Genomic DNA, 57,671 nt, shown 5'->3' with positions numbered 1-57,671 from the left:
GTTTAGGTCTAGGCCTTGCTATCGCTGACAGAATAAGCCGTGTCTTGTCTCATGAGATAAATGTAACCTCTGAGCTTGGTAAAGGCTCAGTGTTTTCGATTCGAGTGCCTTTAGGTGAGAAGAATACCGCTCCTAAAGCCAAAAGAGCACCGTCGCTGCAGCAACCTTTAGCAGGGGTAAAGGTGTTATGTATTGATAATGAAGAGGCGATTCTAGCAGGGCTTGAAAGCCTACTTAGCCGCTGGCAATGCGAGGTTATTTGCGCCAAAGATTTAGCTGACGCAAGGATCAAGCTAGGCCTTAAAGGCGTAGCGCCTGACATCGTGCTTGCAGATTATCATCTTGATGACGGCCAAAATGGCGTTGATGCGATGGACGGTATTAGAAATCTCTATGGCGAGCATCTGCCTGGGATATTAATTACTGCTAATACCCGTAAAGATCTTATTGAGGATATGCAAAGAAGGCGATATCACTATATGGCTAAAATGGTAAAACCTGCGGCATTAAGAGCACTGATCTCAAGTTTGGTAAAGAAAGCTTAGTAGAGAGAATCTAGCAGAGGAGGGCTCTGTAGAGATTATTGAGTATAAGGGTTAACTTACAGTTGATAATAAAAAGGTACGCAATTAGCGTACCTTTTTAATTATGAGGTAATAAGCGCTTAAGCTTTTCAGCATTAGTGGCTTATTTTATTCGACTTTTACAGGTGTTAAGCCTTTATCTCTTGATTCCACTGCACTTTCAACATCGAAACCACCGGTTTTCCAACTGTTAGCTTCTTGCGGATTGAAAGACTGGCTTTTCCAGCTTTGTGCACTTTCTAAATTAAACCCTTGCTTTGACCAGCTACTTGATTGCTCCGCATTAAACCCTGCGCCTTTCCATGCTTGTGCTTGCTCTGCATTAAAGCCAATCTCTTTCCATTCCGCGATATCTCTTTCTGACATACCTTTCCAAGTTGCAGGGGAAGAGGCACAAGCGCTAAGTGCTAAAATAATCATTGCTAGACCGAGTTTTTTCATATCACATTCCTTGGTTAAATCGTCAGTTATGCTTATCTCATCCGCAGGATTTCCGGATACCACTGTCGACAATGCATCATTGGCTGGTTGGTTAAACTTTGAAGCTACTATTGAAGATAGACGCTGAAATTTATATCGACAAGTAATTGCTTAGAATGAAGTAAATAGTCTGCTTAGAAATGGCCTGAGTATTAAATAGGCAAAGATTTATACCATGAATTCGGCACAGAAAAACAAATTTACTAAGCTGTGTTATTTAGCTGTGCAAGTTGTGGTTGTTAATGACAGATGTAGTGAAGGAGAGAACCGCTAGCAAGATTGTTAGCGGTGCTTATCTAGGTTAAATATCGACTTTATCCATTTCTAGCTGTTGTAGTGCAATGACTGCTTGAGTGCGGTTTCTTACGCCAAGCTTTCTAAATATTGCTGTTGCATGGGCTTTGATTGTCGCCTCAGAAACACCTAAGTCGTAAGCGATTTGTTTGTTTAGCAAGCCCTCTGCAAACATTTGCAGTACTTTATATTGCTGCGGTGTTAGATCGGCAAGTTTACTCGCCATTTGATCTGTTTCGTCTTCATTGATCTCTTGTAGCTCGACATCTTGTGGCAGCCACACATCGCCAAAAAGTACCGCTTCAAGTGCTTCTGCTAGGGTTTCCATTGAGGATGACTTAGGAATGAAGCCTGAGCTGCCATAATGGATAGCGCGGCTAATGGTAAGGTTATCTTCATGAGCAGAGATAACTACCACAGGCAAGTCTTGAAAGTGAGTTCTCAAGTGGATTAGTGTTGAATATCCATGGGAGCCGGGCATCTGCAAATCGAGTAATACGGCATCATACTCAACCTCATCATTTTCGAGTAAGTTTTGTAACGCTTCTGCGCTATCTGCTTCAAACCATTGGGTATTAGTAAACTCAGATGATAAAGCTTGTCTAAGTGCGTTACGAAATAACGGATGGTCGTCAGCAATAATTATATTTAAATTTTCAGGCTTCATGGCTTTATAGGGTTGTTTTGGTTGCACGTGAAGATAGTTCAATGTAACAGATAAATGACAAGCTATTCTATGGCTTTTCTGCTTAAAAGTTACTATTTGTTAAAATAATTGCAGAACTTAGACTTTGGTCTATGGCAGGCTAGCTGCTTGAAATCTCTCTTGAACAAGAAAGAAAAGGGCGGTGAATAGTCGCTCGTAATGTTTATTTGTATATCAAAATTTAAGCTGCAAATTAAACAGCTCAATAATCGCTTAAATTTTGATATACATACCTAATGTAACTAAAAACTCATGCTAGCTGTGTGGCGGCCAAACTGCTGTTGGCTTACGTTCTTCGTCAACGGCAACAAAGGTAAATACCCCGCGAATCGCATGGTCTCTATGATCTTGATACATGTCTTCAACGAAAATGTTCACTTCTACTTTAATTGAAGTATTACCTACGTGGATCACTCGAGCAATAATTTCAGCTAAGGTACCTGCAGGAATCGGTTTATTAAAATCGATTCTGTCAGAGCTAACTGTGACTAAGGTTTTACGGCAAAAACGCGTTGCTGCAATAAATGCAGTCTCATCCATCCAAGCTAATGCTTCACCGCCAAACAGGGTGTTATGGTGATTGGTTATTGATGGAAAAACAGCTTTGATCACTCGTGCTTCAGATTGTTCGATTCTGAGGGCGACTTCTTCTGGAAAAACTTGAGGGTCTTGCGACAATGGCATACGGCAACCTGTGGTTATGCATTTTAAAGAGGCGAGATTATAGCCGTTTTTGTCATTTTATAACAGGTTAGGTACAAGTGTATTAGTCGATTGATATGATCGCAACAGAAGCTTGAGCGTGATTGGTGGCATTTTCGGGCGAAAAAAAACGCATTGCTCGAATGGAGCAGTGCGTTTTAAATAGGTTTGCTAACATCAGTGCTAGCAATATAACTGAGTTGTTATTTTTGCTTTAGCAATTCAACTCTTGATCGAGAAGCCTTAGCAAGATCGCTTAATAAGACTTTTGAATCTTCCCAGTCTATACAGGCATCGGTAATGCTCTTACCGTAAACAAGCTCTTCACCAGCAACGACTTTTTGGTTACCTTCTTCGATAAAGCTTTCAGCCATAATGCCTGCAATTGAGGTCGAACCTTGTGCCATTTGCTGCATAATGGACTCAGCAACATTTAATTGTTCTTTATGCATCTTGCGGCTATTACCATGGCTAAAGTCAACCACCATACGCTGAGTCACACCAACACTATCTAGTTGTGCTGCTGCCGCTGCAATATCTTCTGCGTGGTAGTTTGGCTCTTTACCACCACGTAAAATAATATGACCAAATGGATTACCGTGAGTACGGTATACAGCCATTGCACCATCTTTATCTGGCGAGTAGAAGATGTGAGGAGCCTGGGCGGCACGCACTGCGTCAACAGCGATATCAATACTACCGTTAGTACCATTTTTAAAGCCGACTGGGCATGAAAGTGCCGATGCCATTTCACGGTGTATTTGGCTTTCGGTGGTGCGAGCGCCGATAGCGCCCCAAGTGATTAAATCAGCAATATACTGACCATTCACCATATCTAAAAATTCTGTAGCAATAGGCAACTTAAGTTCGGTGATCTGCTGCAGTAAATGACGTGCTTTACGTAAGCCTTTGTTCGGGCTGAAACTGCCATCTAGATCTGGATCAGAAATAAGTCCTTTCCAGCCTACGGTTGTACGTGGCTTTTCAAAATAAACACGCATTAAGATGCATAAGTCATCTTTATACTGTTGATGTAGCTCAGCTAAGCGCTGGGCATAATCGAGTGCAGCTTCTGTGTCGTGGATTGAACAAGGGCCAATGATTACGAGTAGGCGTTGGTCTTCACCACTGATAATAGCCTCAACTTCACGGCGTTGCTGAACAAGGTAGTCAGCGGCATCTTGAGTTAAAGGGTATTCAGAAGCGAGTTGTGCAGGTGAAATTACCTTACATAAAAGGGATGTGCGTAGTTCGTCTGTTTTAATGGTCATTCACAATACCGAGCGTTCGTATGGCTTTCGCCTTAATTACTCGGATTATAACTAATAGTTTGTCTATGCACAGTGGCAATTGCCTTAAAAATGGCGCTAATTTTCACTATATCGATATTTATTTGATATAAATTAAAGGCTTTTAGGTTAAAAAGCCTTTAATTTCAATGTTACTACTTTAGAGAGGGTTTAGAACATATGGCGTTTTAATCCTGTTGCCTCAATGATCTTGGTGGCGATTTCTTCAACAGAGTGGTTAGTTGTGTTGACGAATGGAATACGCTCGCGTTTATACATCATCTCGACCTCTTTTACCTCTAAGCGACACTGGCGCAGCGAAGAGTAGCGGCTGTCTGACATGCGACTTTGACGAATTTCGTGCAATCTTTCCGGATTAATTGTTAGTCCGAATAACTTACTCTTATTACGCTTCAATGCATCTGGTAACTTTAAGTTATCCATATCATCTTCGGTAAATGGGTAGTTTGCTGCCTTTATACCAAATTGCATAGAAAGGTATAAACTCGATGGGGTTTTACCGCAGCGCGATACCCCGAGCAAAATTAAGTCGGCTTTATCCATATGCTTCATGGTTTGACCGTCATCATTTTCCATTGCGTAGTTAATCGCATCGATACGCGCTTCATAACCATCATTAGTTTTACCATGGGTGCGATGCAGTGCCGGAGCAGCAGCAATACCTAGTTGTTTTTCTAATGGCGCGACAAAAGTATTCAAAAAGTCATAATCTAAGCCTTCACTGCTATAGATGACATCTCTAATCTCTGCTTTAACGATAGAATGGAAAACTAACGGCCGTTCACCTGTTGTAATAAAACAATCATTTATTTGGGCCTTTACGGCTTCTGCTTTGGCAACGGTTTCTACGAACGGAATTGTAAGTGCATCAAATTCAAGCGGAAACTGCGATAGCACTGCGTGACCAAACACCTCTGCTGTGATCGCTGTCCCATCTGAGATATAGAATACTTTACGTAACATTTTGACCTCTTGTAGTAATAAAATTACAAATAAAATTATACATTTACGCTTGTTGTCATGGAGTGTAAGATGCCTCTGCTCTCGTGTGAAGAGCCACACTAAAAATATACTTGCGGAGATAAAAACTGTGCAGCAATACGTACTCTGGTATCAAGAATTAGGCATGGGCGATGTTAACAAGGTAGGCGGTAAAAACGCTTCTCTTGGTGAGATGATTAGCAATCTATCAAATGCAGGCGTTCAAGTGCCTGGTGGATTCGCAACAACATCTTTTGCGTTCAATGAATTTCTTGAACAAAGTGGACTTAACCAGAAGATATACGAAATTCTAGAATCCCTAGATGTAGATGACGTGAACGCACTCGCTACAGCCGGTGCACAGATTAGACAGTGGGTTATCGACACCCCATTCCACCCAGAATTTGAGCAAGCAGTTCGTGAAGCTTACGACCAGCTTAGCTCTGAAACAACTGATGCATCTTTCGCTGTGCGTTCTTCTGCAACAGCTGAAGATATGCCAGACGCATCATTTGCTGGCCAACAAGAAACTTTCCTAAACGTTAAGGGTTATGACGCCGTTCTTGAAGCAACGAAGCATGTATTTGCTTCTTTATTCAACGACCGTGCCATTTCATACCGTGTTCACCAAGGATATGACCATAAAGGCGTTGCTTTGTCAGCTGGTATTCAGCGCATGGTACGCTCAGATAAAGCGGCTTCAGGTGTAATGTTTACCATGGACACTGAATCTGGTAACAATGATGTGGTATTTATTACTTCTTCATTCGGTCTAGGTGAAATGGTTGTTCAAGGTGCAGTTAACCCTGACGAATTTTATGTGCACAAGCCAACTCTAGTTGCTGGACATAAAGCGGTTGTTCGCCGCAACATCGGTAGCAAGCTTATCCAAATGGTGTACTCAGATGATGAGTCACATGGTAAGCAAGTTAAGATTGAAGATATCGCAGCAGACAAGCGCCGCGAATTCTCTATCAACGATGCTGAAGTACAAGAACTTGCTAAGCAAGCTATGACTATCGAGAAGCATTATGGTCGTCCAATGGACATCGAATGGGCTAAAGACGGTAACGACGGTAAGTTGTATATCGTACAGGCTCGTCCTGAAACTGTTCGTTCTCGTGAAGATGTGCAGCTTATTGAACGCTACCACCTTAAAACTCAAGGTGATGTAGTTTGTGAAGGCCGCGCGATTGGTCACAAGATTGGTAAAGGCGTTGCTAAGGTACTTAAGTCAATCGACGATATGGACCAAATCCAACCAGGCGATGTGTTAGTTACCGACATGACAGACCCTGATTGGGAACCAATCATGAAGCGTGCCAGCGCAATTGTAACTAACCGTGGTGGTCGAACTTGTCACGCAGCTATTATTGCACGTGAGCTAGGTGTACCAGCAGTTGTTGGTTGTGGCGATGTCACTGAACGTATCCAAAGCGGTCAAGAAATTACGGTTTCTTGTGCTGAGGGTGATACAGGTTATATCTACAGTGGCCTGCAAGAGTTTGATGTTGTGTCATCACGTGTTGATGCAATGCCTGAATTGCCAATGAAGATCACTATGAACGTGGGTAACCCTGACCGAGCGTTTGACTTTGCTCGTCTACCTAACGAAGGTGTTGGTCTTGCGCGTCTTGAGTTCATTATCAACCGTATGATTGGTATTCACCCTAAAGCATTGCTTGAGTTCAACGACCAAACTGCAGAGCTACAACAAGAGATCCACGAGATGATCGCGGGTTACGAGTCACCAGTAGAATACTACGTGGCGCGCCTTGTTGAAGGTATTGCAACAATCGGTTCAGCTTTCCATCCAAAGAAAGTGATTGTTCGTATGTCAGACTTTAAGTCAAACGAATACGCTAACTTGGTTGGTGGTGACCGTTACGAGCCTGAAGAAGAAAACCCAATGTTGGGCTTCCGTGGCGCTAGCCGCTACATCTCTGAATCATTCCGCGATTGTTTTGCACTTGAATGTGAAGCAATTAAGCGTGTTCGTAATGACATGGGTCTGAAGAACGTTGAAATCATGATCCCATTCGTTCGTACGCTTGATGAAGCGGCGCAAGTTATTGAGCTACTAAAAGAGCAAGGTCTTGAGCGCGGTAAAGATGGTCTACGCGTTATCATGATGTGTGAGCTACCTTCAAACGCATTGCTAGCTGACCAGTTCCTAGAGTATTTCGATGGTTTCTCTATCGGTTCTAACGACTTAACCCAGCTGACTCTTGGTCTTGACCGAGATTCAGGCATCATTAGCCACCTGTTTGATGAGCGTAATGAAGCGGTTAAAGCTCTGCTGGCGCTAGCAATTAAAGCGGCTAAAGCTAAAGGTGCTTATGTGGGTATTTGTGGTCAAGGCCCATCAGATCACCCTGACTTTGCAGCTTGGCTAGTAGAGCAAGGAATCGATACTGTATCTCTTAACCCAGATACTGTTATTGACACTTGGTTATACCTTGCTGAAGCACACGCATAACAGTCTTTATCAGTGTTAAAATGAATGGTTAAATCTGCGTGATTTAACATTTCGTTAAAAAAGCCGCTATTGAGCGGCTTTTTTTATGTTTATAATGCCGACATACCCTAAAAATAATAAATGACAGAAGCAGCTATGTTACCCAAGTTATCGCATCAACAAACACTTGAACCTATCTACCTTTCTTTTTTATCTGCATTGGAACAGGGCGCATTTTCTGGTGATATCGACACGCGTTACAGTGCGCGTTTAGCCCAAGCGACCGATAACTCTGTTTACCAGTTTTTGCCTCAAGCTGTGATATACCCAAAAACGGCGCAAGATGTGCAATTTGCGCTAATGCTTGCCAATAACGCAGAATTTGAAAAAGTAGTGTTTAGCGCACGTGGCGGTGGAACCGGCACTAATGGGCAGTCATTGACCCATGGCATTATTGTTGACATGTCTCGTTACATGAACCAAGTGCTGGAAGTTAATGCTGCTGAAGGTTGGGTTCGAGTGCAAGCTGGTGTAGTAAAAGATGCCCTTAATGATGCATTGCGGCCTCATGGCTTTTTCTTTAGTCCTGATCTTTCGACATCAAATCGAGCAACCCTTGGCGGTATGATTAACACAGATGCATCAGGTGCAGGTTCACTCGTTTACGGTAAAACTTCTGATCATGTATTGGGGTTAACCAGTGCCTTATTTGATGGTTCATTATTAAGTACATCTCCGGTAAGCAAAGAACAATTAGCTAATATCGACTCAGTTACAGACAATGTATTAGGCCAGCAACTTATTTCTAGCATTGCTGATATGTGTCAGGGCAATCGTGAGCAAATCGAGCAGCGTTTCCCTAAGTTAAACCGCTTTTTAACGGGCTATGACTTAAAAAATGTGTGGGACGATAAGCTGGAGCATTTTGATTTATCGCGCATTATCGCAGGCTCCGAAGGTACGCTCGCGGTGATCACTGAGGCAAAATTAAATATTACCCCTTTGCCGACTTGTCGGATGATGGTCAATATCAAGTATGACTCGTTTGAATCTGCGCTTCGCCACGCTCCAGATCTGGTAAAAGCGAATGCAACTGTGGTTGAAACAGTCGACTCAAAAGTTTTAAATCTGGCTAAACAAGATATTATTTGGCATTCGGTATCCGAGCTTATCAAAGACGTACCAGGTAAAGATATTGATGGCCTTAATATGGTTGAGTTTGCCGGTGAGCAAGCTGATGTAGAGGCACGCGTTGCAAATTTAGAATCCATGCTTAATGCGCAAATAAATCAAAGTGAAGCGGGATTACTGGGCTATCAAGTCACATCAGATAAAGCCAGTATCAACACTATTTATGCGATGCGTAAAAAGGCAGTTGGACTATTAGGCGCTGCAAAAGGTACGCGTAAACCTATCGCTTTTGCTGAAGATACCGCTGTGCCACCCGAAAAGTTGGCTGACTTTATTTTAGAGTTTAGAGCGCTGCTTGATAGCCACCAATTACAATATGGCATGTTTGGTCATGTCGATGCTGGTGTTCTGCACGTGCGACCAGCGCTGGATATGTGTGATGAGCAAGATGAGCGTTTACTTAAAACGATTTCTGATCAAGTTGCTGACTTAACTCTTAAATATGGCGGCTTAATGTGGGGCGAACACGGTAAAGGTGTGCGTGGTGAATATGGTCCTGCAGTATTTGGTGAGCACCTTTATGGCTTGCTAGAAGAAGTAAAAGGGTTATTTGATCCTAAGAATAAGCTTAATCCTGGTAAGTTGGTGGCGCCAAAAAATAGTGGCCCAATGTTGTACAACGTCGATAGCGTAAAGCGTGGTGCTTTTGATAGACAAATACCGATAAAAACTCGTGAAGCTTTTCCTGATGTAATGAATTGTAACGGTAATGGTCTTTGCTTTAACTACAGTGTTTATTCACCTATGTGCCCGTCATTCAAGGTCACAGGGGATCGTATTCATTCCCCTAAAGGCCGAGCTGGTTTAATGCGTGAATGGTTGCGTTTGTTAGAAGCTGAAGGTGTTGATGTCAAAGAGCTTGCTCGAGCTAAACCTTTAGGTTGGTTGCAGCGTGCACAAAACACCTTGAAAATTGATAAAGAATACGATTATTCCCATGAAGTGATGGAGTCATTAAAGGGGTGCTTAGCCTGTAAAGCATGTTCTAGCCAGTGCCCGGTCAAAGTCGATGTGCCTAAATTTAGAGCGCAGTTCTTCGATATTTACTATCAGCGTTATTTACGCCCAGCAAAAGACTATTTGGTGGCAGGGATTGAAGATTCTTTACCCTTGATGGCCAGCGCGCCAAGACTTGTGAATGCGGTATCGCAAAATAGTCTGAGTAAATGGGTCATTAAAAAGTCACTAGGATATGTAGACGCACCGGCGTTATCTGTACCGACGTTAAAACAACGCTTAGAAGGGCATCCGAGTCGCGGTTATGATTTAGCTGCCTTGCAACAAATCCCTGAAAGTGAACGCAGCCAATATGTGCTGGTGGTACAAGATCCTTTCAATAGCTTTTATGAAGCCGGTACGGTTTATCACTTTATCCAGTTGATTGAAAAGCTTGGTCTTAAGCCGGTGTTATTACCATTTAAGCCAAATGGTAAACCTATTCATATTAAAGGTTTCCTCGACAAATTTGCTCGCACAGCTAAGTCAACGGCAGATTTCCTCAATAAAGTGGCTGAGCTTAATATGCCAATGGTTGGCATCGATCCGGCATTAGTACTGTGTTATCGCGACGAATATAAAGAAGTGTTAGCGGGCGCACGCGGTGATTTCCATGTAAAACTTGCAAATGAATGGCTATTAGATGCGCTAAATAAAGTACCTGCTAGAGAAGTGTTAACTGATGAAAACGCCAAGGAATTTACTTGGTTTAGCCATTGTACGGAGTCTACTGCTAAGCCGAATACCGCTAATGAGTGGAAAGGTATTTTTGCGCACTTTGGCGCTAAGCTTAATACGGTTAATTTAGGTTGTTGTGGTATGGCTGGCACATACGGCCATGAGGCCGAAAACTTGGAGCGCTCTAAAACACTTTATAGTATGTCTTGGGAGCAAACCTTGGCGAAGTTGCCACAATCTCAAGTGCTGATTTCTGGTTATTCTTGTCGAAGCCAAGTAAAGCGCTTTAGTGGTTTTAAGCCTAAACATCCGGTTGAAGCTCTACTAAACTTGTTTTAATCACTTTGTAAACCACCTGCTAAAGTAGGTGGTTTTTTACTATCTTAACAATATGATTTTGTCTACTTGTGATACGTTTTTTTAAAACGGCATTGCTGAATGAAAATTGCAAAGCAGTTTATATAAAGCAGCTATCAATGCCGATAACGTTTATTATCAAATTAGGAGCGATTAGCAATGAGCACTACGCATGAATCGGGCAGTGCAGGTGATGTGTTAGCTTCTTTTTCTAATAGACAAGATCTCTGCACCGAAACCGTTTTTTTTGAAATCAATGCGAAAGGTGATTGGTTCTATCAATCAGGCAAGTTACCACTAAAATTTTGCAAGTTATTTGCTAGCATTCTAAACCGTATTGATGATGAATACTTTCTGATCACACCCGTTGAGAAACTAAGGGTAAAAGTTGTTGAACAAGCGCTACTGATTGTTGATTATCAAGCGGATGATGATGGCCACTATTTACTTCAATCCAATATCGAAACCGAACATATTATTAAGGATTTTGATGAGTTTATCGTGCATGACGATGCTGTCATCGTTATCCTTGCCCGTGGTGTTGAAGCAAAACTTGCAAGGGCGTGTTTCTATCGTTTTGTTAACGAGTTTATTGCCTAAAATACTTATTTATTACCGTTAATCTGCTTTTGTTTTTTTCAAAGTAACTTCTTAATTCAAATTAATGAATTTTAAGCATTTTAATCAATGCTGAATAAATAGCATCCAGTAATGCTAGTTTCTTTTGATGTAGATGATAAGATTAGTACAAGCCCCGCAGCGCTATGGAGGTGCTAATTGAATCGATTTGAGAGTCTAGGTGACTTGGTATCTCATTTGAACGTTGATCTGCAAAACGCATTAGATCAGCGCCTTAAACGATACGAGTTAGATATCAAACTTTGGCCTGTTTTGTTTTCATTATGGCAAGAGGAGGGCGTGACACAAACCGCTCTCTCAAAACGCTGTGATGTGGCAAACTACACTATGACTCGCCTGCTTGATCAGCTTCAACAGCAAGGGTTGATTACCCGCCACCAAGATGCAGAGAACCGCCGCGCATTTCAAATTTACCTCACTGATAACGGCAAAGCCCTAGAGCAAGACTTAGTGAGGGAGGCTGAAAGAGTCAATGAGGCTTTCTTAGATAATCTAGAGTTTGAAGAACGGGCGCAATTCCTATTATTACTCAATAAAATCAATCGTTATAAATAACTTAGATTGCTAAGCAATAGTGATGTAATGCCTTTATTAGGCGCTTTCTAAAGCGCTATACTGATGATGTATTTACACTCGATAAGACGATACTTTGCAATTCAATTTGAACCTATCCAGCTAAGTTATCTTGTTTAAGTTGTCCTGTTTAAGTCGTTTGCGAGGTTTTCAACTTTGCCTTTGTCGGCATCCCTATATGATTTTCAATTGAAGTCGCTAACGATAGCCAAAAGGAAAAAACATGAAGTCGTTTCTGGTAACGATCTGTGCAGTAACTTTACTCACTGCTTGTTCGATTAATATCAATAAATCCAAAACGCCTGCACATCAAGTTGAGCCAGCCGCCAATATTCCAGCGGTATCAGCCGAGTCAACAGAGCATCAAGGCGCTGGTGGAGTGTTTATTAAGGTTATGAACCTCAGCAATGGTAACAACGTAATTATTGAAGAGGGGCGGCTAGAGCCACGTTCAATTGGCAGTATCACGGTCAAACTGTATCGCGATCTTAATGTAGGTGACTTTGTAGATGCTATTAGCTTTGTTCGCGATGGCACGATTTTAAAAGTAGAGCTGAGAGAACATAATGAGCTTGAACAAAAACTCGCGATTACAACAGTGACGGCTGGCAGCGGTAACTATCAAAACACTCAACTGATTTGTATTAACGCTAGCTCAGTTACATTATGTTAGGTCGTGCAGAGCGAATAGCTTTTACGGGTTATCGTTCTAATTAGAAGCCGTTTTCTCTGTGGGGTTAGAGCTTTTAATCGGACAGTGACTTCACTTCATAAGGCACGTATAGGGATTAAGAGCGAAGTGAACAACACTGTAATGACAAGCATAGTCGCTGTGAGTGGCATATTAAGTCTTGAAATGACTCAATGACACTATGCAGTTTGAAGGCTATAGCCCATAGCTAGAGTGAACTTTTAGCACTTGAAACTAGTTAAAAGTGAGAAAAAATACCAGCATAAGCCCGATAGAAAGTATGGCTTGTTGAGTGAGTTGACGGCTGCGGTAAAGCTCTTTTTTACCTTGCTTTAAACTAGCGACTAAATTGTTTTGTTTGTAGATATGGCAAACTAGCTGCTCGGTACTAGGGTCGAGCAAGAGTAATAAAGTTGCAGCTTTACCATCTTTTAACGTTAAGTTGTGCTTACTATGCTGACTAAAGTTTAGCTTTCTAGATACGCGTTTGCCATTAATAAACATCTCCTCTAATCCTGACCAGTTACTGGCTTGCAATTCAATATTGTCTTGATTGAGTGCATATTTAAATATCGCCATAACCATAAGCCTTGTTAAATGAGGGAGCTTATAAGTCAAGCAGATGAAATTGAGTTTTTCCAGTTACAGAAATACAGACTCGTATTCAGCAGTAATACTATGAATATGATTTAAAAGTAAAGTTATGCCAATAATGAAGGGTATTTTTAAATAAAAATACCCAGCACTCAGGCTGGGTATTTAGCTTTAAAGCTTATTACAGTAAGCGACTATTTTGCCGAGTTAATGATGTTTCTTGCCATCTCGTCAGCCACATCACCAGTTGTACGGTTTTGCTCATCTGCATGAGAGAAAACTGTCAGTAACGTATTATAAATTTCTTCTACTTTTGCAGTTGCAGCTGACGCGTCATAATCTTTTTCAAATGACACGTTGATAATGCCGCCAGCATTAATTACATAGTCAGGGGCGTATAAAATGCCTAGATCCTTTAGCATTTCACCATGGCGCACTTCAGCTAGCTGATTGTTGGCACAACCTGCAACGATTGTTGCTTTAAGCATTGGAATAGTGATGTCGTTAATCGTTGCACCTAGGGCACATGGGGCGTAAACATCAACGTCTTGGTGATAGATATCTTGTGGCGCAACAACAGTTGCGCCAAATTCATTTGCAACTCTATCAAGTGAAGATTGATGAATGTCAGTAACGATAAGTTCAGCATCTTCAGCATGAAGGTGACGGCATAGGTAATAACCTACATGGCCAACACCTTGCACAGAGATTTTTAAACCTTTAAGGCTATCAAGTCCGCGTTGATGCTTCACAGCAGCTTTAATACCTAAATAGGTGCCTAGAGCAGTAAAAGGCGATGGGTCGCCACTCTTACCTTCAAGACCTGCCATATAAGGTGTTTCTTGATGCGCAATCATGATGTCAGAAGTTGAAACGCCCACATCTTCAGCTGAGTAGTATTTGCCACCTAAGGTATCAATACAACGGCCAAAGGCTCTAAATAGCGCTTCTCTGTCTTGTATTTTCGGATCGGCAATAATAACAGACTTACCACCACCCATTTTTAAACCTGCCATCGCATTCTTATATGTCATGCCGCGTGATAAGCGCAGTACGTCAGTAATAGCTTCGTCATCTGACTCATAGTTCCACATTCTACAACCACCTACTGCAGGTCCAAGGTTAGTATTGTGGATTGCAATAATGGCTTTTAAGCCGCTTTCTTTATCATGACAAAAAACGACCTGTTCATGGTCGTCGAACGAGATGTGATTGAAAATTGCCACTTGTTGATCTCCGCTGTGAGCATCGAATGACCGCCGCTGTAGGATTACAGAGTGGTCTACTTGTTATATTTATTGCAGAACGATAGCATTTAGGGATACTCTCAATAAAGTAAAGACTCGGAATATTTGTGATCTGTCTGGCAATTTTGCTTTCCACTTTACGTTAACGTAAAGTTGTTGCTTAGTTTAAGGGTCAGAAGTGTGAAAAGGTTTTTATCTTTTCGAGAAGACAGAAGCAAAAATAACAATAAGAAAGGAAGTTAAAATGGCTGAAGAAGTAGTAGATCAAGAACAGCAAATCCAAGAGTGGACTCGAGCTCAGTTTCAAAAAGCAAACAAATTTTTGGCTGAGAAAGGCATTATGCCACATAAGGTTCACCCTGAAGAAAGCCGTTATTTAGCCCCTTATGTTGCGTTATGGAAAATTGATTCTAAAAAGCCAACTAAACAAACTTACTGGGTCATGTCAGGAGATTTACCTTCTGATTATGTAGAGGTGAGTGTTGCAGCGACAGCTCGAGAAGCTTTAAGACATTTTTCGATGATGTGGCAGATGAAAGCTGAAAACATTCAGCGTTCAGGTTTAACAAAAGATCCTGCTCAGGCAAAATTTGCCCAGCTTTTAGTGTCTCGCGCTGAAAGCCTTTATAAAATGCAGGCAGATGACAATATCTGGGGCCCTAAAGGCTAATACTGTAAGATTATCATTGCAGTAAAAAGGCATCCTATGGATGCCTTTTTAGTTTATGAATAGACGATTACTCACCAAAGTAAAAGTAGCCTAAATTCAACAGGCTGAGTAATAACTGTTGGGTGGCTGGCGTTTGAGTTAGCGCTAATGCTTGCGGGTTAGAAAAGCGAAAGTTTTCGCACAAATCTTTAATGTCGGCTTCTATGTGCGCCGGGTATTCAAATGCTTCACCATTGACAAATATCCGCTGTACGCTATCACCTTCGATATGCAGTAGCTTTAATCCACCTATTCGGTATAGCAATGCACCTTGGCTAAGGTAATCGGTAATATCTTCTACTGAGTAGGGTTCTTCTGGTTCGCAGAGATCCAATTCAAATCGGTTTTGGCTAAGCATTTTACCTAGCATGGCTTGGTAGTTATCTGGATTAGCTGCAAGTTCTGTAATTAACGCCATCATGTCTTGCTGATGTGATGTACTTATTTGGCTAGCAAGCTTTGGCTCGTTACTTGAAGTAAAACGCTTGAGGCCGCTGTTGTTGTCAATGAGTGAGTCAGCGAGCTCACTAAATAGCTCTTGCTGACTTGGGGCGCGAAAGCCAATGGAGTAGCTCATTGCAAGAGTTAGCGTTTGCCCTTGATGCGGATAGCCTGGCGGAATATAGAGCAGATCGCCTTTTTCAAGTACGGCATCAATAATAGGTTCAAAACCTTCAATCAGCGGTGTTGTCGGATCATTATTTTTAGGCGCGTATTGGCCTTTGTCACCAACAGTCCAGTGGCGCTGGCCTTCGCCTTGAATGATAAACACATCGTAATTATCGATATGTGCACCAACACCGCCACCTGGGGTTGCGAAAGAAACCATTAAGTCATCAAAGCGCCAGTCGGGAATAAAGCGAAAGGCATTTATAAAATCACTTGAATCTGGATGCCAGTGGTTTAACGCTTGAACCAGCAGCTGCCAGTTTTTATCACCAAATTGGTCATAGTCTTCAAAAGGGCCTTCAACAATTTGCCAATCATTAGGTTTAGTCACAACTACTCGTGATGCTACTGACTCTTCACAGGCTAGGCCGGCAAGCTCATCTGCACTGATCAGATCTTCAAAATTTGGGAAAGCATTTTTTATTAGAATTGGTTTTTTTTGCCAGTATTGAGTTAAAAATTCGCTGATATCAAAGTTGAGGCTAAACATAATGAAGGGCTGCTCTTTGGCTAATGAAAAGGTTGTTTGTAGCAATGTAAGTACAACTAAGCTTTTAGATAAAATAAAGGCGTTAAGCCTAAGCTTAACGCCTTTATTAATCCTTTAATAGCAAGTTGCTACAAAGGTTATTAGTTTAACTCGTCAACAAACGCTTCAGCGCGGCCGATGTAGTTCGCTGGCGTCATCTTTTTAAGCTCTGCTTTCACTTCTTCAGGAAGTTCAAGACCGTCGATGAATACCGCTAGCTGTGCACCATCAATACGCTTACCACGAGTTAGCTCTTTTAGCTTCTCATATGGCTTTTCAATACCGTAACGACGCATAACGGTTTGTACTGGCTCTGCTAGTACTTCCCAGTTGCCATCTAGCTCTTTAAGAAGTTGCTCTTGGTTCACTTCTAGCTTGCTAATGCCTTTTAACGTTGCTTGGTAAGCGATTAGTGAGTGAGCCATGCCCACACCTAAGTTACGAAGCACTGTTGAGTCGGTAAGGTCACGCTGCCAGCGAGAAACAGGTAGTTTAGCCGCAAGGTGCTGCATTAATGCGTTAGCAATACCTAGGTTACCTTCAGAGTTTTCGAAGTCGATTGGGTTAACTTTGTGTGGCATGGTCGAAGAACCAATTTCGCCAGCAATAGTTTTTTGCTTAAAGTGACCCAGTGCAATGTAACCCCAAATATCACGGTCGAAATCGATTAGGATTGTGTTGAAACGTGCTAGCGCGTCAAACAATTCTGCGATGTAATCGTGTGGCTCGATTTGCGTTGTATATGGGTTCCAGTTAATGCCAAGGCTGGTAACAAAGCGCTGTGACAGAGCGTGCCAATCTACTTCTGGGTAAGCTGAGATGTGAGCATTGTAGTTACCTACAGCACCATTAATTTTACCCATGATTTCAACATTTGAAACCTGAGTAAGTTGACGCTCTAGACGTACAGCAACGTTAGCCATCTCTTTACCTAATGTAGAAGGCGAAGCTGGTTGACCGTGGGTACGAGACATTAACGGCACAGATTTATGCTCATGTGCTAATGCCTTTACGGCATCAACCACTTTTTGGCAGTAAGGCACGATAACTTGATCACGCGCTTCAGTTAGCATTAGTGCGTGAGAAAGGTTGTTGATGTCTTCAGAAGTACAAGCAAAGTGTACGAATTCGTCAATAGCAACTAGCTCAGCGTTATCGGCGATACGTTCTTTAATGAAGTATTCGACCGCTTTAACGTCATGGTTAGTTGTTGATTCAATCTCTTTAACGCGCAGTGCATCTGCTTCGCTAAAGTTATCTTTAATTTGATCAAGCAAAGCTAAAGCTGCTTCGCTAAAAGGTGGAACTTCTTCAATTTCTGGGCAGCTTGAAAGCAGCTTTAGCCAGTTAATTTCGACTTGAACACGGTATTTGGTCAGGCCGTACTCGCTGAAAATCCCTCTTAATGAGGCGGTTTTACTACCATAACGACCGTCTACCGGAGAGATAGCAGTTAGTGCGGAAAGTTCCATTTGAAGCTCCTTGATGAACTTGACTTAAATATTATAGGGTGAGGCTTTTCATAGCTGTATCTACTATTGTTTTTCTTGAGAAGACAAGGTGCCTACGCTTGCCCCCTAATTGGCGCCAAAGCACTGCGCTGCGCATCGCAGACAGTAAAAGGGCGCGAATCTTATGTTGTGTTTGGGTACGCTTAAGAAATTCAGGGTTACCAGAGATCTGCAGTTTAGGACCAAGCTCACTAATAATGTCACTATAAATGCCTGCAAAGTTAGCGATAACTTGCTCGTCAGTGATCTCAAAGTGGTTCAGTTGACGATGAACTTGGTTAATGCGCTCAGATAGCATGCCCATAGCGCTTGAAGAGCGGGTTAACTTGCGCTCTAAAGCTAAAATACCCACTAAATAGCGAGTCACTTCAACGTCTTTTTGTTTCGCATCACCAAGTTGGCTAACAATAAGTTCGTAACCTTTTCTAAGTGCGAACTTATCAGCGTAAACATCGCTGGTTGATTCTGGGTTAGTGACTAAAACAGACTGTAAGCTTGCCGCTAAGGCTTCCTTATCTGAATCACCATGTCTTGCAATATACTGAACTTGGGCCACCGCTTGTAAAATACCCGCGAAGGCCATAGTGCGTTCAAACAACTGATCGCTCATTGATTAATCTCGTATAAGGGCATCAATAATGCCGCCACCTAGGCAAATTTCACCATCGTAGAACACGGCTGATTGGCCTGGGGTTACAGCTGCAACTGGCTCGTCAAAAATAACGCGCAGTACGTCATCACTGTCATAAGTCACGCGACATGGCACATCTTGCTGACGGTAGCGAGTTTTTACTGTGATGTTTGAGCCATCTGCAGGGCCTTTTCTATCAACCCAATGCAGTTGATTAGCAATCAAGCCGTTAGACATTAGGCGAGGGTGGTTACCACCTTGACCAACAATCAACACGTTACGCACTAAGTCTTTTTCAACAACGTACCAAGGATCTTCACTACTATTTTTAAGGCCACCAATACCTAAACCTTTACGTTGGCCAAGAGTGTGATACATCAAACCTTGATGAGTACCAATTACTTCGCCTTCGCTTGTTTCGATATTACCTGGCTGCGCCGGTAAGAAAGTCTGTAGGAAATCAGTAAACTTACGCTCACCGATAAAGCAGATCCCGGTACTGTCTTTCTTATCGTGGGTGATTAAGCCCATTTCTTTAGCGATTTCACGCACTTCGCTCTTATCAAGTTCACCAACAGGGAACAGTGAGCGAGCCACTTGCTCGTGGCCTAATGTATATAAAAAGTAGCTTTGATCTTTGTTGCCATCAACGCCGCGAAGCATTTGACTGGTGCCATCAATATCACGACGGCGCACGTAGTGGCCCATTGCAATGTAATCGGCATCTAAGATCTCATCTGCAAACTCAAGGAAAGCTTTAAACTTGATCTCTTTGTTGCACATGATGTCTGGGTTTGGCGTACGACCCGCTTTGTATTCTGCTAAGAAGTACTCGAATACGTTGTCCCAGTATTCAGAGGCAAAGTTAACGGTGTGCAGTTTAATACCTAGCTTGTCGCATACAGCTTGCGCATCTTTAAGATCGTCTGCTGCCGCACAATATTCATCCGTGTCATCTTCTTCCCAGTTCTTCATGAACAGGCCTTCAACCTGATAGCCCTGTTTCATTAACAGGTAGGCTGAAACTGATGAATCTACACCACCGGACATACCGACGATGACTTTTTTACCAAGATGAGTGGGTTCGATTGACGTCATAAATCCTAAATAAACCTTGTGTTTACTGAATATTGCTGCGAATTACCGCGAAAAAGAAACCTTAAATAACACGTGTTATTTGTAATAGGCCTTATCCAAACAGCGGTATTCTGCGGGTGCATATTCTATCATGCATTGTGAGGCTGGGCTATCTAGCGAGTATTTATCTTTTGGGTTTATTAGTGGCGGTAAATAATTTAGAGGCTGCTGCGAGCGATATACTGATTTTTATTGCAAAAAACGCGCAACTAAAAAGCTGGCGACTTAGTATTAACAGCATGTTTGCAATAGTCTTATTAAGGGGGATTTAGCACAGGGCTAATCCAACTTAAGTGAAAGCATATGCTGAGACAAGAGCTTATAAATGCTCAGCATTAAGAATACTGAGAGAATAACGGTTACCAGCCAAATAGTCACAGATGGACTTGATAACAAGTGGGCTGCGAAGCTGGCTGCTGATACTCGTTATTTGCTCTAAGTTAAGCCATTTTAAGCCGTTAATTGCGGGATCTTCAGGTTGTGAGTCAAGCATTTCATCGAGCTTTAAATAAAAGGTATAGCGCACAAATGCAAGTGTTTCATTGGCGCTAAATTGATAAATGCCAACCAAGCCTTGTGGTTTAACGCTAAGCCCGGTTTCTTCCTGTACCTCACGGATACACGCATCAATTATTGATTCATTTGCTTCCAGGTGACCCGCTGGTTGATTGTATTTGAGCTCATCGGCAATGAGCTCTTCAACTAACAAAAATTTATCTTGAGCCTCGATAATACAGGCGACAGTAGTATTAGGCTTATAGCGCTCAGTCATAGGGTTAACTCTTACTTTTTAGACATATCGAGTTGACGATATGCGCCATTTTCTAAGTCATCTAGACTCCATTGACCTATTTTATAGCGGATTAATCTTAAAGTAGGAAAGCCGATATGAGCAGTCATGCGTCTTACTTGACGATTTCGGCCTTCACAGATCTGGATCTCAAGCCAAGTTGTTGGAATATTTGCACGTTCACGAATAGGTGGGGTGCGCGGCCAAACTTGAGGATTACCCATAATGTTGATTTTAGCAGGTAAGGTCATACCGTCCTTTAGCTCAACGCCATGACGTAGTTTTTCTAAATCACTTTCTGTTGGTGCGCCTTCCACTTGTGCCCAATAGGTTTTAAATGTTTTCTTCTTCGGCTCAGTGATTTGAGATTGCAATTTACCGTCATTCGTCAGTAACAATAAGCCTTCACTGTCTCTATCTAGGCGGCCTGCTGCATATACACCAGGTACAGGAATATAATCTTTTAGAGTTTGGCGGCCCTGCTCATCGGTGAACTGACAAAGCACATCAAATGGTTTGTTGAATAGCACAATGACGGGATTAGCAACCGACTTAGTTTTTTCAGCTGTTCTGCGTTTAAAGCCACTGCGATTTGACGAGTTTGAGTAACTGCTACTTTTGCTATTTGGGCGGGCAGTACGAGTTTTTCGCTGCTGATTACTGTTTTTGTTGCTAAATGGCTGCGTCACGCTGGAATACTTTTCATCTATAGGGCTATTTTGCTTATTGTACTTTGCATTGGCTTTTAGTGGAATTTGAAAATTGCGTGGAATGTTTTATGATGTCGGCAAATTTAAAAGTGTGATCCGCAACTAATTATTCTCATTTGTGAGAGGTGCGCGAATAATGTCGCTGGCTTATTGCACACAAGATCGCATAAATTATCGCTAGCAATTCAGAGTGATAAGATAGAAACGTTACTGCTTTTCAATCGTAAAAATAGAAAATAATTATTATAAAAATCTTAAATTTAAATCAATGTAGGACACAAAATGAACGATAAAACATCAACGATCATCTATACCGAAACTGACGAAGCTCCAGCGTTAGCCACATTATCTCTGTTACCTCTTATTCAAAAGTTTACTCAAACTGCCGGCGTTGACGTAGAAACTCGTGATATCTCTCTATCAGGTCGTGTTATTGCAAACTTTCCTGAAAACCTAACCGCTGAGCAGCGTATTAGCGATGCATTAGCAGAGCTAGGTGAGCTGGCTAAAACACCCGCGGCGAACATTATTAAATTACCAAACATTAGTGCGTCAATCCCGCAGCTTAAAGCTTGTATCTTAGAGTTACAAAACAAGGGGTATGACATCCCGAGCTACCCTGATGAGCCGAAAAACGATGCAGAAAAAGAAATTCAAGCTCGTTACGACAAAATTAAAGGTAGTGCGGTAAACCCGGTATTGCGTGAGGGTAATTCAGATCGCCGCGCCCCAGGTTCAGTTAAAAAGTTTGCTCAGAAAAATCCTCATTCAATGGGTAAGTGGTTAGCTGATTCTAAGTCACATGTTGCTCATATGAGCGAAGGTGATTTCTACGGCAGCGAAAAATCAGTTACTGTTGCTGATGCGGGCAGTGTTTCAATTGTATTGAATAAAGCAGATGGCTCTGAGCAAGTGCTGCGCAGCGCTATCGCTCTACAAGCTGGCGAAGTGATTGACTCTGCTGTAATGAGCAAAAAAGCATTAGTTGAGTTTTACGAGCGTGAAACTAACTTAGCCAAAGAGCAAGATGTTTTATTATCTTTGCACTTAAAAGCGACCATGATGAAAGTGTCTGATCCAATTTTATTTGGTCATGCCGTTAAAGTTTATTACAAAGAAGTATTTGCTAAACACGGTGAGCTATTTGAACAACTAGGTGTTGACGTTAACAACGGTGTGGGCGACGTGTACGCTAAAATTGCTACATTGCCAGCTGAGCAAAAAGCAGCTATTGAAGCTGATTTAGCAGCTGTTTACAACGAGCGTGCCGAGCTTGCTATGGTTGACTCTGACCGTGGCATTACTAACTTACACGTTCCAAGCGATGTGATTATCGATGCCTCTATGCCAGCAGCTATTCGTACTTCAGGGCAGATGTGGGGTCCTGATGGCCAGTTAAAAGATATGAAAGCGATGATCCCTGATCGTTGTTATGCAGGTGTTTATCAAGAAACTATCGATTTTTGTATTAACAACGGTGCGTTTGATCCAAGCACAATGGGTAGCGTACCAAACGTTGGTTTGATGGCACAAAAAGCTGAAGAATACGGTAGCCATGATAAAACCTTTGAAGTCGCTGATGCTGGTACTGTGAATGTTGTTGACCAAAACGGTAATGTATTGATGTCGCACAAAGTTGAAGCTGGCGATATCTTCAGAATGTGTCAGGTTAAAGATGCGCCGATCCGCGATTGGGTAAAACTTGCTGTTAATCGTTCACGTTTATCGGATACGCCTGCAGTGTTCTGGTTAGATGCTGAGCGTGCTCATGATGCTGAAATCATCAAGAAAGTTGAACTTTATCTCCAAGATCATGACACTAGTGGTCTTGAGCTACACATTATGTCACCAGTAGCAGCTACCCGCTTTACCTTAGAGCGCGTGAAGGCTGGTAAAGATACGATTTCAGTAACGGGTAACGTATTACGTGATTACCTAACAGACCTTTTCCCAATTCTTGAGCTAGGTACCAGCGCAAAAATGCTATCTATTGTGCCACTTATGAATGGCGGCGGCTTATTTGAAACTGGTGCTGGTGGTAGTGCACCTAAGCACGTGCAGCAGGTGGAAAAAGAAGGTCACTTACGCTGGGATTCTCTGGGTGAGTTTTTAGCACTTGGCGCTTCACTTGAACACTTAAGCCAAAGTACAGGTAACGCTAAGGCGCAGGTGCTCGCAGATACGCTTGATATTGCTATTGGCCAATTTTTAGATAGTAATAAGTCACCTTCGCGTCGAGTAGGCGAACTTGATAACCGTGGTAGCCATTTCTATCTGGCTATGTACTGGGCACAAGCGTTGGTTGCACAAAGTGTTGATCAGCAATTACAAGCTGAGTTTAGTGAGCTTGCAGAATCGCTAACTAGCAATGAGCAGAAAATTGTTGCTGAGCTAAATGGTGCGCAAGGCCCTGCTGTTGATTTAGGCGGTTACTTCCGTTTAGATGCGGCTAAAGCTATTGCCGCTATGCGTCCAAGCACAACACTTAACGCAATTGTGGGTTAATCTGTTAGCACTGCTGTCAATCATATCGGTTATAAAATGACTAAAAAGGGTTTGCTTATGGCGAGCCCTTTTTTTCTAGCTCAAACAGGCTCATTACTATGCGGTAGTCAATTAACATGCATGGTATAGCGGCCAATAAAAAAGCAGAATAGTTAAACTATTCTGCTTTTTTGTCTTTTTTTGATATCGCCGTTTTAATCGCCACTTAATATCACGCTATATAAGTATTCTTGCATTTACTTATGTAGAGTGATTTATCTAACTTATTCTAGTTTGTTGGCGATATTGCTGACGCGTGCATCCCTTTTGGCCCAGCTTCCACCTCAAAACTGACTGGTTGGCCCGCTTTTAGCGTTCGATAGCCTTCCATTTCAATGGTAGAATAGTGTGCAAAAACATCTTCACCGCCAGCATCAGGGCATATAAACCCGAATCCTTTGGCGTTGTTGAACCATTTAACAGTTCCGCTTGCCATACTTCCACTTCCTTCTGTTGTCCACTTCCCAGTAAGATAGTAAAACTTATCAGCGGGGAAAATCCTCGCTTAATGAACAGAATGAAAGCTGAATAAGTGGTTGTCAAGATAAAGTTAACAAAAAAGCAACAATTTTTAACAAGTCGTACCTGAGTATAATTTGATAGAATTTGTCTAACAAACAGACTGAGTTACATAATCAATTGGTACAAGCCAAGACTAGAGGCTAATATTGGGATATGAGTAGAACAGAAAATATTGAACATGTAGAAGAAAGTGTTGAGTCAGAGCTTAAACAGCCTTCTATGTATAAAGTCATTTTAAACAACGATGACTACACACCGATGGATTTTGTCATCGAGATATTACAACTGTTCTTCAAAAAAGATGAGCAACAAGCAACTGAAATTATGTTGGCAATCCATCATAAGGGCAAAGGAATTTGCGGTATTTATCCATTTGGAATTGCAGAAACTAAGGTTGCGCAAGTAAATCAATTTGCAAGACAAAACCAACATCCGTTACTGTGTTCATTAGAGGAGGCCTAATTGGTTTTACTCTGTTGTTATTTTTTTAGGGGGTGCTTATGTTAAATAAAGATCTTGAAGTCACCTTAAATCTGGCTTTTCAACAAGCCAGAGATGCACGTCATGAGTATATGACGGTTGAGCATCTGTTGTTGGCGTTAATCGATAACCCTGCCGCACAAGAGGCGTTAGTTGCTTGCGGAGCAAATTTAGAAAAACTCAAGGATGAAGTGTCTAGCTTCATTCAACAAACCACACCTATCATTTCTGATCCAGAAGACGATAAAGAAACTCAGCCGACTTTAGGTTTCCAACGAGTTTTACAAAGAGCTGTTTTTCATGTGCAGTCATCTGGTCGCAACGAAGTCACCGGCGCCAATGTCTTAGTCGCCATTTTTAGTGAGCAAGAGTCGCAAGCAGTTTATTTATTGCGAACAGGTGATGTGACCCGCTTAGATGTGGTTAATTTTATTTCACACGGATTTTCTAAGAACGACATTGATAACGACGGTGAGCCTAACCGAATTGAAGATCAAAGCGAGACGGAAGAGGAGCGCAGTATTTTATCGCAGTTCACTGCCAATCTGAACGAGCTTGCTAAAAGTGGCAATATTGACCCCTTAATTGGCCGTAGTGAAGAGATTGAGCGCTCAATTCAAATTCTTTGTCGTCGCCGTAAAAACAATCCATTACTAGTGGGGGAAGCTGGTGTCGGTAAAACTGCGATTGCTGAAGGTTTAGCATATCGGATTGTTAAAGAGGAAGTGCCTGAAGTGATGAGTAAAGCAACGGTTTACTCACTCGACTTAGGTGCGCTGCTTGCGGGAACTAAATACCGTGGCGACTTTGAAAAACGCTTCAAGGGCCTGTTAAAAGAACTAGCTAATGACGAGCATGCAATTTTATTTATTGATGAAATTCATACCATTATTGGTGCAGGCTCTGCATCTGGCGGAGTGATGGACGCGTCTAATTTACTTAAACCACTGTTATCTGGTGGTAAGTTACGTTGCATGGGCTCAACTACATTCCAAGAGTATCAAAGCATTTTCGAAAAGGATCGTGCTTTAGCGCGTCGTTTCCAAAAAGTAGATATTAATGAGCCGTCTGTCGCGGAAACCACGAAGATTTTGCAAGGTCTTAAGTCAAAGTATGAAGAGCATCATAATGTGCGTTATACCTTGGCTGCGCTCAGTGTGGCTGCAAGGCTGTCAGATAAACACATTAATGACAGACATTTGCCAGACAAAGCGATTGACGTGATTGATGAAGCGGGTGCGCGTATGGCGATGCAACCTGCGAGTAAACGTAAAAAAACCATTGGCCAAAGTGAAATCGAATCGATCATCGCGAAAATGGCACGCATTCCTGAGAAGTCCGTATCAAGCTCAGATAGAGACTTACTGAAGAATCTTGAACGTAACCTTAAAATGGTGGTGTTTGGTCAAAATCCCGCAATTGAGGGGCTTAGCTCGGCAATTCGCTTATCTCGCAGTGGTCTAGGCGGTGAAAATAAACCTGTTGGTAGTTTCCTATTTGCTGGACCTACCGGTGTGGGTAAAACAGAGGTTACCAGTCAACTTGCTAAATGTTTAAGCCTTAACCTTGTTCGATTTGATATGTCGGAGTATATGGAAAGCCATACGGTGTCACGCTTAATTGGTGCACCACCAGGCTATGTGGGTTATGACCAAGGTGGTTTGCTGACCGATGCAGTGATTAAAAACCCACATTGTGTGGTGCTGCTCGATGAGATTGAAAAAGCGCACCCGGACGTTTACAACTTGCTACTGCAAGTGATGGACCACGGTACACTAACCGATAACAATGGCCGTAAAGCGGACTTTAGGCATGTAACCTTAGTGATGACCACTAACGCTGGTGTACAAGAAACGATTCGTAAGTCGATTGGTTTTAAGCAGCAAGATCATACTCAGGACGCGCTATCTGAAATCAATAAAGTCTTCTCACCTGAGTTCCGTAACCGCTTAGATTCGATTATTTGGTTTAACCACCTAGACATGACTGTGATTGCCAAAGTGGTTGATAAATTCTTAGTTGAATTACAAGCACAGCTTGATGATAAGTCAGTTACGCTTGAGGTCAGTGATGAAGCCAGAACCTTGCTTGCAGAGAAAGGTTATGATAAGTCTATGGGTGCACGCCCTATGGCTCGAGTGGTTACTGAGTTGATCAAGCGTCCATTGGCCGATGAGATCTTGTTTGGTGGGCTTGAAAAGGGCGGTATTGCAAGAGTTGATGTGAAAGCTGATGAGATTGTCATCACAACTGAGTCTCTAGAGAAAGTCACTCACTAAAGTGATACAGCAATAAATGTCGCTAAGTTAGGGCATTTATTGTGTTCTTTCCAAATAAATGACAAATCTAAGACAACAAAAAGCCGGCATTGCCGGCTTTTTAATATACGTTATATAGGCTAATAACTCTTAGCGTGAACGGAAGACGATGCGTCCTTTGCTCAAATCGTAAGGTGTCAGCTGAACCGTTACCTTGTCACCCGTCAAAATACGGATGTAGTTTTTACGCATTTTTCCTGAAATGTGTGCCGTTACGACATGACCATTTTCAAGTTCTACACGAAACATTGTATTTGGCAAGGTTTCAAGGATTGTGCCTTGCATTTCAATGTTGTCTTCTTTCGCCATTAATCAGTTATCCTGTTAGCCTTCAAATAATAAAAACGGGCGTATCATGCCGCAAATTAGCCTTGCTGTAAAGCAAAGGTTGAGTATATACGCTATCTAGCGCCAAGAGGGCGGTTAAATTACAAGTTTTTGCTGTTGATCTCAGTTACCCAGCCTGAATTGGTCAAAATTTGATGTGGTCGATAATCACGCTTGTAATTCATTTTTCGCGATTCATCAATTTGATAGCCCAAATATAAAAACTGCTTTTTCATCATCTTAGCGATTTGTGTTTGCAGTAAAATGAGCAGACTACCTAATGAACGTTTATGGAACTCAGGGTCAAAGTAACTATAAATAGCAGACAAGCTATGGGGTAATACATCGGTTACCGCAACGCCAATTAATGTGTCGTCTAAGCGTAGCTCTATAAATAGCGGTTGCATCCAGCTTGCAGTTGCAAAGCTGTCATATTGCTCTGGTGTTGCTGGGTACATTGGCCCGTCACCATGACGTGTATTTACGTAACGTTCATAGAGTTCATATTGCTGATCCGTTTTATGGTCGACCATCTTCCAGCTTAAATCTTGATTATTTTTCAGTGTTCTTTTTTGTCTTTTAGAGATTGTAAATTCATCTATAGGCAAACGGATTGGCAGGCAAGCGCTACATTGCGGACATTGTGGTTTGTAAATCATGCTACCACTGCGGCGAAACCCTAACGCCAGCAATTGCTCGAATAAAGCGGCGTCAATAACATCCTCTTGCAACACCATGAGTTGTTCTTGCTTCGAATCTAAATAGCTGCAAGGAAAGGTTTTTGTTCTGCCGACTGAAAGCTGTCTAGTTTTAGAGTTCAATGAATACCTCGGATTTACACCAGCTATCAGGATTGACTGCACCATCTCTTAAATGGGTAAGTAATCTCAAAAAGTCATCACGTTTTATCGACTTTGCGCCTAGGCTGTCTAAATGTGGGTTAACGACTTGAGCATCGATAAGTCTGAAGCCACAGTGCTGTAAATGTTGCTGTAATACGATCATAGCAGCTTTAGACGCGTTCGTGGTTCGATGAAACATGGATTCGCCGCAAAATACCTGGCCAATGGCAATTCCATACAGTCCGCCTATTAGCTCTGAACCTTGCCAAACCTCAAGTGAGTGGGCACGGCCTTGTTGGTGCAAAGCGTAATATGCTTGCTGGATTTCATCTGAAATCCAGGTGCCATCTTGTTTGGCTCTAGGTGCTGCGCAGCCAGCCATAACTGACTTAAATTGATGATTTATGGTGTAGGTCCAGTCTTGCTTTTTTAGGTACTTAACTAAACTACGACTAATTTTCATATTACCTGGGACAAAAACCGCTCTGGGATCTGGAGACCACCATAAAATTGGATCATCTAGGTTAAACCAAGGAAAAATACCATTGTAATAAGCATTTAAAAGGCGATCAGGTTTTAAGTCACCGCCAACAGCGAGTAGACCATTAGGATCACTTAATGCTTGCTCAGGAGGTGGGAAACCTTGCTGATCATGATTTAAATAAGACAGTGAGTTCACAATTGAGTAAGATTAATAAATATACTTATCCTTAAAGTTAGCGGAAAAAGTCTTATGTTGAAACCTCATCTTATTGTTTTCACGGTTATCTGTTTAATTTTTGGCTCAAGTGCACTCAACGCGGCTCCATACGATCGCAATCAAGCTGTTCCGGTTGAAAAAGTCGAGTTCGGCCAGGTGGCTTCTGTACGTAATATCACCGAAAAACAGCTGGTTGAAGACCGTAATACTGGCTGGAAGACATTTGGCGGCGCGCTTGTTGGTGGTGTGATTGGTCATCAATTTGGTGGTGGCTCGGGGCAAGATGTTGCCACGGTGTTAGGTGCGCTGCTAGGCGCTGGAGTGGGTAATCGTTATGGTGATAATTCATATTACCAAGAGCTCAGACTGGTTGAGATGATGATTACTTTAGATTCTGGCGAGCAAGTTATGGTGATACAAGATCTTGACCAAGGTATGATTTTTAACGTCAATGACGATGTTCGAGTGGTTTACTTGCAAGGTTATGTCAGAGTTGACCAACAAATGTAATTGCGGCGTGTAAAATTAAGCTATCCCCCAGAATAAACCGCTAGTTGATAGCGGTTTTTTTGTTTAAAGCCTTAACCCATTTTTCAGCGTGTGGCTCTTTTACTTCACTTTTTAAGCCAGCTTTACGCTAACTTATGGCGTTAATGGCTCATAGTGTAAGAGGTTAAAGATTTTTACTAAACGACAGAGTAGGCGGACTGACTTAACTCGTTAATGCAGGCTTCTATCCTTGCTAGCTGCTCAGTAAAAATGCTGTCATCGCCGCAGCCACCAATACTTAAGCGGATATGATTATCATGATTATTAAAGTCATCACCGTTGCGAATGAGTATTCCTTGTTGGGCGAGGGCTGTTACTACATGATGGGATTTTAACGGTAGCTTTAGTTGCAACCAGCCGTTTAGACCGCGCCAATTTTGCTTTAAACCAAGACGTTGGCCCATTGCGATGCATTGCTGTTGCCGAGCTGCTATCTGTTGCTCTCTTTCACCCATAAAAGCTTTATTGTCGATGAGTATACAAGCTAGCTCGGTATTTATCGGGGACACCATCCAACACTGGCTGTAGATAGCTTGTTTTATTTTTCGCATAAATCGTTGTGGAACAAGTAAAAAGCCCTGCCTTAGTCCACCACAAAAAAGCTTAGATAAACTCGATATATAGATAACCGATTGCTCCTCTATAGCTGTTGATGTCTGATCGAGTGACCATAAAGGGCTGCACCACTCATTGGGTAAGCAATAGTTAACATCATCTTCAATAATCACCACCTGATGAGTTTGTGCTAATTTCAAGATTGATTGACGCTGAGTAGGGCTGTATTGGATGCAAGTTGGATTTTGATTATTAGGCGTTAAATAGAGCGCTTTTGGTTTGTAAAAACTGAGTTTTTCTGCAAGCTCAGAAAGGTCTAAACCGTCATCAGTGAGTGAAACTGGGATTATTTTGATCCCCAATTGCTCCGCCGCAACATGGATCCCTGGATAACAATTGGATTCGCAAAATAAGGTATCACCAGACTCTAGCATTGCATTTAGCACAGCAAAAATACCTTGCTGGGCCCCATGACTAAAAACTATTTGCTCCGGTTTCTGCTCAATACCACGTCTAACCAACCACTGACTAAATGTGAGTTTATGCTCATTAAGTGGTTCGGCATGGTACTCCATCAATTGAGTTAACCTAAGTGGGGATTTAGCTAACTCACTCATGGCATCGCTTAATAGATTTATTTGGTCTGTGAGCGGTTGTTGGCAAGTAGAGAAGTTGCCTCGTTGACTATTAGTTACAGATTGGCTGGCTTTAACAAATGTCCCTGCTCCGACTTTTGCATATACATAGCCTCGTTGTTCAAGTAAGGCGTAAGCACGAGTAATTGTACCTATTGTCACAAACAAATTATCGGCAAGTTGGCGTTGAGGAGGCAATTTGCTATTTGGCAGTAACTCACCTGAGCTAATAGCGTCTTCAGCTGCGCTAGCTATTTGCTTGTATTTGGCCCCAGAGTATCGAGCTAAGTTTGGCGTCCATATTGTACCCATGACAATATAATCCTTGTATCGATTTGCTATGGCGTTACTATGCACCTGAAAACTGGGTTGTGTCAATTTTTGTACCCATACAATTTTTGTTTTGAATAATTGCACAGAGGGGATTGGGACAGTTTTTGTATTGTACTCGCTGAATATGAAGTAAAGGAGAAGCAAATGGATGGGATTTGGACTCTAGTGGTATCGGCTGCGATATTTTGTGCCACAATGACGATGACTCCGGGGCCTAATAATATATTGTTAGCGACTTCGGGGGCTAATTTTGGTGTACGCCGCACCATGCCACATATTGTAGGCATTAGGCTTGGGCAAACCTTACTGCATATTGCGATATTACTTGGGCTAGGCAGTATGTTTGAAGCTTTTCCTGTTATGCATCAGGCATTGCAAATATTGTCTCTAGCATATCTGGTTTTGCTGGCTTATAAAGTGATAACAATGCCGGTTGATGATGTGAGCCAGATAGAGAGATTAAGACCAATGACGATTAAAGAGTCAGCCCTGTTCCAATGCATTAACCCTAAGTCGTGGCTAGCAACGATTACGTTATGTACTGCATTTACAATATCGGGTGAAGCTTACTGGCTTACAGCCATTATGGGAGTGGTAGTATTTAATATTGTTGGTTTGCCTACATCGCTAACCTGGGTTGTTTTGGGGGCGACAATTCGCCGCAAACTCGATACCCCAAAAAGGCGGCAATATTTCAACTGGTTTATGGGGGCTTTATTGTTGGTTACCATTCCACTCATTATTCACTAATGACACTTAATACTCATAGCTACTGTGAACGGTTATAGCTCATAAAGCACGAGAATTTATGCGTTATTGGTTAGTCACTATAACGAGTTACTTGTCATTATTTGCGGCAAGTAGCAGAGCAATGTGCCAGCAGATGTTTGCTGGCACATAAAATGAAAATATCGAGTGTTGTAATCATTTAATGGCTAGTAATTAGAAATGGCTTCAAACTTGATGCTATTTCTTTGGCCTTGATTTAAGCCTGCGAACACTTAAATAGGCTAGTTAGATTAATTAGCTTTTATGCTGCTCCCCAAACTCAAAGCTTTGATTGCTTTCAAGCCAAGTGGGGTACTTTTGCATGATTGCTGTAAATGCATCACTTTGGATATGCGATGTTAGCCAGCGCTGCACGTTAGGGTAAGCAGCATTATCAAACCATGTTTTATCTACCCCCGCAAACTGCCTAATAAAAGGAAAAATCGCGTAATCAGCAATGCAGGGCTTATCTGCGAGCAACTGCTGGTTTTTGGTTAGTAAGTTTTCAAGCTGACTAATAAAGCTTTCACCTTGTTGTCGATAATATTGCTCCGACATGTCGGGATGCCTATCTGCATATTTGTACTTATCTAACCAAGGTTTAAAACTGTCATCATTGGTTTGAATCAGCGCTTGGGCGACTTCTTGTAGTGCCGGTCTACGCTGCAGTAGTAAATCACTAGGATCGTTTTTAGCTAAGGCCCAGCACATGATCTCAATACTTTCTTCAACTACGCTACCATCTTGCAAAATAAGTACGGGAACAGTGCCTTTAGGGGATGCATCAAGCATAGCCTGCGGTTTGTGCTTAAGAATGATTTCTCTTAAATCAACTGATTGACCTGATAACATTATGCCAAGTCGGGCGCGCATAGCATAAGGGCAGCGTCTAAAAGAGTAAAGGGTAGGCAGAGACATATTGCGACTTTTTATAAGTAAGTTATGCGGAGTATTTTTAACTTTCGAGCGCAAAATAACAATCTTTTATCAAATTCTTACTATTGCAATATCGTACAGGGCTACTGCAAATGCGCATCTGCTTAATGCTCTAGTTTTTATAGATTAAAGAATTAATCAAGTCTTGGTGTGAGCTGCTGGTTAATAACCATACTTTTTGTGCCTGTTTGTCACACTGTGATTAATGTAGTATTCGCGCTGAATTTTGTGTGGCTGCTCACGTTTCGTGGGTGTTCACAATGATTAGCACTGGAGATTAAGCTCCAGCTAGCCGAATAAGGGATGATTATGTCAAAAGTTGTTGTATGTGCCATGTATAAGTTTGTAACGCTCACAGACTTTGAAAAGTTACAAGCGCCTTTACTCAATGTAATGCAAGAGTCTGAGATTAAAGGCACATTACTCATTGCGAGTGAGGGAATTAACGGTACCGTTGCCGGCTCACAAATCGCAATTGATAACTTACTTGCTTGGTTGGCCACTCAGCCGGGTTTAGACAACATTGTCTATAAATTGTCTTTTGACGACAGCATGCCGTTTTATCGCACTAAGGTTAAATTGAAAAAAGAAATCGTGACCATGGGCGTTGAAGGTATTGATCCTAATAAAGTGGTCGGTACTTATGTAAAGCCTAAAGATTGGAATACACTGATTTCTGATCCTGAGGTGTTATTAGTTGATACTCGTAATGATTATGAAGTGCAAATTGGTACATTTAAGAACGCTGTTGATCCGCAAACCGACACTTTTAGAGAGTTTCCTGATTACGTTAAACAAAACCTTGATCCTGCTAAGCATAAGAAAGTAGCGATGTTCTGTACTGGTGGTATCCGCTGCGAAAAATCAACGGCCTACCTAAAAGAGCAAGGTTTTGATGAGGTTTACCATTTAGAAGGTGGGATCTTAAAGTATCTTGAAGAAGTCGAACAAGAGGAAAGTCTCTGGCAAGGTGAATGCTTTGTGTTTGATAATCGAGTCGCGGTTAACCACGATTTAGAAAAGGGCCAATACGATCAGTGTAATGCCTGCCGTATGCCGGTGACTGAACAAGAGATGGCGCTAGACAGTTTTGTGCAAGGTGTGAGTTGTCTGCACTGTATTGATAAAACTAGCGAAAAACAGCGCCAACGTTTTATTGAGCGTGAGCGTCAAGTTCAGCTATCTAAGCAGCGCGGTGAAGCGCATATTGGTAGTGATGTCAGTCAGGTTATTGAGTCTCGACGTGCTAAAAAAGAGCAACTTAAAAAAGCACAAAATGATAAAACTGCATAAGGCGGTAACTAAAAAAACTGTTACATAAGCTTAATTAGATAATATTCAGATCAAACTTATGCATTAAAAGCAGCTATAGGCTGCTTTTTTTATTTCCAAAATCCACTTTTTCCTTGAGTCTGTCTGTGCTATTTTGCACGGCTTTTTTACGCGTTAAAGGATAAGGGAATGTTTGTAGGTTTTGACTACGGTAGTGCTAACTGCGCGATAGGTGTTATTGAAAACGGTGAAGTACGCTTAGTTCCTTTATCTGCTGATTCCAAGTACTTAAGTTCAACGCTATACGCGATGGATCGTGAACTTATTGCTGAAGCGGTATTGAAACAATTACCTCAAGCGGAACAAGCTGAATATGCCCGTATGCGCGCAGCGCAATTGAGCCGCGGCGCAGCTGCACGTCGAGAGTTAGACTTATTACCTAACGAACAAGCTGTTTTTGTGGGTGAGCAAGCGATTGAAGCCTATTTAGATATGCCGGACGAAGGTTTTTATGTTCGCTCTCCTAAATCTTTTCTAGGCGCGAGCGGTTTGCATGATAGCCAAATTGCTTTGTTTGAAGACATTGTGACGTTAATGATGATGCACATCAAAAAACAAGCAGAAAAGAGTTTAGCAAACGGTGCCAGCGTTATTACTCATGCGGTCATAGGTCGACCTGTAAACTTTCAAGGCATAGGTGGCGAGCAAAGTAACATTCAAGCAGAAACCATTTTATCGTTAGCGGCAAAGCGTGCTGGCTTTACTGAGGTTGATTTCTTATTTGAACCTCTTGCGGCAGGTATGGATTATGAAGCCTCGCTGCAAGAAGACGTGACTGTGCTTGTAGTCGATGTTGGTGGTGGTACTACCGACTGCTCGATGGTAAAAATGGGACCAAGCCATATTGATAATCGTGACCGAAGCCAAGACTTTTTAGGTCATAGTGGTCAGCGTATTGGTGGTAACGATTTGGATATCGCACTATCGATGGCATCATTTATGCCTCATCTTGGTTTAGGGAGTTTGATGACCAATAAACTACCGGTTCCAAGTAAGCCATTTTGGAATGCTGTGGCGGTTAATGATATCAGCGCACAACGAGACTTTAGTGCTTTAGCCTCTAAAAAGCTGATTGAAGATTTGATAAAAGATGCCCAAAGTCCAGACCTTATAAAGCGTTTACTCAAGGTACAAAAAGAGCAATTAGGCTACAAATTAGTGCGCAGTGCAGAGCAAAGTAAAATTGCTTTATCTGATCACAATAGCGTTGATACACCGCTGGATTACATTGATAACGGACTACATGCTAAAGTCAGTGAGGCTGACTTTGAAAATGCCATTACTATGCCGCTATCAAAAGTGGAAGCGTTAATGCGTGAAGCGCTTGAACAATCTGGTGTGATGCCTGATCGCATCTATGTTACTGGTGGCACGGCAAGAAGCCCGGCAATTTATAAACGTATTTCAGGGCTATTTCCTGAAATACCGATTGTTGTTGGTGATCACTTTGGTAGTGTAACCGCGGGTTTAACGCGTTGGGCTCAAAGAGTGTTTGCATAAAGTTAGCGCAAACGAAGCAAGGTAAGCGTTTTGCGTTGATCGCATCAGTTAGTTTAAGTAAGAATATAATCGTTTTTTAAGGATAGATATGACTGAATTAACCAAAAAGTTACTCTCAGCTACAGGGTTAGCAATATTGCTATCTTTGGGATTAAGCGGTTGTGGTGATGATGTGGGTAAAGTGAGCTTAGGTTTGTTTACCACTAAGGATGTGGTTATTGATGCACGCCACGATCCTAAGATACCGGGCGTGACTTGTCATATTAGTCGCGTCGAAGCTGATTTAAGTCTTGCAGATCCATCAGACATGAGCATTTCTTGTCGTCAAACTGGGCCGATTACAGCTGCAGAGCTTGCTAATATCGATAAGAGTAATAATGGTGAAGTAGTGTTCAAAGAATCACTCAGCATTTTATTTAAATCGCTTAAAGTGCGCCGCATTTATGATGCAGAAAATCAAACACTGCTCTATTTATCGTATTCAACCAAAGAAACAAATGGCAGCCATAAACATGCACTATCAACAGTGCCGTTATATGGTACCCAAGCTTGGATTGCTGGTGGCATTAAGAGTAATTAAGCTGACTAATATCTTAAGATATGCACTGACTTCTATGTGAGTGTCATCCTTATTTAGGCTAGGGCGTTAATAATACAAAAGGGTGGATCTAGTTCCCCCTTTTTTACGCGCTGTTTTAGGAATAAAGGTGTTATCGTTAACTAGCTTTTGATGAAAGATTTCACTGTGCCTGCCACTGAATCATAAACAATTTTAATATCAGCCTGCTCACGGCCTTGGGTATCACCAAGGGTTCGCAGAACATAGGTACACTCGGTTAGACCATCAGGATTAGTATCTGCTTGATGGCGGTAAGCTTGAAAATCACTGCCATTATCAACGTTTGATAAAGACACGCTTGCAGGATCTTGCTGTAAGGTATTCCATAAATCAACGCAACCTTGTTCACCTTTACCGATGTTTTTAGGTTGCCCCATAGGTGAATTTTTATCTATTCCAAGTGGATACCCGAAACTATTCATATCAAGTTCACCACCAGCAAAATCTGGCAGATCATTCATTGAATCATTGGCTCCGATTAATTGCCATTTGGTATGAGCAAAAGTCACTGACTGTTCCAGCGCTGCAGCTGTCGCTTGGACTCTTGCTATTTCACTATCCCGCTTCAGATCAATATATTTAGCGCTTGCAACCACAGCAAGAATAGCCAATACAATAATAACAACCACAAGTTCTATTAAGGTGAAGCCTTGTGATGAATCGATTTTTTTGATCATAAGTTTATCGGTAAATTTATAGATGCCTATAATCATAGAATATTTTGCCAAATAGCTAAAATAAACTTATGCCCTAACAAGGGGAAGATAATGTTTGATGCCGAGAAGATTAGGGTTTTATTTAGTGAAACACCATAATATTGAGTTGTTATAAGATGGCTTAAATAAAAAGCCAGCAGAATATGCTGGCTTTTAATGGGTTTGTATTACTTGGCTCTTAACCTATGTTGTTAAGCGCTAAGTTATAACGCTCAAATGCGGCATCAAGATCAGCGATCAAATCATCGACATTTTCAAGGCCTATATGCAAACGAATTAATGGCTTACTGCTATCCCATTTAGTCGCTGTGCGCAATTTGTCTATACCAAAAACGCCCAAAATAAGGCTTTCAAATCCGCCCCATGAAAAGCCCATTTTAAAATGCTGCATATTTTCGACAAAGGCGGTTACTGAGCGCACATCACCTTGCTTTAGCACAAATGAGAATAAGCCGTTAGAAGCACTAAAGTCGCGCTTAAAGAACTCATGACCCGGGCATGATTCAAACGCCGGGTGACGCAAATGGTCAACCTCTGGGCGGCTTGCAAGCCAATTAGCCACTTTAAGTGCGTTTTGCTCATGTTGAGCTAAACGAATACCTAAAGTGCGCAATCCGCGACTTGCTAGATATACATCATCTGGCGAAGTGCACTGGCCTAGCAGGTAGCTGTTTTCTCTTAATTGCTTCCAGTGTTTCTCATTAGCTGTTGCCGTTCCCATCATGACATCAGAGTGACCCACAATGTATTTGGTGGCAGCTTGAATTGAAATATCTACGCCCATTTCAAATGGTCGCGAGTTAATGGGAGACGCCCAGGTGTTATCAAGCATTACCACAATATCGTGCTGGTGAGCGATACGACTTAGCGTTGGAACGTCTTGAATCTCCATGGTGATAGACCCTGGAGATTCCAAAAATAGCACTTTAGTGTTGGGCTGAATAAGTGCCTCAATGCCATCACCGATCATAGGATCATAATAGGTGGTTTCAATGCCATAACCAGCTAGTAATTTATTACATAAGTCTCTAGTTGGCTCATAGGCACTGTCAACCATAAGTAGATGATCGCCTGCTTTTAAAAACGAGAGCAAACTATTACTGATGGCAGCGCTACCAGATGGATACAGGGCTGTACCAACGCCGCCTTCGAGTTCTGCAATTGCTGCTTGAAACGCAAAATGGGTCGGGCCTCCACGGCGGCCATAAAACATTTCGCCGTTGGCCTTATTTTTAGCGGCAAAGCGCATATCTTCAATGGTATCAAATACCATAGTTGATGCACGGTAGACAGGAGGGTTAATCACTCCTTGAGTCCACTTTTTATCACGGCCTAGACTGACTATCTGCGTTTCTTTTTTCATCGGACGTATTCCATCAGTTTTTATTTTTAGCCATCTTAACATCTAAACGGCTAAATTAAAGTGACAATTTTTTAGCTTGCTACAAACTTTCTTTACTTAACGGAAGCCGAATGCTGATCTGCACCCCATTTATATTGCCTGCATTGTCTTCAGTGTTAGTAGCGAAGATTTTGCTATCGTGAAATTGACAAATTAAACGGGCGATATAAAGACCTAAGCCTAAGTGCGGCTTATCTTGTGATTTTTGTGCGCGTACCGACACCATAGACTCAAATATTTGTTCAGCCATATTATCGGGTAGTGCAGGCCCTTGGTTACTAACACTTAACTCGGCAAACTTACCTTTTAGTTGCAGTGATACGGCAATGGGACTTTGGTCATGGCTAAACTCGAGTGCATTAGCGATGAGCTTATCCATTAATTGAGCAATATACTCAGGTACGCCGAGAACCGGTGCTGATTCTGACGTGATATCTAAGCTAAAAGCTTGAGTTGGATAGGTCATCTGGTAACCCTGCATGCAGCCGCCGATCACTTTTTCTAATGGGAATACTGAAGTTTCTGCGTGAGACAGACTTTCTTCTAGGCGTGTAGCCTCGCTCATATTATTGAGGATCATATTAAGTCTATTTACGCCTTCTTGCGCCCGATCAACATATTTGCGGGTGTCAGGATTTAACTCTTGCAGACCCAAATGCTCAAGTGACGACCGAACCACTGCAACAGGTGTGCGTAGCTCATGGGACAACCTTGAAGACATGTTCTCTAGGTAATGAGTATATTGACTTAAGCGGCTAACAATACTGGCAAAGCTGCGTGACAAATCACCAATCTCATCACGTACTTTAGAGCCTTGGATTTCATTTTTAATTCGTCCTTGGCTATCAATGGCCTGTTCTGCTTCATCGCGCAGTTTACGGATGCGACTAGAGATATTAGACGCAAAGAAAAACAGCGCTAAAGTGCCCATGCTCATCACCGTTAGAATAACGTTAAACAGCTTTTCTAGCGCCTTGTTGCGCAGTGTACGAATGCCATGAGTGGTTTCTTCAGCAATGACCACGCCCATCACTTTATCGTCAATCCAAATCGGGCTGGCAGCAGCGAGTACTACAGCTTTACTATCGGGGGTGAGCCGCCAGGTGGAGCCTTGCTGACCATTTAATGCTTTGGTGATATGGCTGCCTTGAAGCACAGTTGAGTCTTGCAACGAATCAATAAAGTCCTTCGCAGGCGTGGTTAAGATTTTATAATAAAGTGGATGCAGGTATTGGCGTTTAAATTTACCCCATCCAGAATCATCTTCTATATCAATAGATGAGCGTGACCATACGCTGTTATCTGAGCGAATATCACCAGATTTTGCCAATACACGGCCATGTTTATCGACCACCCAAATTCGCGAGCTATTATGGCTCATCCCCTTAATAATGCTTTCAATTTCGGGTGAGGGTACCAACACTGTGCCAAGTTTACTGACATCGTCAATGGCTGACGTGCCGACTACAGCATCGAGTGCGCGACTGCGTGGGTTATTGACATCATAGACAGCAAAGCCAAGCTTGCTGCCGACCATGTTGAGTGGGATCCGAAGCTCAACATTGTAGCCTTGTTTGCTTTTAGTCCATTTACCCTGAATTTTTACTTCAGGGGTGACAGGTTTGGTAAGTGCAGGATCTTCGGGGAGTTCAAAAGCACTGATCCAGCCATCTTGCGTGGTGGCAATGATATAGCGTCTAAATTGACCATCGGGTGCTAAGGTCGCAATAGCGATATGATCGTTTCTGTCGATGCTTAAGCTGTTTTTGCCACGATAAACCACATTGGCATCGTTGATCTCAAAAAACGCATAAAGATAACCCGCGTATTTACCCACCATATGGGTAAAACTTAAGTTTAGTGGTGCGCTATCATCACGTTTATAGATCTGATAATCGGCACCATAATTAAGTGCACGGTGACGATAGCTACTCCAATCGCCAAGTTTGCCGTCGAGCTGAATAGGGCCTGAAAGTGGATAAGCATATAAGTCACGGCCTTTTTCTACTTGGGTTAAAAAGCTGGCTTGGCTATCAAACAATTTGGGGCGTTCATGTAAAGCCGTTGCAAGTGCTTGAGTGGTACCCTCAAGGGTTCTTTCTTGACCATGGCGTAAATACTTTTCCATCTCCCAAACATACTGGTAGCCAAGCCAAGGTAGGCAGAGCAGAAATAACGACAATATAGCGACTTTAGTGCGCAGGCCTATCGGCATATTAAACATGGTGTAACAAGTACCTAATGAGTAACCCAAGTAAGTTTGTGTTCAAACATAATTAATTATGAGAATCCCAGCGATAACCCATACCGTAAACAGTATCGATACAGTCGAAATTGGGATCTTGCGCGATAAACTTTTTACGAATGCGCTTTACATGGGAAGTGATAGTTGAGTCATCAACAAAGATTTTAGCTTCTTGCATCAATTCTTGGCGCTGTCGCACATGGCCTGGACGTTTGGCTAAGGCATGAACCATCCAAAACTCAGTTACAGTTAGCTCTATTTGTACACCACTCCAAAATACCTGCATGCGGTTAACATCAATGGTTAACAAACCGTGTTCGACTAAGTGGCTTTCATCAATACTGACATTTTTTAGATCTGAGCGTCGAAACAAAGCTGCAAGCCTAGCAATAAGATGTGGAAAGCTAACGTCCTTACTTAGGTAATCATCAGCCCCAAGACGCAGGCCACACACGGTATCAAAATCGCTATCACGCGCGGTTAAAAAGATAATTGGTAGGGTGCTCGACATTGCACGCAGAGATTGGCACAGGGTAAAACCGCCATCGATTTCATTTTCAAGACCAATATCAATAATCGCAAGATCAGGTAGACGTGTATTAAAAGCTTGCATCGCTTGCGGGCGATTAGCATAAGCCTGCACACAGTAACCTTGTTGCTGCAGTACTTCTTTATAGTTTTCTCTAATTGCAGCTTCATCTTCAACTATTGCAATACGTTTCATGGTGTCTTTATTTCAGGCCTTAACTGTTTAATTGATTGTGACTATACAGCAAAATTAATAGGTTTGAAGTCGCAAACCGTGATTGCCATATTGTTGCCACAATTGAACTGCAAATCGCCATTTTTGCTCCCCTTAAAAGCCACTTCAATCAGTTTTAATAGCGTCATCGAAACAATAACGCTTAACCAACTTAACTTATCGATTGGCGTTGACTAATCGGATTGAACGGATACCCAAGGGGAACATTATGAAAAAGCAACTTATCTCTACTTTAGTTATTGGCGCACTTGTATTTTCTACTCAGGCGGCTGCAACGCAAAGCGTTGAACTTGAGCAAACGGCAGCTGCAGAATCAAGCAATAACGAAGAACTTATTGGTCTAACTTCAGGCATCGTACTCGGCGCTGTTGTTGGCGGCCCAGTTGGCGCCATTATTGGTGCGTTTACCGGTACGTTAGTGGGTAAGTCAGTTGGTGATGATGACGCGATTAAAACTCAGCAAGCCATGCTAGATGAAAAAGAGCAGCAATTAGTCGCGCTTAATCAGCAAAACCAGTCTTTGGTTGAACTCTCTGATCAATATGAACAAGCACAGCAACAATTAACCAGCTTAAAAATGGCTCAGGAGCAAAAGTTAACAGAGTTAGCATTAGGCTTGAATGTGCAATTTAAAACCGGTTCTTCAACCATAGAACCACACTTTCAAAGTCAGTTAAATGATATCGCTTATGCCATGTCGTTATCGCCAGAACTAACACTTGATTTAACTGGTTACGCTGACCGCCGCGGAGATGGCGATTATAACCAAGCCTTATCTGAACAACGAGTTGCCGAAGTGAAAAGTTATTTGGTTGCACAAGGTGTCGATGAAGCTCGTTTACATAAACAAGCCTTTGGTGACTCTTCTCCATTAATGGCAGAGCAAAGTTTTGAAAATGACTTCTTTGATCGCCGCGTGACCTTAAAACTGCAAAACCAAGAAGGCTCGCTCGCCGCTATTTCTGCTAAATAAAGGGATTTGCTCGGGTGAACTCACTTGGCTATGGATTGGATTAGCAAGTGGGTTCAGCCAAGGTGCAGCCTGATGCTGACGAGGATAAGGAAGTAAAAATGGCAGGGTATTTAACATTACATGCTGAGCATAAAACGCCGAACGCGATAGTAGCGTTTTTGGGCAAAATCGTAACCCCACTTACAATTGCTGTGATATCTATTTTTGTATCGCAGCAAGCATTTGCGTTATCCACAACAGAGGCGTTGGCAAAGGATAATGGAGTGCAAAGCGAGTCAATAAGCCAGGGTACGTTAGTTTTTGCCAACCAATATGGGCAGGTGACTCTGGCTTTGCCAATGAAAACTGATGTCAATATGCAAGTTTCTGGTTGGGTTAATCGGGTTGCTGTGCGCCATGAGTTTACCAATGCCTCAACAGAGTGGGTTAATGGTCAATATCTGTTTCCACTGCCTAACGAGGCGGCAGTCGATCAACTTAAATTACACATTGGCGATCGAGTTGTAGAAGGACAAATACAGCCCAAAGCCAAGGCCAAAGCGGTATATGAAAAAGCTAAATCGCAAGGTAAACAAGCCAGTTTACTGGAGCAAAAGCGCGCTAATATTTTTTGCGCCAAAGTAGCGAACTTAGCACCAGGACAAACCTTAATAGTAGAGCTGACATATCAAGAAACCTTGGATTATCGTGATGGTGAATTTAGCTTGCGCTTCCCTATGGTTGTAGCGCCACGTTATGCAGCAAAAGCTGAAGCCGATAGCCCACAAAAGACTCTGTCAAGTCAGCCACTGGACGATGAACAGAGCTTAAGCCAGCAAATTATGGCGCAAATTAAGCCACAAGAGTATGCACAATATAAAAAGCAGTTGTCTGCTAAACAAAGTGAGCTATCAAACGAGGCATTTCATCAACATGTGGCAGCTATTGCAAAACTGCCTAGCAATACAACTGGCTCGGCAACTCAGTTTGATGAAGCAAAGCAACAAGAAAATCTTGTTTCCATTAAGGTTAAATTTGATGCTGCCATGGCCATAGAAAATATTGTTAGCCCTTATCATCAAATTGATATCAATATGATTGAAGACGCAGCGGCTCAAGTCAGCCTCGCAAGTGACGCAATAGCTAATCGTGACTTTGTACTGACTTGGAAACCTGTTCAAGGCAGCGAGCCTTTGGCGGCGGTATTTTCACAACAAGGTAAAACGCATCAAAAAGAGCTAATTCAAAAGGGTTCAATTCAAGAGGGGCAGCTTTCAACGGCTCAAGATGAAATCAGCCACAGTAAAAGTACTGAACACTATGCTTTGGTGATGTTGATGCCACCACAAGGACAAACTGAACAAGCGAATATAATTGCAAGAGAGCTTATTCTAGTGATTGATACATCAGGCTCTATGTCTGGTGATGCAATTATTCAGGCCAAATCTGCGCTAAAGCATGCGTTAGCAGGACTTAGGCCGCAAGATAGGTTTAATATTTTGCAGTTCAATTCTAGTGTTGCCAAATGGTCGCAACAGGCGATGCCTGCGAGCGCTGTTAATATAGGTCGTGCTCAAAATTACATTAACCGCTTACAAGCTGATGGTGGCACCGAGATTGCACTGGCGTTGGATGCGGCGCTTAATCAACAAAAGAGTCACTTTTCTTGGCAATCGGCAAATAATGAGCCTAAATCTCGTCGCGGCAACGCTATTCGACAAGTGCTATTTATTACCGATGGCGCAGTAGCAAATGAGTCAGGATTATTTGAGCAAATACGTAACCAACTAGCAGATAGTCGACTATTTACGATAGGTATTGGCTCCGCACCTAATGCGCACTTTATGCAACGTGCTGCCGAGCTTGGTCGAGGAACTTACACTTACATAGGTAAGATGGATGAAGTGAATAGCAAAGTCGTTAACTTGTTAGAGAAGCTTGAGAAGCCGCAAGTGACAGATGTCGATCTTAAATTTAGTGATGGTAGCGTACCTGATTATTGGCCAGTAAATATCCCCGATCTATATGCACACGAACCTATTCTAGTGGCGGTGCGTATTCCAAATTATGTGAATAATGATCTACTGATTGAGGGGCAATTAGCTGGTCACTTCTGGCAGCGACGTTTGGCACTTAACAGCAGCGAGCAGGCTAAGGGTTTAGATTTAGTCTGGGCGCGTAAGCAAATTGCGGCTTTAGAGCTAACTAAGCAGAGCGCGAATAAACAGCGAATTGAAAAGCAAATCACCGCCATTGCAATGAACTTTCACATTATGAGTGCCTATACCAGTTTAGTTGCCGTAGATGTTACACCGGTTAAGCCTCAAGGCGTGCCTTCGGTTAATGCGAATGTTGAGCAGCATTTACCTCATGGCTGGCAAAGTAATCTGCAAGGCTTAAATCAGACACTGCCGCAGACTGGCACTAACAGTTATGTATTGTTGATTTTTGGCGGCATGCTGCTGTTATTAGCACTGTTGTATCGTTTGTCATTTGCTAGAAGCGTAACTGATGACTAATTTTAGCGGATTTTTTTATCAGCGTTTTACAGATAACTGTAAGCCTAAGGGGAGCGGTTTAGCTAAGGTCAGCAATAGAACTCGTCATTTTCACCGGTTCAGTTGTTGGTCACTATTACTAGTTGGTGCTTTATTGATGGCTCAAGGGGGATATATGCAAGCGAAAGCATATTTTGCGCAATTTTTAATTCAGCAAGCATGGCAAAAAACATTACAGGACAGGAGGCCGCATAAACCTTGGTCTTGGGCTGATACACACCCAGTGGCAAAAATGGATTTTTTACCTGCTAATATTCGCGATTATGATAGTGAACATGCTCGTTTAAATGGCGATAGTTTATATGTACTTGCCGGTGCGTCTGGGCGAAATTTAGCATTTGGACCTGCGCAAATGTTGTCTTCCGCTAATATTAATAGCCGTGGTAATACTGTGATTGCAGGCCACCGAGACACTCATTTTGCCAGGCTTAATGGCATCAAACTCGGTCAGCTAATTCGGCTACAAAGTGCAACAGGTAAAAGTCTAGTGTATAAGGTGATTATGGCTGAAGTGGTGCATGAGTCAGATATGACAGTGACTGAAGACAGCGGCGAAAGCCTATTAACTTTAGTGACTTGTTACCCTTTTGGTGCAGAGTTTGCGGGAGGAGAGCAGCGTTTTGTTGTTCAAGCTGTGCCAATTAATTAAATCCATCGGTTACAACTTGCAGCATTCATTACTCATAGCAAACACTAATAGTGCCTAATATTCGGCTCGTATTGGGTAATGTAGACCGGCTTGGTAGTGAATTATATTTAGTTTGCTGTATTGATATAAATACAGCAAACGAGCGTTAATGTGTTTACTCTTAATCCTTTACAGTGGCATGACTCGATTGCGGCCTAAGCGTTTTGCCTCATATAATTGTTTATCAGCACGTTCAATAAGTGCACTGTCGCTATCATTGAGCTTGTATTCAGCCACACCAAATGAGGCGTTGATGTTATTAATGGCAGTGCCTTTGCGTTTATCCTTTAGTAGTAACTTCTCTAAGCTTCTTCGCATTGATTCTGCAAGGTGGCGAGCGCGTCTGATTGCAGATTTTGGGACAATTAAGGCAAACTCTTCGCCGCCAAAGCGATACAACTTAGCGCCATCTTGGCAAGACTCCTGTAAACGCTTACTTACCGCTTTGAGCACTTGATCGCCTAATTGGTGGCCATAGGTATCGTTAAAGTCTTTAAAGTGATCAATATCGGCGATGATCAAGCAAAGCCCTTGAGGTTGTTGTTCAATAATTGCTTTTAGATCGTTATTAAATGCGCGGCGATTTAATGAATGAGTTAAAGCATCAAATAACATTTCATGCTCAGACTGCTTGAGTTGATGTTTTAAGCTATCGATTTCAGATTGTGCTTTGGCTAATTGCTCAGAAAAATGTTTAGCACTTATTCTTATCTCATTAGAGTCTTGTACTAAGTTTTTTACAACAGTAAGCACTTCTTCGATGGTAAAACCTTCATGCTCTATTTTATTTAGCTTATTGTAATTATTATCTATTTTACTCTGGAACTGGGTTGCATCGAGATTGGTATCTTTTATTGATTGCGATAATTCGGTAACCATAGCATCAAGGTTTTGACGCATGTCGATAAGATCTAGCTCGACGGGATCAGACAAAAACTCTTGGTAAAGACGCTCGCTCTGACTTGGTGGGCAAGTATTATACTGGCTAACAACCTTGTCTAAATGTTGGTTAAGCGAGGGTGTGTTTTCACCTACATAAGCATACCAAAGCGCATAGTTGGTCGGCGTAGTAGGTATTTGATGCTTTAGCATTAAGGGAATCGCTTTTTTTAATTTAGCCGCAGATTCCTTTAGCAGTGGACTCGCCATTGTGATCCTTTATCCGATATTTATATGTGCGCGTTAATGCAAAAGGGGTTTGCCTGCGCTAATTATCTTTCGCAACATTCTATTATGTTTTTAACCTCGGCTGAACTGGAAAAAGCATATTGTTGTTTTTGCTAATCTTCAAGTGGTTATTCTTGTACTGATTGGTATTCGTTTGCTGGTGGGATTAAAGCGCGGCCACTGCTATTAATGCGGAACCCCCATAAACGCAGTGACCGTTAGCTTGAAGCGAGAGCTTTAACAACAATGAATGGCTAAATTGCTAACTAAGAGATTAGAACTGATAGCTAATAGATAGCATTGGGCCGGTGAAGCTGTAGTAAATATTGTAGTCAGCAAGTTTGATGTCAGCTTCTGTAAAAGTAGACGTGTATTCAACGTCTACTTCGTAGTAGTTAAATGCTGCAGTCATATGCCAGTTTTCACTGATTTCAGCTTCAACACCGAGGCGAACATCCACTAGACCACCTTTTAAATCATCTAGCTTGATATAGAAATATTGCGCATGACTATTTAATTTAAAGCCAGGATAAAATTCATAAGAACCATAAATACCAACATCAGGCAGGGGAGCTGATAATTTTTCATCAACCACTTTAGGTACATCTATGGTGTCAGGACAACGTGTTTCAGTACCAGAATCACAGATCCCGATCCGTCCTTTAAATGCCGTTTTGATAAACATAGCATGTAAACCAACAGAAACGCCTACATCATAGTTGTCGCCCTGCCAAATATCGTAGCCGTAGCCCACGCGCATAATATCGATATTCAGAGTCGAATCGAGTGAGATCCCTGATTTGATATCGTAAGTTGTATCATCCCAAGTGAACTGAAAAGGCTTTTCAACTGACTGGACCACTGCATTGCGATGAAGTCGCTTCCAATCTACATATAGAATATGGCGGTCATTAAAGTGGTGGGAAAACTCAAAAAACGGTAAAAACTGCGATTCTTCTAATTTTAAATCAGATTCAAAATCAAGAGCGAATGCATTACCTAAAATAGGGTCGTTTACATCTATCGTTGAGTCGGTATTTGCATAAAAGCCACCGATACGAATAATGGTATTGTTTTCGGCAAAAGCCAAAGGGCTTGCGATAAAAGCAAGCAAAGTCATGCTGCGAATGATGAAACTTTTAAGCATTAAAAGTTACTCCGTCGTTCTTATTTTTATAGATTTAATTTGATAGTGCTTTTTATTATTTGATTTCTAGCATAGCAGGATCTCGCTGCGTGTGAATAAAATGTTTCAAAAAAGTGTATTTTATTTGATCTGTACCAGTTAGATAGTAAGTAGATGCCATTTTGTGCGGTTTATTGTTGTACTGTAATTTCTTTTAACATTAGTTTTTTTGTTTGAATTGCTGTTCATTCAACAGCACTTTGACTAGGAATAATCTTAAAATTGATTATATGTAAGGGAGATTGTCAACACGATTAGCGATAACCTCACTGAGTCAAGTAGGCTACAGGGTTCTATATTGCTTAAACTCAAGTTCAAGCCTTAAGTTTCAGGCGTTGTTTATTAAGCTGTAAGCTAAGTATTTTGGCCGAGTTGCCAATAAAAAGTGTTGATACGAAGGGCAATTAGAAAGGTAATCTAAAAGTTGTAGGGTAAAACATGCTAGCTAGAAAGCTAGCCTAGATTCAAACCGGAGCTTGAGCGTGTGGCGAACAGTCTTAAACTATTCAGTCTTGAATAGTTTAGCCATGAACTGAATGTTGCGCGATTTTGAACCATATCAATTCGATTTATCCGCCACATACTAAACTTTAGCTACAGTTGTTTATAATCACTTATCAATAGCCACTTATCTACAGTAACTTAGGAATAAGGATTAGTGCCCAAGTAAGGGCGCAAAATGCTAGACTCATAAATACGGCTGCTGATGCGATGTCTTTTGCTTGTCCGCTTAAAGGATGGTGTTCATCACTAATTCTATCTACAACAGCTTCAATAGCGGAGTTAATTAATTCAACGATCAACACTAAAAATAAACCGAAAATAAGTAGGATCCGCTCGACGATTGTCGCGTCTACTAAAAATGCTACCGGCAACATGATTGCAGCTAAAACCAACTCCTGTCTAAATGCGGCTTCATTTTTCCACGCTGACTTCAAGCCTTGCACCGAAAATCCAGTTGCTCTAATTACGCGCTTTATGCCTTGGTTATTCGCTGGTTTCATAGTATTCCATGTGTGCTAACGCCGCTTAATTGGCATTTGTAATCAAAATTTTGCAGATTATAGCATGAAGCTTTCGTTGATAAATGGTTAGCAAGATAGCTTTATAAATATAGAAAGGTAAGTTTTTAAGGTGACAGGTAAATAGCCATGAGCTGCACCTTGGCACATGATGTTGATCTTGCCTAGACTAATTAAAGGTTTCACAGGACATGAAGCGGTTAATTGCTAGGAGCACCCTATATGTTAGTCAAACACACTCAGTTGCTGATCCTCATTTTGATATTAAATGTAACTCCTTGGGCGAGCGCTTACGCACAAATTAAACAGCAAACTACAGTCAATAGCGTTAAGCCCTCAATTCAACTCGCCTCCACCCAGTCAAAGCCTGTGTCTAATTTAGCTGAATACTTAATCAGTGAAAAACTTGATGGTGTAAGAGGTTATTGGGATGGTAGCGCTATGTACAGTCGCTCAGGGCGAAAAATTCCAGTACCCCATTGGTTTGTAAAGGGCTTTCCAAGTTATCCGCTTGATGGGGAGCTTTGGATAAAGCGTGGCGCATTTGAGCAAGTATCGGGAATAGTTAGAAAATCAAAGGCGACCGACAAAGAGTGGCAGAGTATAACTTTTATGGTGTTTGATTTACCTGCTGAGACTAGTACGTTTGAGCTAAGGTATCAAAAGGCGATGAATGAGCTAAATGAAATCAGTCCCTATTTAAAGATAGTTGAACAGTATTCGCTCAATAATACACAGCAGCTTGATACCCGCTTGCAAGCTATTATTGATGAGGGCGGGGAAGGTTTGATGCTACATAAAAAATCAGCGATTTATCAGGTTGGTCGTAGTCAAGATATTGTCAAGTTAAAGCCTTTTTATGATGCAGAGGCAACTGTTATTGCTCACAAAGAGGGGAACGGAAAGTTTAGTGGTATGCTTGGAGCTCTGGTTGTTGAAAACGAGCAGGGCAAAGTATTTAAACTCGGTAGTGGTTTAAGTAAGGCGCAGCGTTTAAATCCACCTAAAATTGGTAGTTTAGTGACTTATAAGTATTATGGTTTGACGCAAAAGGGCACGCCCAGGTTTGCTAGCTTTGTGCGTGTAAGGGCGGCTCAATAGTGATCCCTGACAAAGGGTCTAGATTAACGGCTTTTATTTATCGTCGAGTTAAAAAATTGAACGAAGCACTTTATATTTTTTTAGTCGCTAATAGTAAAAAGGCTCAAGAGTTTTATCTTGAGCCTTTAAGACATATTGGGTCTACTTTAGAGCTGCCAACTACTTATATAACAATTTAGCTCTCAACCTCAAACGATTACAGTACCTGTAAAACTTGCTCTAATGGCAGACGTGACTTAGGTAATGCAGCATTATAATCTTCTGCGCTGTGGTGGTAACCCATAGCTAAAGCAACGCCACACACATAACCGTCAAGCTCTTCTTTAAAGATCTCACCAATAAGCTCGCTATCAACACCTTCCATTGTTGTTGAGTCGATGCCTAAGCGTGCAAGCACGTGTAAGGTGTTACCGAGTGCTAGATAAGTTTGTGCTTTAGTCCAAGTTGAATTATCACCATTTTCGTCCGTGTTTAGCTCAACGAATGCATATGCGCCAAATGCTTGCTCTCTTTCTTCAGGCTTAGAACGCTTGTCTTCAATGCCTTTGTCAACCACTTTAGTGTAATCTTCACGGCTATACTTTGGGTTGTGAGCAAACAATACGATATGTGAGGCAGCCTTGATATGTGGCTGATTAAACTGGAAGTTATTAGCAAAAGTATCATGCATACGCTGCTTAGCTTCATCGCTTTCAATCACAATGAATTTCCAAGGTTGTGAATTGATAGATGATGCTGAAAGGTTCATCGCTTGATAAATCACATCAAGATCGGCTTGAGGAATACGCTTAGATGCATCGTAGCGCTTTGCAGTGTAACGGCTTTCTAGATCAGCAATAATTGGGTGAGTCATATTCGTTTCCTAATGTTCAGCGGTGGAAGCAATTTAAAAGTTGCCGCTATGCTACCTATATATCTCAACTTGAAAAATAGTGTTTTAGTTGAATGATTATCAAGATTCTGTTGATAATAGAATTATTGAAATAATAGTGAATGATAAAGTTACATCTTTAGTTTAGTTTGAAGATGTATTCAGTCTAGGCAACAAGTGGATTAATCAACATAGCAGACAAGACCATATACGGTTGAGTGTCTCGTCACGCAATTGACAGCCATATGATTTTTTTGTTGTAGAGAGCAAATAATATTGAATTTAGTGACTAAATGCCTAGTCTGATTGTTTGAACAACACATTATATAAATAGTCTCTGAGGGATTTATGCCGACAAAAATTAAGTCTGTTCTATTTGTATGTATGGGCAACATATGCCGCTCGCCGTCTGCAGAGGCAATGTTTCGAGACAAAGCAAAACAAGCCGGTCTTGATATTGAGGTTGATTCGGCAGGCACCATTGCTTATCACCAAGGTAATCCACCAGATAAACGCTCTATTGCTGCAGGTGTTAAACGCGGCTTGAGTTTTGATGGTATGACAGCAAGACAAGTTGAGCTTGAAGACTTTGCTCATTTTGATTTAATTCTCGCAGCAGATAATCAAAACCTTCAGGATTTGCAGCGGATTTGTCCTGCACCGTTTAAGTCAAAACTAGCTTTGATTTTAGACTTTTGTGAATTTGATGAAAACGCGGCAATTTATGTTGAAGTGCCTGATCCTTATTATGGTGAAGGTGACGGCTTTGAGCTGGTGTTAGATCTGCTTGATAATAGTTGTAGTCAGTTGGTGCAGCGGATCCAAAGAGGTAGTATTTAGCTTAATTTAGCAGTATTTCCAAAGTCGTAATTACAGATCTAGAGCATTTTTTGGATATAGTTTTAATTTCTAACGTGACAAAGCAAAAAAGCGCTAATTAGCGCTTTTTTTGTTTACAAGAGTGTGGGCCAGCTTTAGCTAAAACGCTTACCTGAACGCTTAAGGCGCTCTTGCTCTTTACGGGCCTCTTCTTTGGCTTGTTTCTCTGCCAGTAATCTAGCTACTTCAATCTTTTCGATTTCAGCCATTTCAGGCGTTTCAAGCGACAATTGACCGATGCGCCCTGCACGGAAGTCATGCAATAACACTTCTGATGCTTTATGTAAGTCGATGCGTCCACCTGGGCGCAGTGCGCCGCGGTTACGGCCAATTGCTTCAAGTAGCTCGATATCGGTATCTGGCATCTGCTTGATTTTGTAACGCTCTGCAATCGCTTCTGGATACGCAGTTAAGAAATACTCTGCTGCAAACATAGCAACATCTTCATATTCCATTGCGGTATCTTTAATTGCGCCAGTCACGGCTAAACGGTAGCTACTTTTATCGTTATCGACTTTTGGCCACAAAATACCCGGTGTATCCGACAGTACGATGCCGTTCTTTAAATTGATACGTTGCTGGGTTTTAGTTACTGCTGGCTCGTTACCTGTTTTGGCAATCATTCGACCCGCAAGGGTGTTGATAATGGTAGATTTACCCACGTTTGGGATCCCCATAATCATAGTGCGGATATCTTTTTCAATTTTGTCGCGACTGGGCACAAACTTACGGCATAAGTCTGGGATTTTTTTTACTTGTCCAGCCTGCAAGGTAGTGATGGCCATCGCTTTAACACCTTGCTCTTGCTCAAGGTATTCAATCCAAGCTTGGGTTGTTTCTGGATCGGCTAAGTCAGATTTATTCAGTAGTTTGATACAAGGCTTATCGCCGCGAAGCGTTTGCACCATAGGGTTTTCACTACTGTAAGGGATCCGAGCGTCAAGCACTTCGATGACCAAATCGACTTGAGGCATAACCTCTTCGATCTCTTTTCGTGCTTTGTGCATGTGTCCTGGATACCACTGAATTGCCATGTGCGTGCTCTACTATCAAATTACATAATTGTGGGGATTTTACCTTGTAACGCTCAAGTTTAACAAACAAAAAGCGCCCTAAGGCGCTTATTGAGCAGTTATTCAGTGCCAATGTGGCTAAATAACACCTAATTCGCGTAAACGTTCCATTAAATAACTATCAGCGGTGTAGTTATCTGAAAGCTTAACCTCTGGATTCGGGTGCAGAAATAGTGGTAATGAAATACGTGATTTCGTTTTATCTAACCCTTCTGGGTTGATAACTCTATGGCTTGTTGATGGAAAGTAACCGCCCGATGCTTCTTGCAGCATGTCGCCGATATTAATAATCAAATTACCAAAATCGCTAGGTACGTCGATCCAGTTACCATCTTTTAGCTGAACTTGCAGTCCTGGTTCATTTGCTGCTGGCAAAACGGTTAGCAGATTAATGTCTTCGTGGGCTGCCGCGCGGATAGCTCCCATTTCTTCATCGCCTGACATAGGCGGATAATGCAGGACTCGTAGTAATGTCTTTTGGCTATTTTCAATCATTTTTGGCAGTGCGATTGAGAACTTTTGTTTGACGTCAGCAGGAGAGTATTGTTCTACCCATTCAAGAAGCTCTGCTGCTAAGTTATTGGCATTATTATAATAAGTTAAAATATTATCCCTTAACGTCTCAGGAATTCTTCCCCAAGGGTAAACATGAAAATACTCTTTAATATCTTTAACGCTGTGACCTTTTGCTGTTTCCGACACTTCAGCAGGAAAGAAGCCATCTTGAGTTTCAGGCTTAAACAGATAATTGCGTTTTTCATCTGAGTTAAAGAATTGGTGCCACTCTTGGTAGATCTCTTCTACAAGCTGCTTGTTGATAGGGTGATTAGTCAGTACGCCAAAGCCAGTCTCTCTTAAAGAGGTGACAAACTTCTCGGCTGCGTCATTTGCGCGATAATCGATCGTTTCTAGTGTCATTATGTTTCTTCTTATTATTAAACCCGAGGCAAGTTTAGCGGCGCAAAACACGGCGCGCAAACTTAAGTGACCTTGATCACACTCGCTATTGTTTTGCTCATCGAAAGCGCTTTATTTGCAACGTAATAAGCCGATAAAATTTAATCACTTAAGGTGTAACAGCTAGCGCGAAAATAACAACAATTAATTATTAGCGGTAATTAACGTACGGCAGTACAACAGCTATACCTACTAAAGTATTTTTTGACATTAGCGATAAATGACAGACTTAGGTATTAACCAGCGTTTAGGAGCATAGTTAACAGTTTAAGTTAACTGAGTTAAGCTATTGAGTAATCTTGAAAGCTTTTCTCCACGTATTGGGTCTAGTGGTTAGTAGCTGCTAGTAGTAAGTAATGTTAATCATCATTGCTGTATTGAGCAGTGCCAAGATGATTGAGAGAATTAAGATAGTTGTAAAGCAGCTAGATAGTATAAGGGGCTGAGATTTAATGCGTAAACTTACAGAATTTGAAAAGCACGTCATCGAACAGAAAGGCACAGAACGTCCTTTTAGCGGCGAATATAATCAACATGATGCCCTAGGTGTTTATTGCTGTAAAAAATGTGATGCACCACTTTATCGCTCTGAAAGTAAGTTTAATGCCCATTGTGGCTGGCCAGCTTTTGATGATGAAATTTCAGGTGCGGTAAAACGTAATATTGATGCTGATGGTAGACGTGTTGAAATTGTTTGCAATCAGTGTGAAGGGCATCTGGGACATGTGTTTGAAGGCGAGTTATTAACGCCTAAAAACGTGCGTCATTGCGTAAACTCTGTTTCGATGGTTTTTAAGCCATTAGAGCAGGGCACTAATACAACCAAGCTTGAATTAGCTACATTTGGCGGCGGCTGTTTTTGGTGTATTGAAGCGGTCTTTTCTGCAATTAAAGGGGTGAGTAAGGTCACTCCAGGTTATGCTGGTGGTGAAGCTAATGATGCTAACTATAAAGCGGTTTGCAGTGGTAATACGGCTCATGCTGAGGTTGTTCAAATAGAATTTGACCTAAGTATTGTCAGTTTTGAGTCTTTATTAGAGGTGTTTTGGGTAAGTCATGATCCAACTACATTGAATCGTCAAGGTAATGATGTTGGTCCTCAATATCGCTCAGTTATTTTTATTCATAATGAGCAACAAGCTTTGATTGCAAACAGTATGATAGAGGATTTAACCAGAATAGGTGCATGGCCAACCCCGATAGTGACGCAGATTGTTGGCTACGATGGTTTCTTTCCCGCAGAGACCTATCATAACGATTACTATGAGCTAAATGGTGAGCAGCCATATTGCCAAATGGTGGTAAAACCTAAAGTCGATAAAGTAAAAGCATTGTTTGCAGACAGACTTAAGGGCTCGTAGATACTATTATCTGAATGTTTATACCAATCAGTATAAGAATTTGATCTACTCAGAGCGGTTTTTGGCAAACTAATTCAAGGCGAATAGCTGCAATAATGGTTATTCCCTTATCAAGCTATTCAACGCAGAAGTAGGCAGCCAAAAACGCTCCAGAATGGCGAGTTTTAGCGATTCTGATGCTGTGTTAACGACCTTGAACGTAGAGCAACTATGCTCTTAACTCGTTGCGAGCTGCATGGATGCAGCGAATGTCATTAAAGAAGGAGCACTTAATGACCTTGCCTCAAGACCGCTAAAATCTCGCTGAGTGACTAAATGTTTATACTGATTGGTATTAGTCGATAGGTTTTGCAAAGTAGTTATTAACGTGAAACAAAAAAGACAGGCTTAGCCTGTCTTTTTTGGTTTCATTATTGTGTGTGCTTAAGAATCAAGCTTATCGTCAGCCACTTTGTAATGTGGATCTTCGATAAGGTTAACTTCTACTAAGTCACCGGCTTTTGCTAATAGCTCTTTACAGTCATTACTTAAGTGACGTAAATGCAGGCGCTTGCCGGCGCCAACGTAACGCTCTGCAAGTGTGTCTATTGCATCAAGTGCAGAGTGATCGCAAACGCGTGAGTTTTGGAAATCAACAATCACGTCTTGTGGATCTGTTTTAGCGTGGAATAAGTCTAAAAACTCAGCTACTGAACCGAAGAATAACGGACCATTTAGCTTGTACACTTTCCAGCCGTTTTGATCTTCACTGACTTCAACGTTGATGTGCTTTGCATGTTCCCAAGCAAACACAAGTGCAGATACGATAACACCGACAAATACGGCAAATGCAAGGTCGGTAAACACTGTCACAATGGTTACGAGCACAATCACAAATGCATCGTGCTTAGGCACTTTGCGCATCACTTTGAAACTCGCCCACTCGAAAGTGCCCAGTACAACCATAAACATTACACCGACAAGCGCTGCCAGCGGGATCATTTCAATTAATGAAGAACCAAATAGAATAAAGGCTAATAGTGCAATTGCCGCAGTGATCCCTGATAAACGGCCACGACCACCAGAGTTAATGTTAATCATTGATTGGCCGATCATCGCACAGCCACCCATAGCGCCGAAAAAGCCACTGGTGATATTACCAACACCCTGACCAATACACTCTTTATTACCGCGTCCGCGTGTGCCTGTCATCTCATCAATAACTGTGAGTGTTAGTAGTGACTCAATCAAACCTACTGCAGCTAAAATTAACGAGTAAGGTAATATGATGTATAAGGTTGCTAAGCTAAACTCAACTGCAGGGATTGAGAAGCTTGGTAGACTACCTGCAATTGTTGCATTTTCATCACCACTCATTGACTTCAAAAAATCCAATACGGTGCGAGTATCGAGATTTAAGAAAGTAACCAGCAAGGTCACGGTGAGAATAGCTGCTAACGATGATGGGATTGCTGTCGTCAATTTCGGTAAAAATTGGATTATTGCCATTGTTAAGGCAACTAGACCAAGCATTAAAATAAGTTGGTCTTGCGGCAGCCAGCCCATGACTCCATTTGCATCAGGCGTTTTAAATTGGCCTAACTGTGCAAGGAAAATAACAATCGCTAAGCCGTTTACGAAGCCGATCATCACTGGGTAGGGTACGATACGGATAAATTTACCCAGCTTTAAAACTCCAGCAGAAACTTGGATAAGACCTGCAAGTACTACTGCCGCAAATAAATATTGCACGCCATGCTCTGCCACAAGGGCCACCATAACCACTGCCATAGCGCCAGTTGCGCCTGAAATCATGCCAGGGCGACCGCCAATGAGTGCGGTGATAAGACCCATGATAAAAGCTGCGTATAGGCCAACCATCGGCTCTACACCTGCTACGAATGCAAATGCAACCGCTTCAGGAACCAAAGCTAAGGCTACGGTCAGTCCTGATAATAAATCAGCCCTATGGCTGGCTGTTTTGTGACGAATAAGATCGAACATTTAGCCTCTGTTAAAATATTGTTTAATTGACAAGGTGTATTGGCCGCGAATACTAACAAAAATACCGCAGTTTGAACATAAAAAAGCCATGCACGAATGCATGGCTTTTAGTGAAACAGTTAATTTCGTTTATGTACGAGCTGTTTCAGAGTTTGCGCTGTTTACTACTTTTGGTTTTGCAGTTTCAGTTGACGCAGATGCTTCATATTGGCGACCTGTTGGGGTGGCAATATTCTCTCTGCTTTCGACTGTAGGTTTAGTCGTTTCAGACATAACCATTGAACCAAAACGGCTAGTTGCTTTTACTGCAGGCTTAGCAGCTACTGGAGCTTCCGCAGGTGCTTCAGTTTTTACTTCTACCTTGGCTTGAGCTGGAGCAATTGCAGCAGGTCTTGCCATAGGTGCAGATGCGGTTTTAGCAACGGCTTCAGCTTTTACTTCAGCAGGTTCAGCAACAACTGCTGCTTCAGCTTTTACTTCAGCAGTTTCAGTCCCAACTGGTGCTTCAGCTTTTACTTCAGCAGTTTCAGTCACAACTGGTGCTTCAGCTTTTACTTCAGCAGTTTCAGTCACAACTGGTGCTTCAGCTTTTACTTCAGCAGTTTCAGTCACAACTGGTG

51 protein-coding genes and 1 pseudogene (1 of these 52 running past the window's edge) are annotated in these 57,671 nt (G+C 41.9%); 21 read left to right on the top strand and 31 right to left on the bottom strand.

The window, feature by feature from the left end:
* On the top strand, positions 1–545 hold the 3' end of the coding sequence (locus L2740_RS20100; protein ID WP_248951805.1) for a PAS domain-containing hybrid sensor histidine kinase/response regulator. It extends 2,884 nt beyond the left edge of the window; 545 of the gene's 3,429 nt are visible here — the last part of the coding sequence; its start codon lies off the left edge, out of view; it ends in the stop codon at positions 543–545.
* 147 nt (positions 546–692) lie between these two features.
* Here L2740_RS20100 and L2740_RS20095 read toward each other — a convergent pair whose 3' ends face one another.
* From L2740_RS20095 to ppsR, 5 genes are all read right to left on the bottom strand, one after another.
* Positions 693–1,025 carry a hypothetical protein gene (locus L2740_RS20095; RefSeq protein ID WP_248951804.1) on the bottom strand — a complete coding sequence of 111 codons (333 nt, stop codon included), beginning with the start codon at positions 1,023–1,025 and terminating at the stop codon, positions 693–695.
* Positions 1,026–1,365: 340 nt separating this feature from the next.
* Entirely contained in the window at positions 1,366–2,025 is a 660-nt protein-coding gene (locus tag L2740_RS20090; RefSeq protein ID WP_248951811.1) for a response regulator transcription factor, read from the bottom strand.
* Between the two features lie 294 nt (positions 2,026–2,319).
* Positions 2,320–2,748 carry an acyl-CoA thioesterase gene (locus L2740_RS20085; RefSeq protein ID WP_248470688.1) on the bottom strand — a complete coding sequence of 143 codons (429 nt, stop codon included), beginning with the start codon at positions 2,746–2,748 and terminating at the stop codon, positions 2,320–2,322.
* 221 nt (positions 2,749–2,969) lie between these two features.
* Positions 2,970–4,037: a 3-deoxy-7-phosphoheptulonate synthase gene (locus tag L2740_RS20080; protein WP_248951803.1), complete on the bottom strand. Its 1,068-nt coding sequence runs from the start codon at positions 4,035–4,037 to the stop codon at positions 2,970–2,972.
* Between the two features lie 189 nt (positions 4,038–4,226).
* Positions 4,227–5,039, bottom strand: coding sequence for a posphoenolpyruvate synthetase regulatory kinase/phosphorylase PpsR (gene ppsR, locus L2740_RS20075; protein ID WP_248470686.1), 813 nt, complete (start codon positions 5,037–5,039; stop codon positions 4,227–4,229).
* Positions 5,040–5,166: 127 nt separating this feature from the next.
* Between ppsR and ppsA the strand changes: the two genes are divergently transcribed.
* The 5 genes from ppsA to L2740_RS20050 all read left to right on the top strand — a co-directional run bounded on the left by ppsA (position 5,167) and on the right by L2740_RS20050 (position 12,622).
* Positions 5,167–7,536 carry a phosphoenolpyruvate synthase gene (gene ppsA / locus L2740_RS20070; RefSeq protein WP_248951802.1) on the top strand — a complete coding sequence of 790 codons (2,370 nt, stop codon included), beginning with the start codon at positions 5,167–5,169 and terminating at the stop codon, positions 7,534–7,536.
* Positions 7,537–7,671: 135 nt separating this feature from the next.
* Positions 7,672–10,719 carry a D-2-hydroxyglutarate dehydrogenase YdiJ gene (gene ydiJ / locus L2740_RS20065; protein ID WP_248951809.1) on the top strand — a complete coding sequence of 1,016 codons (3,048 nt, stop codon included), beginning with the start codon at positions 7,672–7,674 and terminating at the stop codon, positions 10,717–10,719.
* A gap of 177 nt (positions 10,720–10,896) precedes the next feature.
* Positions 10,897–11,337: a DUF1285 domain-containing protein gene (locus L2740_RS20060; protein ID WP_248951801.1), complete on the top strand. Its 441-nt coding sequence runs from the start codon at positions 10,897–10,899 to the stop codon at positions 11,335–11,337.
* 177 nt (positions 11,338–11,514) lie between these two features.
* The gene (locus tag L2740_RS20055; protein ID WP_248951800.1) at positions 11,515–11,931 is read left to right on the top strand and encodes a MarR family winged helix-turn-helix transcriptional regulator; all 417 of its coding nucleotides are present in this window, start codon (positions 11,515–11,517) and stop codon (positions 11,929–11,931) included.
* 241 nt (positions 11,932–12,172) lie between these two features.
* Entirely contained in the window at positions 12,173–12,622 is a 450-nt protein-coding gene (locus tag L2740_RS20050; protein WP_248951798.1) for a PliI family lysozyme inhibitor of I-type lysozyme, read from the top strand.
* A gap of 252 nt (positions 12,623–12,874) precedes the next feature.
* Here L2740_RS20050 and L2740_RS20045 read toward each other — a convergent pair whose 3' ends face one another.
* Together L2740_RS20045 and L2740_RS20040 are read right to left on the bottom strand one after the other, a co-directional pair.
* Positions 12,875–13,219: a hypothetical protein gene (locus L2740_RS20045; protein ID WP_248951797.1), complete on the bottom strand. Its 345-nt coding sequence runs from the start codon at positions 13,217–13,219 to the stop codon at positions 12,875–12,877.
* 209 nt (positions 13,220–13,428) lie between these two features.
* The gene (locus L2740_RS20040) at positions 13,429–14,460 is read right to left on the bottom strand and encodes a Glu/Leu/Phe/Val dehydrogenase dimerization domain-containing protein (RefSeq protein WP_248951796.1); all 1,032 of its coding nucleotides are present in this window, start codon (positions 14,458–14,460) and stop codon (positions 13,429–13,431) included.
* A gap of 265 nt (positions 14,461–14,725) precedes the next feature.
* Between L2740_RS20040 and L2740_RS20035 the strand changes: the two genes are divergently transcribed.
* A complete protein-coding gene (locus tag L2740_RS20035) occupies positions 14,726–15,151 on the top strand; it encodes a DUF4826 family protein (protein ID WP_248470679.1) in 426 nt (141 codons plus the stop codon).
* Between the two features lie 67 nt (positions 15,152–15,218).
* On the opposite strand, the gene L2740_RS20030 is transcribed toward L2740_RS20035, so the two are convergent.
* From L2740_RS20030 to L2740_RS20005, 6 genes are all read right to left on the bottom strand, one after another.
* Positions 15,219–16,349 carry a ribosomal protein uL16 3-hydroxylase gene (locus L2740_RS20030; protein ID WP_248951795.1) on the bottom strand — a complete coding sequence of 377 codons (1,131 nt, stop codon included), beginning with the start codon at positions 16,347–16,349 and terminating at the stop codon, positions 15,219–15,221.
* 140 nt (positions 16,350–16,489) lie between these two features.
* Positions 16,490–17,860 carry an adenylosuccinate lyase gene (gene purB / locus L2740_RS20025; protein WP_248951794.1) on the bottom strand — a complete coding sequence of 457 codons (1,371 nt, stop codon included), beginning with the start codon at positions 17,858–17,860 and terminating at the stop codon, positions 16,490–16,492.
* A gap of 31 nt (positions 17,861–17,891) precedes the next feature.
* On the bottom strand, positions 17,892–18,509 hold the full coding sequence (gene hflD / locus L2740_RS20020; RefSeq protein ID WP_248951793.1) for a high frequency lysogenization protein HflD: 618 nt from the start codon (positions 18,507–18,509) through the stop codon (positions 17,892–17,894).
* Positions 18,510–18,512: 3 nt separating this feature from the next.
* Positions 18,513–19,628: a tRNA 2-thiouridine(34) synthase MnmA gene (gene mnmA / locus L2740_RS20015; RefSeq protein ID WP_248951792.1), complete on the bottom strand. Its 1,116-nt coding sequence runs from the start codon at positions 19,626–19,628 to the stop codon at positions 18,513–18,515.
* Positions 19,629–19,986: 358 nt separating this feature from the next.
* A complete protein-coding gene (locus tag L2740_RS20010; RefSeq protein WP_248951790.1) occupies positions 19,987–20,439 on the bottom strand; it encodes an NUDIX hydrolase in 453 nt (150 codons plus the stop codon).
* A gap of 11 nt (positions 20,440–20,450) precedes the next feature.
* Positions 20,451–21,146: an rRNA large subunit pseudouridine synthase E gene (locus L2740_RS20005; RefSeq protein ID WP_248951789.1), complete on the bottom strand. Its 696-nt coding sequence runs from the start codon at positions 21,144–21,146 to the stop codon at positions 20,451–20,453.
* 303 nt (positions 21,147–21,449) lie between these two features.
* Between L2740_RS20005 and L2740_RS20000 the strand changes: the two genes are divergently transcribed.
* Entirely contained in the window at positions 21,450–23,672 is a 2,223-nt protein-coding gene (locus L2740_RS20000) for an NADP-dependent isocitrate dehydrogenase (protein ID WP_248951788.1), read from the top strand.
* A 268-nt stretch (positions 23,673–23,940) separates the two neighbouring features.
* Here the strand turns inward: L2740_RS20000 and cspD are convergent, their stop codons facing one another.
* The gene (gene cspD, locus L2740_RS19995) at positions 23,941–24,147 is read right to left on the bottom strand and encodes a cold shock domain-containing protein CspD (RefSeq protein WP_012155761.1); all 207 of its coding nucleotides are present in this window, start codon (positions 24,145–24,147) and stop codon (positions 23,941–23,943) included.
* 239 nt (positions 24,148–24,386) lie between these two features.
* On the opposite strand from cspD, the gene clpS reads away from it, so the two are divergent.
* Together clpS and clpA are read left to right on the top strand one after the other, a co-directional pair.
* The gene (gene clpS, locus L2740_RS19990) at positions 24,387–24,695 is read left to right on the top strand and encodes an ATP-dependent Clp protease adapter ClpS (protein WP_012155760.1); all 309 of its coding nucleotides are present in this window, start codon (positions 24,387–24,389) and stop codon (positions 24,693–24,695) included.
* Positions 24,696–24,733: 38 nt separating this feature from the next.
* Positions 24,734–26,992 (top strand): ATP-dependent Clp protease ATP-binding subunit ClpA, encoded by a 2,259-nt coding sequence (gene clpA, locus L2740_RS19985; RefSeq protein ID WP_248951787.1) that lies wholly within the window; start codon positions 24,734–24,736, stop codon positions 26,990–26,992.
* 129 nt (positions 26,993–27,121) lie between these two features.
* Here the strand turns inward: clpA and infA are convergent, their stop codons facing one another.
* The 3 genes from infA to aat form a co-directional block, all read right to left on the bottom strand.
* A complete protein-coding gene (gene infA / locus L2740_RS19980) occupies positions 27,122–27,340 on the bottom strand; it encodes a translation initiation factor IF-1 (RefSeq protein WP_005500725.1) in 219 nt (72 codons plus the stop codon).
* 119 nt (positions 27,341–27,459) lie between these two features.
* Entirely contained in the window at positions 27,460–28,179 is a 720-nt protein-coding gene (locus L2740_RS19975; protein ID WP_248951786.1) for an arginyltransferase, read from the bottom strand.
* A complete protein-coding gene (aat, locus tag L2740_RS19970; protein WP_248951785.1) occupies positions 28,169–28,879 on the bottom strand; it encodes a leucyl/phenylalanyl-tRNA--protein transferase in 711 nt (236 codons plus the stop codon). The genes L2740_RS19975 and aat overlap by 11 nt, the downstream gene beginning before the upstream one ends.
* 54 nt (positions 28,880–28,933) lie before the next feature.
* On the opposite strand from aat, the gene L2740_RS19965 reads away from it, so the two are divergent.
* Positions 28,934–29,410, top strand: a complete 477-nt coding sequence (locus L2740_RS19965) for an outer membrane lipoprotein (protein WP_248470668.1) — start codon at positions 28,934–28,936, stop codon at positions 29,408–29,410.
* Positions 29,411–29,586: 176 nt separating this feature from the next.
* On the opposite strand, the gene L2740_RS19960 is transcribed toward L2740_RS19965, so the two are convergent.
* A complete protein-coding gene (locus L2740_RS19960; protein WP_248951784.1) occupies positions 29,587–30,951 on the bottom strand; it encodes an aminotransferase-like domain-containing protein in 1,365 nt (454 codons plus the stop codon).
* Between the two features lie 165 nt (positions 30,952–31,116).
* On the opposite strand from L2740_RS19960, the gene L2740_RS19955 reads away from it, so the two are divergent.
* A complete protein-coding gene (locus tag L2740_RS19955) occupies positions 31,117–31,722 on the top strand; it encodes a LysE family translocator (RefSeq protein ID WP_248951783.1) in 606 nt (201 codons plus the stop codon).
* Positions 31,723–31,995: 273 nt separating this feature from the next.
* Here the strand turns inward: L2740_RS19955 and L2740_RS19950 are convergent, their stop codons facing one another.
* Positions 31,996–32,658: a glutathione S-transferase gene (locus L2740_RS19950; protein ID WP_248951782.1), complete on the bottom strand. Its 663-nt coding sequence runs from the start codon at positions 32,656–32,658 to the stop codon at positions 31,996–31,998.
* Between the two features lie 327 nt (positions 32,659–32,985).
* Between L2740_RS19950 and trhO the strand changes: the two genes are divergently transcribed.
* From trhO to L2740_RS19935, 3 genes are all read left to right on the top strand, one after another.
* Positions 32,986–33,969 (top strand): oxygen-dependent tRNA uridine(34) hydroxylase TrhO, encoded by a 984-nt coding sequence (trhO, locus tag L2740_RS19945; RefSeq protein WP_248951781.1) that lies wholly within the window; start codon positions 32,986–32,988, stop codon positions 33,967–33,969.
* Positions 33,970–34,137: 168 nt separating this feature from the next.
* A complete protein-coding gene (yegD, locus tag L2740_RS19940; protein WP_248951780.1) occupies positions 34,138–35,508 on the top strand; it encodes a molecular chaperone in 1,371 nt (456 codons plus the stop codon).
* Positions 35,509–35,596: 88 nt separating this feature from the next.
* Complete coding sequence (locus tag L2740_RS19935; protein ID WP_248951779.1) at positions 35,597–36,088, top strand: CreA family protein; 492 nt, start codon at positions 35,597–35,599, stop codon at positions 36,086–36,088.
* 140 nt (positions 36,089–36,228) lie between these two features.
* On the opposite strand, the gene L2740_RS19930 is transcribed toward L2740_RS19935, so the two are convergent.
* The 4 genes from L2740_RS19930 to pdsR form a co-directional block, all read right to left on the bottom strand.
* Positions 36,229–36,804, bottom strand: coding sequence for a pilus assembly FimT family protein (locus L2740_RS19930; protein WP_248951778.1), 576 nt, complete (start codon positions 36,802–36,804; stop codon positions 36,229–36,231).
* A gap of 217 nt (positions 36,805–37,021) precedes the next feature.
* A complete protein-coding gene (locus tag L2740_RS19925) occupies positions 37,022–38,206 on the bottom strand; it encodes a cystathionine beta-lyase (RefSeq protein ID WP_248951777.1) in 1,185 nt (394 codons plus the stop codon).
* Positions 38,207–38,285: 79 nt separating this feature from the next.
* Positions 38,286–40,469 carry a proteobacterial dedicated sortase system histidine kinase gene (gene pdsS / locus L2740_RS19920; protein ID WP_248951776.1) on the bottom strand — a complete coding sequence of 728 codons (2,184 nt, stop codon included), beginning with the start codon at positions 40,467–40,469 and terminating at the stop codon, positions 38,286–38,288.
* Positions 40,470–40,521: 52 nt separating this feature from the next.
* The gene (gene pdsR, locus L2740_RS19915; RefSeq protein WP_248951775.1) at positions 40,522–41,214 is read right to left on the bottom strand and encodes a proteobacterial dedicated sortase system response regulator; all 693 of its coding nucleotides are present in this window, start codon (positions 41,212–41,214) and stop codon (positions 40,522–40,524) included.
* A gap of 247 nt (positions 41,215–41,461) precedes the next feature.
* On the opposite strand from pdsR, the gene pdsO reads away from it, so the two are divergent.
* The 3 genes from pdsO to L2740_RS19900 are packed head-to-tail and all read left to right on the top strand — an operon-like array spanning position 41,462 to position 45,412.
* Complete coding sequence (gene pdsO, locus L2740_RS19910) at positions 41,462–42,226, top strand: sortase-associated OmpA-like protein PdsO (protein ID WP_248951774.1); 765 nt, start codon at positions 41,462–41,464, stop codon at positions 42,224–42,226.
* Positions 42,227–42,273: 47 nt separating this feature from the next.
* The gene (locus tag L2740_RS19905) at positions 42,274–44,724 is read left to right on the top strand and encodes a marine proteobacterial sortase target protein (RefSeq protein WP_248951773.1); all 2,451 of its coding nucleotides are present in this window, start codon (positions 42,274–42,276) and stop codon (positions 44,722–44,724) included.
* Positions 44,717–45,412 carry a class GN sortase gene (locus L2740_RS19900; RefSeq protein WP_338056269.1) on the top strand — a complete coding sequence of 232 codons (696 nt, stop codon included), beginning with the start codon at positions 44,717–44,719 and terminating at the stop codon, positions 45,410–45,412. The genes L2740_RS19905 and L2740_RS19900 overlap by 8 nt, the downstream gene beginning before the upstream one ends.
* Before the next feature lie 168 nt (positions 45,413–45,580).
* Here the strand turns inward: L2740_RS19900 and L2740_RS19895 are convergent, their stop codons facing one another.
* From L2740_RS19895 to L2740_RS19885, 3 genes are all read right to left on the bottom strand, one after another.
* Positions 45,581–46,600, bottom strand: a complete 1,020-nt coding sequence (locus tag L2740_RS19895) for a GGDEF domain-containing protein (protein WP_248951771.1) — start codon at positions 46,598–46,600, stop codon at positions 45,581–45,583.
* A gap of 292 nt (positions 46,601–46,892) precedes the next feature.
* The gene (locus L2740_RS19890; protein ID WP_248951770.1) at positions 46,893–47,765 is read right to left on the bottom strand and encodes a hypothetical protein; all 873 of its coding nucleotides are present in this window, start codon (positions 47,763–47,765) and stop codon (positions 46,893–46,895) included.
* A 671-nt stretch (positions 47,766–48,436) separates the two neighbouring features.
* Positions 48,437–48,808 (bottom strand): diacylglycerol kinase, encoded by a 372-nt coding sequence (locus L2740_RS19885; RefSeq protein WP_248951769.1) that lies wholly within the window; start codon positions 48,806–48,808, stop codon positions 48,437–48,439.
* A 240-nt stretch (positions 48,809–49,048) separates the two neighbouring features.
* Here L2740_RS19885 and L2740_RS19880 point away from each other — a divergent pair, with 240 nt between their 5' ends.
* Entirely contained in the window at positions 49,049–49,927 is an 879-nt protein-coding gene (locus tag L2740_RS19880) for a DNA ligase (RefSeq protein WP_248951768.1), read from the top strand.
* Positions 49,928–50,123: 196 nt separating this feature from the next.
* Here L2740_RS19880 and L2740_RS19875 read toward each other — a convergent pair whose 3' ends face one another.
* Positions 50,124–50,780, bottom strand: a complete 657-nt coding sequence (locus tag L2740_RS19875; protein WP_248951767.1) for a nitroreductase family protein — start codon at positions 50,778–50,780, stop codon at positions 50,124–50,126.
* Positions 50,781–51,146: 366 nt separating this feature from the next.
* Between L2740_RS19875 and L2740_RS19870 the strand changes: the two genes are divergently transcribed.
* Positions 51,147–51,638, top strand: a complete 492-nt coding sequence (locus L2740_RS19870) for a low molecular weight protein-tyrosine-phosphatase (protein WP_248951766.1) — start codon at positions 51,147–51,149, stop codon at positions 51,636–51,638.
* Between the two features lie 134 nt (positions 51,639–51,772).
* Here the strand turns inward: L2740_RS19870 and ylqF are convergent, their stop codons facing one another.
* On the bottom strand, positions 51,773–52,711 hold the full coding sequence (gene ylqF, locus L2740_RS19865; RefSeq protein WP_248951765.1) for a ribosome biogenesis GTPase YlqF: 939 nt from the start codon (positions 52,709–52,711) through the stop codon (positions 51,773–51,775).
* Between the two features lie 117 nt (positions 52,712–52,828).
* A complete protein-coding gene (locus tag L2740_RS19860) occupies positions 52,829–53,668 on the bottom strand; it encodes an isopenicillin N synthase family dioxygenase (RefSeq protein ID WP_248951764.1) in 840 nt (279 codons plus the stop codon).
* Positions 53,669–54,159: 491 nt separating this feature from the next.
* Here L2740_RS19860 and L2740_RS19855 point away from each other — a divergent pair, with 491 nt between their 5' ends.
* Positions 54,160–55,068: a bifunctional methionine sulfoxide reductase B/A protein gene (locus tag L2740_RS19855; RefSeq protein WP_248951763.1), complete on the top strand. Its 909-nt coding sequence runs from the start codon at positions 54,160–54,162 to the stop codon at positions 55,066–55,068.
* 423 nt (positions 55,069–55,491) lie between these two features.
* Here L2740_RS19855 and L2740_RS19850 read toward each other — a convergent pair whose 3' ends face one another.
* Both L2740_RS19850 and L2740_RS19845 read right to left on the bottom strand, forming a co-directional pair.
* Entirely contained in the window at positions 55,492–57,051 is a 1,560-nt protein-coding gene (locus L2740_RS19850; RefSeq protein ID WP_248951762.1) for a SulP family inorganic anion transporter, read from the bottom strand.
* Between the two features lie 129 nt (positions 57,052–57,180).
* Positions 57,181–57,671, bottom strand: a pseudogene (locus L2740_RS19845) (ribonuclease E); the annotation flags it as partial.

This window comes from Shewanella pneumatophori (assembly GCF_023283895.1).
Taxonomy (GTDB): Bacteria; Pseudomonadota; Gammaproteobacteria; order Enterobacterales; family Shewanellaceae; genus Shewanella; species Shewanella pneumatophori.
The sequence above is the reverse complement of the archived record's forward strand: the minus strand, read 5'-3'. Positions and strand labels throughout refer to the sequence as shown.

Coding starts and splice junctions, on each gene's coding strand:
- L2740_RS19890 (WP_248951770.1), bottom strand. CDS start 47,765: ATGCTTAAAAGTTTCATCATTCGCAGCATGACTTTGCTTGCTTTTATC.
- L2740_RS19900 (WP_338056269.1), top strand. CDS start 44,717: ATGACTAATTTTAGCGGATTTTTTTATCAGCGTTTTACAGATAACTGT.
- L2740_RS19870 (WP_248951766.1), top strand. CDS start 51,147: ATGCCGACAAAAATTAAGTCTGTTCTATTTGTATGTATGGGCAACATA.
- pdsS (WP_248951776.1), bottom strand. CDS start 40,469: ATGTTTAATATGCCGATAGGCCTGCGCACTAAAGTCGCTATATTGTCG.
- ylqF (WP_248951765.1), bottom strand. CDS start 52,711: ATGGCAATTCAGTGGTATCCAGGACACATGCACAAAGCACGAAAAGAG.
- L2740_RS20050 (WP_248951798.1), top strand. CDS start 12,173: ATGAAGTCGTTTCTGGTAACGATCTGTGCAGTAACTTTACTCACTGCT.
- L2740_RS20045 (WP_248951797.1), bottom strand. CDS start 13,219: ATGGCGATATTTAAATATGCACTCAATCAAGACAATATTGAATTGCAA.
- L2740_RS19960 (WP_248951784.1), bottom strand. CDS start 30,951: ATGGGTACAATATGGACGCCAAACTTAGCTCGATACTCTGGGGCCAAA.
- pdsO (WP_248951774.1), top strand. CDS start 41,462: ATGAAAAAGCAACTTATCTCTACTTTAGTTATTGGCGCACTTGTATTT.
- L2740_RS20030 (WP_248951795.1), bottom strand. CDS start 16,349: ATGTTTAGCCTCAACTTTGATATCAGCGAATTTTTAACTCAATACTGG.
- trhO (WP_248951781.1), top strand. CDS start 32,986: ATGTCAAAAGTTGTTGTATGTGCCATGTATAAGTTTGTAACGCTCACA.
- L2740_RS19950 (WP_248951782.1), bottom strand. CDS start 32,658: ATGTCTCTGCCTACCCTTTACTCTTTTAGACGCTGCCCTTATGCTATG.
- L2740_RS20090 (WP_248951811.1), bottom strand. CDS start 2,025: ATGAAGCCTGAAAATTTAAATATAATTATTGCTGACGACCATCCGTTA.
- L2740_RS20080 (WP_248951803.1), bottom strand. CDS start 4,037: ATGACCATTAAAACAGACGAACTACGCACATCCCTTTTATGTAAGGTA.
- L2740_RS20035 (WP_248470679.1), top strand. CDS start 14,726: ATGGCTGAAGAAGTAGTAGATCAAGAACAGCAAATCCAAGAGTGGACT.
- mnmA (WP_248951792.1), bottom strand. CDS start 19,628: ATGACGTCAATCGAACCCACTCATCTTGGTAAAAAAGTCATCGTCGGT.
- yegD (WP_248951780.1), top strand. CDS start 34,138: ATGTTTGTAGGTTTTGACTACGGTAGTGCTAACTGCGCGATAGGTGTT.
- ydiJ (WP_248951809.1), top strand. CDS start 7,672: ATGTTACCCAAGTTATCGCATCAACAAACACTTGAACCTATCTACCTT.
- clpS (WP_012155760.1), top strand. CDS start 24,387: ATGAGTAGAACAGAAAATATTGAACATGTAGAAGAAAGTGTTGAGTCA.
- cspD (WP_012155761.1), bottom strand. CDS start 24,147: ATGGCAAGCGGAACTGTTAAATGGTTCAACAACGCCAAAGGATTCGGG.
- L2740_RS19875 (WP_248951767.1), bottom strand. CDS start 50,780: ATGACTCACCCAATTATTGCTGATCTAGAAAGCCGTTACACTGCAAAG.
- pdsR (WP_248951775.1), bottom strand. CDS start 41,214: ATGAAACGTATTGCAATAGTTGAAGATGAAGCTGCAATTAGAGAAAAC.
- L2740_RS20000 (WP_248951788.1), top strand. CDS start 21,450: ATGAACGATAAAACATCAACGATCATCTATACCGAAACTGACGAAGCT.
- clpA (WP_248951787.1), top strand. CDS start 24,734: ATGTTAAATAAAGATCTTGAAGTCACCTTAAATCTGGCTTTTCAACAA.
- L2740_RS19860 (WP_248951764.1), bottom strand. CDS start 53,668: ATGACACTAGAAACGATCGATTATCGCGCAAATGACGCAGCCGAGAAG.
- L2740_RS20085 (WP_248470688.1), bottom strand. CDS start 2,748: ATGCCATTGTCGCAAGACCCTCAAGTTTTTCCAGAAGAAGTCGCCCTC.
- L2740_RS19955 (WP_248951783.1), top strand. CDS start 31,117: ATGGATGGGATTTGGACTCTAGTGGTATCGGCTGCGATATTTTGTGCC.
- L2740_RS19855 (WP_248951763.1), top strand. CDS start 54,160: ATGCGTAAACTTACAGAATTTGAAAAGCACGTCATCGAACAGAAAGGC.
- ppsR (WP_248470686.1), bottom strand. CDS start 5,039: ATGTTACGTAAAGTATTCTATATCTCAGATGGGACAGCGATCACAGCA.
- L2740_RS19965 (WP_248470668.1), top strand. CDS start 28,934: ATGTTGAAACCTCATCTTATTGTTTTCACGGTTATCTGTTTAATTTTT.
- L2740_RS20095 (WP_248951804.1), bottom strand. CDS start 1,025: ATGAAAAAACTCGGTCTAGCAATGATTATTTTAGCACTTAGCGCTTGT.
- purB (WP_248951794.1), bottom strand. CDS start 17,860: ATGGAACTTTCCGCACTAACTGCTATCTCTCCGGTAGACGGTCGTTAT.
- infA (WP_005500725.1), bottom strand. CDS start 27,340: ATGGCGAAAGAAGACAACATTGAAATGCAAGGCACAATCCTTGAAACC.
- L2740_RS20060 (WP_248951801.1), top strand. CDS start 10,897: ATGAGCACTACGCATGAATCGGGCAGTGCAGGTGATGTGTTAGCTTCT.
- hflD (WP_248951793.1), bottom strand. CDS start 18,509: ATGAGCGATCAGTTGTTTGAACGCACTATGGCCTTCGCGGGTATTTTA.
- L2740_RS19930 (WP_248951778.1), bottom strand. CDS start 36,804: ATGATCAAAAAAATCGATTCATCACAAGGCTTCACCTTAATAGAACTT.
- L2740_RS19850 (WP_248951762.1), bottom strand. CDS start 57,051: ATGTTCGATCTTATTCGTCACAAAACAGCCAGCCATAGGGCTGATTTA.
- L2740_RS20010 (WP_248951790.1), bottom strand. CDS start 20,439: ATGACTGAGCGCTATAAGCCTAATACTACTGTCGCCTGTATTATCGAG.
- L2740_RS19895 (WP_248951771.1), bottom strand. CDS start 46,600: ATGGCGAGTCCACTGCTAAAGGAATCTGCGGCTAAATTAAAAAAAGCG.
- L2740_RS19925 (WP_248951777.1), bottom strand. CDS start 38,206: ATGAAAAAAGAAACGCAGATAGTCAGTCTAGGCCGTGATAAAAAGTGG.
- L2740_RS19935 (WP_248951779.1), top strand. CDS start 35,597: ATGACTGAATTAACCAAAAAGTTACTCTCAGCTACAGGGTTAGCAATA.
- L2740_RS19880 (WP_248951768.1), top strand. CDS start 49,049: ATGTTAGTCAAACACACTCAGTTGCTGATCCTCATTTTGATATTAAAT.
- L2740_RS19885 (WP_248951769.1), bottom strand. CDS start 48,808: ATGAAACCAGCGAATAACCAAGGCATAAAGCGCGTAATTAGAGCAACT.